Source organism: Brevundimonas sp. AAP58 (genome assembly GCF_001295975.1).
GTDB lineage: Bacteria > Pseudomonadota > Alphaproteobacteria > Caulobacterales > Caulobacteraceae > Brevundimonas.
In genome coordinates this window covers 1-55463 of sequence record NZ_LJHU01000004.1, presented here as the reverse complement: position 1 = coordinate 55463, position 55463 = coordinate 1, and the positions used below count along the sequence as shown (strand labels likewise).

Sequence of the window (55463 nt, the reverse complement as noted above, 5' to 3'; positions counted from 1 at the left end):
TCTCCCGCGCGACCGCCAGGGCCTCGGACGAGATGTCGGTGCCGACGCCATGCGCCGCCGGCCGCTCGGTCAGCAGCGCCAGCAGGATGGCACCCGAGCCGGTGCCGAGGTCGATGGCGTGGAAATGCCGGCCCGGCTCGAAAGCGAGCAGGGCGACATCAATCAGGGTCTCGGTGTCCGGGCGCGGGCTGAGCACGTCGGGGGTGACGTTCAGCATGATCTTCCAGAAGCCCTTGCGGCCCAAGATGCGCGACACGGGCTCGCGCCGCAGCCGCCGCTCCAGATAGCCGGCCAGCGTGGCCTGCTGGTTGGGTGTCACCGCGCGATAGGGGTCGGTCAGGATGTCCAGCCGCGAACAGCCGGTCGCGGCCTCCAGAAGCAGCCGTGCGTCGATGGCGGGGCTGTCGATCTTCTGCGCCTTCAGCGCGGTCTGGGCCGATTTCCAGGCGGTTAGCAGGGTGGGGGTGTCGCTCATTCCATCCACTCGACGGGGTCGTTCACGGCGATCTCGCCGGTCTCCTGGACCAAGAGATAGAGACCGCAGAAGGCATGGCCATAGAGGCGCACGAGGTCTGCGACCAGATCGGCGTCGCGTTCTCCCGTGGCCGGATCGACATCGACAGCGACGCAGCGGCGGATCGGCTTGATGGACCGCAGTTTGGCCTCGCCGACCCTAAGCGACCGCCCGGCGACATCGTTCTCGATCCAGGGGTCCCAGCCCTCGACATGGATGTTGGCACGGAACCGCAGGGGGTCGAGCGGCCGACCGATTCTCTCGGACAGGTCCCTCAGACTGGAGAGGTTCAGGATCGACACTGCCCCTTTGGGGTCGTCCATGAAGCGATGACCCCGACCGTCCAGCACCTTGAGCGGGGCGGTCGCCTCCTCGCCCAGAACCTCCGTCAGCCAGGTTTCCAGCCCCCGGTCGCCGTCCGGCTGGCCCAGATTGATGGTCATCGGTTCGGCACCCGGCGCGCGAACCGTCAGATCGCCGGTCGCCTCATCCCAGCGACTGGCGACGCGCGCGAGCGCCGGGATACGCGCCAGCACCGCGAACCGCATCTTGGAAATGTGGGCCGGAGCCTCGGGATCGAAACCCGACGGGCCGATCTCGACGGCGAACAGCCGGTCTCCCGGAAACGCCGAGCCAGCGTTCAGCCACGCGGCGTCAAGCGATTCAGGCGTCAGGCCCTTGACCGGATGGCGGTACAGCGCGGCGATGTGGGCGGGGGCGGTCACCGTCGCTCCGTGCCCGACCCGTCCCTTTCAGGCAAGCGAGCGGAACGCCGGACAAGCGGAGCCGTTTAGACGCCGATGTCCTCCGCCACACGACGATCCGGGCTTTCCGGCCCCTGGAAATTCATCGGCGCGGCGATCGCGGGTCTCGCCGCCGGGGCGGGGGCGGCGCATCTGGTCTACTCCAAGGGCCATCGCTACGGGCTGGAGCTGCGCGCCCCGCGCCCGGAGCCCTCGCCGCCGAAGCCGCCCACGCCCGAAGACCACGAGGCGCGCGAACCGGGCCGAGGACGCATCGCCCGGCATCCGCATGAGATCCCGCACAAGGGCTGGGTCGACATCGCCTGGCGGGTCGGCGGGTCCTATTTCGGCGACCGTGTGGGCTTCGTCGCCGGCGGGGTGACGTTCTTCATCCTGCTGTCGCTGTTTCCGACGCTCGGGGCCTTCGTCACCATCTATGGCCTGTTCGCCGATCCGGCCGACGCCTGGTCGAGGCTGGCCTTCCTCTACACGGTGCTGCCGCCCAACGTCGCGGCCTTCCTGGGACCGGAGATGGAGCGGCTGGCGGCGCGCTCCACGCCCCAGCAGGCTTTCACCCTGGCCTGGACGCTCGCCCTGTCCCTGTGGACAGCAAACGGGGGGATCAAGACGCTGTTTTACGGGCTGAACGTCGCCTACAACGAGGTCGAGCGGCGCAACATCGTCCGATACAATCTCATATGTTTCGCCTTCACTCTGAGCGGCCTCGCGGCGGTTCTGGTGACAGCGGGTCTGGTCGTCGGCGTGCCCGTGGTTCTGGGCGTGTTCGGCCTGGCCGAGGAGTGGAGCGCGCTCGCGCCCCTGCGCTGGCCAGTGCTGTTCGCCGTCTATGTCGGGGCCCTAGCCGTCATCTACCGCTTCGGGCCGTGCCGGGCGCGTGCCCGGTGGCGGTGGCTGACGTCCGGTGCCCTGTTCGCGGCGATCCTGAGCGTGCTGGTGTCCTTCGCGTTCAGCTGGTTCCTGACCACCTTCGTGCGACTGGATTCCTACGGACCCCTGGCGACGGCGATGGCCTTCCTGCTGTGGACCTGGATTTCCGTGCAGGTCATCCTGATGGGAGCCGAGCTGAACGCAGAAATCGAGCATCAGACCGCCCACGATACGACGACGGGCGAACCCCGACCTCTGGGCGAACGGGGAGCGGTCATGGCCGATACCGTGGGGCCGCGTCAGGGCAGCCCCGCCGCTTTCGCCTTCACCCTGCGCCACGCCGAAGTCCTAGCCGACCGTCTTGGGCGGCGGCGAAATCAGCCAGCTGACGGCTCTGGGTCGCAAGACGGCGGGTCTGACCCTATCTAGGTCAATGAACAACTTCCGGCTCACCACCATCGAACGCGCCTACGAACTGGCCCGCAGTGGCGCCTGCCGCACCGTCGGCGATATCAAGGCGCGGCTACAGGCCGAGGGCTACGAAGGGGTCAGGGACCGACTTTATGGAGCCTCCATGACCGGTGCGCTGCGCAAGCTATGCATCGAGAACTATATCGCGCCAGAGGGCGACGAGGACGTTCCAGCCTCCGCCAAGGATGACGAGGACGACGACTGACTCTCGGAAACGCTTGTGCCTGAGGGAAAAAGGGTCCATACGGCCGTCCGTCGATCTCTCTGCGTAACGCCCCTTCTCTCTGCGAACGCACCGAGTTTCTGGCCGATCCCATTCAGACCCGACAGGCTTCAGGCGCTTTTGCCCGCGGCCAACTTCGAACGGAGAGCTGAAATGGCGACCGGAACTGTCAAGTGGTACAACTCAACCAAGGGCTATGGCTTCATCGAGCCGAGCGACGGCGGCAAGGACGTGTTCGTTCACGTCTCGGCCGTTGAAGGCGCAGGCATGAACGGCCTGAACGAAGGTCAGACGATCTCCTACGAGGTCGAAAAAGACCGTCGCACCGGCAAGGAATCGGCCGGCCAGCTGAAGACGCCGGAATAGTCAGACCGTCCGTCCTAACGGACGATCGCAAGACGCGGGGTCGGAACGCCTGTTCCGGCCCCGTTTCCATGTCCGGCACCTGCCGCCGCGACACGCGGGCGCTTGCTCCTGCGGTGGCCCCCGCGTAGAGCGCCATGACGATGTTCGGCCTCGCCAATCCTGAGCGGTTCATGCGCTTCACAGCACCGGTGACTCCGGTGCTGTGGGCCCTGTCGGCGCTGCTGCTCGCGGTCGGAACCTGGCTCAGCTTCTCCGCGCCCGGCGATTATCAGCAGGGCGACACCGTGCGGATCATGTTCGTCCATGTGCCCGCCGCCTCTCTGGGACTCGCGGCCTATGCAGCACTGGGCGTTTCCAGCTTTTTTGCCCTGGTGTATCGCCATTCGCTGGCTGACGCCGCCGCCCGCGCCGCCGCCCTGCCGGGCGCGGCCTTCACCGCTCTGGCCCTGATCACGGGCGGCCTGTGGGGCCAGCCCATGTGGGGGACCTGGTGGGTCTGGGACGCGCGGCTGACCAGCGTGCTGGTGCTGTTCCTCTTCTACCTCGGCTACATGGCGCTGCGGTCGTCGATCGACGACGAGCAGAAGGCCGCGCGCGCCGCCGCCGTGCTGGGTCTCGTCGGTCTGATCAACCTGCCAATCGTGAAGTTTTCGGTGGACTGGTGGAACACATTGCATCAGCCGGCCTCCCTGCTGCGGGCCGGCGGGACCAGTCTGGATCCCGTCTTCCTTGCACCGCTTCTGACCATGATGGCGGCCTATGGGGCGCTGTTCGGGGCGATCTGGCTGACGACCATCCGCGCCGAGGTGGTACGCCGTCGGGTCCAGGGCATCCGCGCGCGCCGGGCTCTGGAGGCCTGATGCTCGATCTCGATATGAGCCCCTACGGTGCCTTCGTCTGGCCAGCCTGGGCGATCACCGCGATCGTGCTGGGGGCCGTCGTCGCCCGCGCGGTCGCTTCGGCCCGGCGCTGGAAGGCGGAACTGAAGCGCCTGGAAGACGAGGATGCCGCATGAGCCGGTGGCTGACGGTCATTCCTCTGGTGGTGCTGGCCGGGCTGGCGGTTCTGTTCATCGGCTGGTCACTGCAGCGCGATCCCGAGTATCGCCCCGACGCCATCGTCGGCCAGACGGTGCCCGAGACCGTCCTGCCGATCCTGCAAGGCGATGTCGCCGGCCCCCAGAACGTCGACCTGAAGACCGCCGGCGTGGGACGGCCTATGCTGGTCAATCTGTTCGCCAGCTGGTGCGCGCCCTGCCGCATCGAGCACCCTCAGCTGATGGGGCTGAAGGCACGCGGGATCGCCGTCGTCGGCGTCGCCTATAAGGATGATCCCATCGCCACCCGCGCTTTCCTGGACGAACTGGGCGATCCGTTCACGATGGTTCTGGTCGACCAGGAGGGCCGCGCAGGCCTCGATCTCGGCGTCTCCGGTGTGCCAGAGACGTTTGCCGTCGACGCAATGGGCCGCATCGTGGCCAAGGCGTCGGGGCCGCTGTTGACCCAGGCCGACATCGATCGCTTGGTCGCGGCGCTGGACGCCCCACCACGTCCCTTGCCGACCGCGCGCACGCCTGAGGGTCTCGCGGTCCAGCGCGAAGCGGCGGCGCGTTAACCCTTTCTCGACGGGGTTCGTTAACCCTGTCGGAATGAGCCCGATTCGCCCCGACCTGACGGCTGTGCCGCCCCCGCCCTCAGGGCCATCAGCGCAGGTGCGCGCCGCTCAGGCTGCTTTCTTCCGCGCTGCCTTGACCGAGGTGGCCACGATCGCGACCCCGAGAGGAAACGCCTCGGCACCGGCCCCGACGTCGCAGACCAAGACCGATGAGACACCGCGTTTGCCCCGCCCCGGTGCCCTGCTGGACATCCGGGTCTAGGCGGCGGGTTCGACGACTTTCGGCTTTTTGGTCTTGCGGGCCTTCTTGGGCTCGGCGGCCTTCTTCGCAGCCTTCTCGGCCTTCTTGGCTTCCTTCTGGGCCTTCTTCAGAGCCTTGGCCTCTGCCTTGGCCTGATCCGGCGCGGCGTCCGCCGCCGAGGCCAAATCGGACAGCAAATCGAGAAAGACGTCTCGCTTGGCCTTGGGCAGCAGCCCCATGATCCGGCGATCCGCCGCTTCGACCTTGGGCCGGGCGGCGTCCAACAGAGCCTGGCCTTCGGGTGACAGGCGCACGGCCTTGGCGCGGGCGTCCAGCGCTGAGCGTTCGCGCGTCAGCAGGCCCCTCGTCGTCATCCGCGCCACAAGATCGGCGAGCGTCGACCGGTCGATGCCGGTCGCCTTGACCAGGTCCGTCTGGGTCAGGCCCTCCTTGACCGAGACCGCCTCCATGACCGCGAACTGCCGCTGGGTCGGCCCGTCGGAACCGAGCTCCTCGGCATAGATGTCAAGCGCAAGCTGCAAGGCGCGATGCATCAGGTGGCTGGGGGATTCGGCGAGCGTTCCCGAACGCCGCGCTTGCTTGCCGGACTTGACCATCGACGCCATCCCCTTTGCCGTGTGCGGAGGGTTATCAGCCTCGCTTTACGGTTTGACGACAGACGATTCCGCGAGGGGTCAGGGCGCGGTGTCCGGTCGGGCCGGGGCGGACGGGTCGACCGGGCCGTCGCCGACCAGGTTCTTCATGATCAGAGGGACCTGCGCCAGGCCGAAGAGGGACGACGCGATCCAGAGAACGCCCCGGAAGCTGACCCAGACGTCGGCCGGATCGACGCCGGTCAGACCGAGCTTGGGCGCGCCCCAGGCGACGAGGGCCTCAGAGCGGACCGCCTCGTTCACAAGCGCCACCGCGAGGAAGAAAAAGCCATAGCGAATGGTCAGGATACGCCACGCCCGATCATTGATCGGAATAACGGTCCCGAGCAGCGCTTTCAGCGGCTGCTTGCCCAGCAAGGTCCCGCCCAGCAGCGCGACCGCGAGCGACCCGTTCAGCACCGTGACCTTCAGCTTCACGAACAGGTCGTCGTTGAAGACGAGCGTCAGAACGCCGAACACGAGCGCGAAGCCACCGACCAGCAGCGGCATCAGCGCCAGACGCTTCTCCACGAACAGCCCGACAGCCACGGCCACGGCGGCTCCGGCCACGAGCGCCCACGTCGCCTGCACCAGGGCCTCGTCGCCCGAAAGACCGCGCAGGCGCAGGATCAGGAACGCCAGGGCGAAGGCGGCGATGGCACCGAAGTCGACGACGGAGCGAATCCAGGTCGGCGGGCCTTCTCGGGGGGCGGTCTCGGATTCGGCCACGATCAGTCCTCCAGCCCGACGAGCGATCGCGAAAACGCCCTGGCGTCGAAGGGTTGCAGGTCGTCGATCCCCTCGCCCACGCCGATCAGCTTGATGGGGGCGTCCGAGGCCTGTGCCACCGGCACCAGCACCCCGCCGCGCGCCGTGCCGTCCAGCTTGGTCATGACCAGACCCGACACGAAGGCGGCGCGTCCGAAGATCTGTTCCTGGGCGAGCGCGTTGCGCCCAACCGTCGCGTCGAGCACCAGCAGGGTTTCATGCGGGGCGTCCGGATCGGTCTTCTTCAGCACCCGCACGATCTTCAGCAGCTCGTCCATCAGGGCGGTCTTGTTCTGCAGCCGCCCGGCCGTGTCGATCAGGACGACGTCGTAGCCTTCCGCCTTGGCCTTGGCGTAGGCGTCGAACGCGAGGCCGGCCGCGTCGGCGCCGTCGCGACGGCTCTCGAAATGGGCGCCGGCCCGCTCGGCCCAGATCTTCAGCTGTTCGCGGGCGGCGGCGCGGAAGGTGTCTCCGGCCACGATCATGACCTTGGCACCCCGTCTGGTCAGGTCGGCGGCGATCTTGCCCAGCGTCGTCGTCTTGCCGGAGCCGTTGACGCCTACGAACAGGACCACGAACGGCTTGATCCCGCCGTCCACGCCCTCGGGGCCAAGGGGGTCGAAACTTGCCTGACGCGGCAACAGCTCGGCGGCGACGGCCTCGGCCAGGGCCTCCTTGACCTCGCGCTCGTCCGACACCTTGCCAAAGCGGAGCTGGCGGAAGCGTTCGACGATCCGGTCGGTCGCGGCCGGGCCGAGGTCGCTTTCCAGCAGGTGCTCCTCCAGCCGGTCCAGCGCCTCTTCGCTGAGCGGCTCCTTGACGAAGGCGGAGACGACCGTCTCGGTCATCTGCTGGCTGGACCGGGCCAGTCCCGCGCTGAGGCGCTGGAACCAGCCCTTCTTGGGCGCGTCGGTCATGCGACGGCTTTAGCGGTCGCCGGGGCCAAGGTCACGGTCTATCGTGGCGCGCCGCCGACTTAGGCTCTATATGAGCAAAACTCTCAGGATCGCGACTTGGCCGAGACCCATCCCTTCTACGACAGCCGGACCCACGGTTTCGTGCGGGTCGCCGCCGCGACGCCGGTGGTCTACATCGCCGATCCGGCGGCCAATGCGCGCGAGCATCTGGACCTGATCCGCAAGGCGGGCGAAGCCGGGGTCGAGCTGCTGGTATTCCCGGAACTCAGCCTGTCGGCCTACGCCATCGACGATCTGCACCTCCAATCGGCGTTGCTCGATGCGGTGGAGGTCCAGTTGCCGACGCTGGCGAAGGCGGCGGGGGAGGCGGGTCTGGCGGCGGTGGTCGGGGCTCCAATCCGGCATGGCGACCGTCTGCTGAACTGTGCCTTGCTGCTGGCTGGCGGCGAGATCATCGGGGCCGTTCCCAAGATCTATCTGCCGAACTATCGGGAATATTACGAGAAACGCTGGTTCTCGTCAGGTGACGACATCGGTGCCGAGACGCTTCGAATCGCCGGGACCGACACCTGGATCGGGACGCGACTGCTGTTCCAGGCCGATGATCGTCCGGGCTTCGTCGTCGGGTTGGAGATCTGCGAGGACTTCTGGTCGCCCCTGCCGCCCTCGACGCGGCAGGCACTGGCGGGCGCGCGCATTCTCTGCAACTTGTCGGCTTCCAACATCGTCATCGGCAAGGCCGAGGAACGGGCCATGCTCTGCGCCAGCCAGTCGGTGCGGGGCATGGCGGCCTATGTGTTCGCCGCGTCGGGCTGGGGCGAGTCCACCACCGACCTGGCTTGGGACGGGCAGGCCACGATCCACGAATTGGGCGCGAAGCTCGCCACGGGCGAGCGGTTCTCGCTGGAGAACCACCTCACGACCGCCGATGTCGACGTCGATCGGATCGGTCTGGAGCGAATGCGCACCGGGACCTTCGCCGACTGCGCCCGCCGCGAACTGGACGACGAAGGCTTCATCCGGCTGGACTTCCGTGTGGGCGCGATGTCACCGGCGAGTCCCCTGATCCGTCCGCTCGACCGCTTTCCCTTCGTGCCGGACGATCCGGCACGGCTGGATCAGGACTGCTTCGAGGCCTTCAACATCCAGGTCCAGGGCCTGATGCGCCGGATCAAGGCCACGGACAGTGAACGGATCGTCGTCGGCGTGTCCGGCGGACTGGATTCGACGCAGGCCCTGCTGGTCGCCTGCGCCGCCTTCGACAAGCTGGGTCTGCCCCGGACGAATATTCTGGGCTTCACCATGCCAGGCTTCGCCACCTCAGAAGGCACGAAATCCAACGCCTGGGCCCTGATGACGGCGCTGGGCGTGACCGGGGCCGAAATCGACATCCGCCCGGCGGCCGAGCAGATGCTGAAGGATATCGGCCATGCTTTCGCCGATGGACAGCCGCTCCACGACATCACCTTCGAAAACGTCCAGGCGGGTCTGCGGACAGACTATCTGTTTCGCCTAGCCAACCAGAATCATGCCTTCGTGCTGGGTACCGGCGATCTGTCGGAGCTGGCGCTCGGTTGGGCCACCTATGGCGTCGGCGATCACATGAGCCACTACAACGTTAACGGCGGGGTGGCGAAGACCCTGATCCGGCACCTGATCCGCTGGGTGGCGGGTCGTGAGGATATGGCCCCGGCCGCGGACACGCTCCACGCTATCCTGGCTACGGAAATCTCGCCCGAGCTGGTGCCGTCGGTGGACGGAAAGCTGCAGTCCACCGAAGCGACCGTCGGTCCTTACGCGCTGAACGACTTCTTCCTGTTTCACATCACGCGCTTCGGCCTGACGCCGTCCAAGGTGGCCTACCTGGCGCATCAGGCCTGGGGCGACGCGAGTCGGGGGGCCTGGCCGCCCAGCGTGCCGGAGGCGGAGCGGGTCGCCTATGATCTGTCGACGATCAAGGCCTGGCTGCGGAAGTTCCTTGTCCGCTTCTTTCAGACCAGTCAATTCAAGCGATCCGCCTTGCCGAACGGACCCAAGGTCGTCACCGGCGGTTCGCTCTCGCCACGCGGCGACTGGCGAGCGCCGTCGGACGGCGCGGCGAATGTCTGGCTAGAGGAGCTGGACGCGAACATCCCGGACGCTTGAGACGGCTCAAAAGCGGAAGATGGATTCCAGTCGAACCCGGGGTTGGGCCCTGCGGTTCGTCTCTGCCGCGCGAGCCGGGTCCTGCTCGGGGGCGGCAAGCCCGGCGGCCGCGCCAACCCGAAGACTCGGGGAAAGGCGATAGTATGCACCAGCTTCCACGTCGCCCCATTCGGCCTCGCGGCCCACGGGCTGGTTCAGGTTGAAATCCAGTCCCCAACGGCCATTCTCGTTCCAGCGGAGGCTGCGACGAGGAGCAGGGGCAGGAGAGGTCCGCTGAGCGTTCGAGGCTTCAGCCAGAGTCACCGTCGGCGCACGAGACCGGCTTTGAGCGGATGCGTCATGGCTCACGCCGACGAACGCGGCGAGCCCGACAACCCCGGCGATGACGACCGACAGCCGCATATCCTACCCTTCGAGCCGACACTTTCGGCCGGTTCCTCGCATCCGATATCGACATTTCTGCCAACGGACGATGCGATTAGACATCGGTTGTCTGCCTGGTCAACGCAACCCGTGCCGTCGGCGACGGTTCCAGCGACTCTTGTTGTCGGCTGTGGCGCAAGCGTCACGGGAATGCGGCGAAGGCGTGTTCTGCCGTCAGGGGAAACCACCGTACGCCGACGCAACCGTCTTTGCCTTGTCATCGCCCCTTTTCACCGTGTTATAGAGCCTCGCTTCGCCGCGCGCGCCCTGACCGGCCCCGTCGAACGCCTCAGATCGGTTGGAGACGTGCCTCAATGAGCTTCGTTCGCGGCAAGACGGTCATTGTGGCCGCGGTCCTGATGACTTCCGGCCTGGCGCTCGCCGGCTGCGGCGGGGGACTGTTTGGCGGCAGCAATCAGGCCCAGCGTGCCGACGTTCAGACCGGCATCGGGGTGAACGGCTATCTGTGGCGGGCCACGCTCGACACGCTCAGCTTCATGCCCTTGCTGACCGCTGACCCCTGGGGTGGCGTTGTGAACTACGACTGGTACGTCAATCCCCAGACGCCGAACGAGCGGTTCAAGGCGACCGTCTTCATCCTCGACACCCGCCTGCGCGCCGACGCGCTCAACGTCACGGTCACCAAGGAAGTCCGCGACGCCTCCGGCGGGTGGACCGCCGCTCCCGTGGCCGCCCAGACCGAGGCGGACCTGGAAAACGCCATCCTGACCCGAGCACGTCAGCTGAACCTCGCCAACGCGGGCTGAACACCGCTAACTAGACCGCCTCCTTCGGTTTCTCCGCTAGGAGCCGCCTGAAGGAAACCCGTGTCCGCCTCTCCGACCCGATATGACCCCAAGACCGCTGAACCGCGCCAGCAGGCCCGCTGGGCGGACGCGAACGCCTTCGTCACCCGAGATACCGGGCGGCCAAAGTACTATGTCCTTGAAATGTTTCCCTATCCCTCGGGGAACATCCACATGGGGCACGCCCGCAACTATGTGATGGGCGACGTGGTGGCACGTCACAAGCGGGCCCAGGGGTTCGACGTGCTGCACCCCATGGGCTGGGACGCCTTCGGCATGCCCGCCGAGAACGCCGCCATGGAGCGGGGCATCCACCCCAAGGGCTGGACCTACGACAACATAGCCAACATGCGCGAGCAGCTGAAGCTGCTGGGCCTGTCGCTCGACTGGTCACGCGAGTTCGCCACCTGTGACCCGGAATACTATGGCAAGCAGCAGGCCTGGTTTCTGGAGCTGTATCGGCGCGGCCTGGTCTATCGCAAGGACGGGGTCGTCAACTGGGATCCGGTCGACAACACCGTCCTGGCCAACGAACAGGTCATCGACGGACGCGGCTGGCGCTCCGGCGCGATCGTCGAAAAGCGCAAGCTGAACCAGTGGTTCCTGCGCATCACCGACTACGCCGACGACCTGATCGAGGGTCTGTCGACGCTGGACCGCTGGCCCGAGAAGGTCCGGCTGATGCAGGAGAACTGGATCGGCAAGTCCAAGGGCGCGACCCTGTGGTGGGACATCGCCGAGGCGCCGGATTTCCTGCCCGCCTCAGCCGAAGGCGCGCCCAATCACGCCCGCGATCCGATCGAGGTCTACACCACCCGCCCCGACACCCTGTTCGGGGCCAGCTTCCTCGCCTTGTCCGCCGACCATCCCCTGACCAAGGCGATCGCCGAGCATCGGCCCGACGTCGCGGACTTCGTCAAGGCCTGCGCGCAGACCGGCACGTCGGAAGCCGACATCGAAAAGGCGGAGAAGCTGGGCGTGGATCTGGGTGTGCGGGTGCGGCATCCCTTTGATCCCAACCGGACCGTGCCGGTCTGGGCGGCGAACTTCGTGCTGTCGACCTATGGCTCCGGCGCCATCTTCGGCTGCCCGGGGCACGACCAGCGCGACCTGGACTTCGCCCGAAAGTACGGCCTGCCCGTGCTCCCCGTCGTCCGCCCCGAAGGCGCCGAGACCGTCGACATCGACACTGAGGCCTACGTCGGCCCCGGCCGCATCTTCAACTCCGGATTCCTGGATGGCCTGAGCGTCGAGGAGGCGAAGGCCGAGGCGATCCGCCGGCTGGAGGCCTCGGGCCACGGCAGGGGCGCGACCATCTATCGCCTGCGCGACTGGGGCGTGAGCCGCCAGCGTTACTGGGGCTGTCCCATCCCCATCATCCACTGCCCGTCGTGCGGCGTGGTCGAGGTCCCGGTCGACCAGCTACCGGTCGTCCTGCCCGACGACGTGACGTTCGACGTGCCCGGCAATCCGCTGGAGCGGCACCCGACGTGGAAGCACGTCCAGTGCCCGTCCTGCGGCGCGGATGCGACGCGCGAGACCGACACGCTGGACACCTTCGTCGATTCCAGCTGGTACTTCGCCCGCTTCGCCGACCCGACTGTGGCCGAGCCGATCAACAAGGCCGCCGCCGATCACTGGCTGGCGGTCGATCAGTACATCGGCGGGGTCGAGCACGCGGTGCTCCACCTGCTCTACGCCCGCTTCATCACCCGCGCCCTGTCCGACGCCGGCATGCTGTCGCTGAAGGAACCGTTCGCGGGCTTGTTCACGCAAGGGATGGTGGTCCACGAGACCTATCGCCGGGCCGACGGTGCCTGGGTCGAGCCCACCGACGTGCAGCTGACCAACGAGGGCGGCAAACGCAGCGCCCGCCAGCGTTCGACCGGCGAGACCCTGGTCATCGGCGACATCGAGAAGATGTCGAAGTCCAAGAAGAACGTCGTCGCCCCGGCCGAAATCCTGGAAAGCCACGGCGTCGATGCCGGCCGCCTGTTCGTTCTGTCCGACAGCCCGCCCGAGCGCGACGTGCAGTGGACCCCTGGCGGTGTCGAGGGGGCCAGCCGCTTCGTCCAACGCGTGTGGGCCCTTTTCGATGGCTTCGATCCGGACAGCCCCACGACGGATCAGGACGCCGCCCTGATCCGCGAGACCCACAAGGCCATCAAGGCCGTCTCGGACGGGGTCGAGGGCTTCCGCTTCAACTCCGCCATAGCAAAGCTTTATGCCTTCGTCGCCACCGTGCGCGACCACGAAGGCGCGGGCGGCACGGCGAAACGAGAGGCCCTGTCGGCCCTGGCCCGCCTGATCGCCCCCTTCACGCCCCACCTGGCCGAGGAATGCTGGAGCCGCCTGGGAGAGACCGGCATGGTGCTGGACGCGCCGTGGCCGACCTACGACCCGGCGCTCGCGGCCGATGACGCGGTCGTCCTGCCCATCCAGATCAACGGCAAGCGCCGCGCCGAAATCTCCATGCCCCGCGGCGCCGACACGGCCGCCGTCGAGGCCGAGGCGCTCGCCAATCCGGCGGTGAAGGCGTATCTGGAGGCCAACGGTCAATCCATCCGTAAGGTCATCGTCGTGCCCGACCGCATCATCAACTTGGTCGCCGCATGAGCCGGGAGCGCCCGGCGGCGCTGACTTCTGCGGTTGGACTTCTGTCCATCGCCTTGCTTCTCGCCGGGTGCGGCTTCACGCCGATGTATGCCGAGACGGCGCAGGGGTCGCCGATCCGACGGATCGCCGTGGCGACGCAGGACGATCGTCTGGGATACCGCCTGCGCGAGCAGCTGGAAGACGCGCTCGCCTGGGACCGCTCCGCCGCGCCACTCTACCGGTTGGAGACGGCGGTAGGGCAGAACCGGCGACCGCTGGGCCGCCGGATCGACGACACCGCCACCCGCTATGAGCTGACCGTCCGCGCGGCCTGGACCCTGACGCCGACCTCGGGCGGCGTGCCCATCACCGGCGTCCAGACCGTGACCACCACCTACGCGTCGGCCGACCAGCCCTACGCCTCCATCGCCGCCCAGCAGGACGGCGAGGACCGAGCCGCCGCCGAACTGGCCCGCCTGATCCGGCTCGACCTGCTGCGGGTGCTGAGCGAGTGATCCTGGCGAAGCGGCCGGAGGTCGATCGCTTCCTGTCGAAACCCGACACGGGCGTCCGCGCCGCCGTGATTCACGGCAAGGACCGCTCGGGCGTCGCTGAACGCGCCGAGACCCTGTGCAAGGCGATCACACCGGACCTCAACGACCCCTTCAACGTCACCGTCCTGACCGACAGCGACATCGAGGCTGATGAGACCCGGCTGGAGGAGGCCCTGACAGCCCTGTCCATGATCGGCGGGCGTCGCCTCGTCCGCGTCCGGCTCGGCTCGGACAAGGCCTCCATCGACAAGGCCGTAGCCGCCGCGCTCAAGACCCACGGCGAGGGCGGCTACAACCCCGATGCCATGCTCGTCGTCGAGGCCGGGGCGCTGGGCCGCGACTCCGCTCTTCGAAAGGCCGCAGAGGCCGGCAAGGCCACCGTCGGCATCGCCTGCTACGAGGACGAGGCTGGCGACATCGCCCGCATGACGCGCGAAGCATTGGCCGCCGACAAGGTCGGACTGACATCGGACGCGCTCGCCGTCTTCGTCGCCCGCCTGCCCAAGGAGCGCGGCCTGATGCGCCAGGAGATCGAGCGCCTGGCCCTCTACATCGGCCCCGGCTCTGGTCGCACTATCGACGTCGAGGAATTGGAGGCCCACCTGGGCGTGGAAGCCGATGCCTCACTGTCAGACGCCGCTCTCCAGGCCTTCGGCGGCCGGCCGGGACCGGCGCAGGGCGGATTGCGACGTGCTCTGGCGGAGGGCGAGAGCGCCGTGATGGCCGTGCGGTCGACGTCGATCCATCTGGGGAAGTTGCGCCGGATCAATGTGCTGCAAGCCTCCGGCGCAGGAGCCAAGGAGGCGGCGAAGGCGGCCGGTGTCTTCTGGAAACAGGAAGCCGAGATGCTGCGCCAAGCTCGCGCCTGGAGCCTGGACCGCCTCGACGAAGTGCAGGACAGCGTCAACACCGCCGACCTGATGACCAAGACCACCGGCATGCCCGAACACCTGATCGCCGAGCGTTTACTCCTCGAGATCGCCGTGCGCGCGCGGCGTCTGGGGCTCTAGCCTCGCTTGGAGGCCTTGCGGAAGGCGGGCTTGGCCAAGGCGGTGTTCCTGGCACTGACCGACTTCTCGGGATGCTGACCGGGCTTGAAGGCCGGGCCGCCCGACTGGGCCCCGGCTTTCTTCGCGGCAAGGACGCGTTTGAGGGCTTCAGCGGCGGTTTCGGACGGATCGGTCATGGCATCAAGCTAGCACACCTGCGCCGTCAGCCGCGCATCAATCGGCGGCACAGATCGTCCAGCTGTTCCAGATTGGCATAGGACAGTGTGAGCTCACCCTTCCCGCCCCGATCGCTCAGGACCACCTTCAGCCCGAGAGCGTCGGCGAGATCCTGCTCCAGCGCAGCCGTGTCGGGCGAGATGGTCGAAACGGTTTTTGTCCGCGGCTTGGTCTCTGCGCCCTGTGACTTGCGGGCCAGGGCCTCGGTCTGGCGGACGTTCAGTCCCTCCAGCACGATCTTCTCGGCCAAGGCGTCGGGGTCCCTTGCGGTCAGCAAAGCCCGTGCGTGTCCTGCGGAGAGCACACCATCGCTGACCAGTTCCTTGGCGCGCGGCGTCAGGTAGGTGAGGCGCAAAGTGTTCGCGACGTGGCTCCTCGACTTTCCGACGATGCCGGCGACCGCGTCCTGCGTTCGGCCAAACCGCTCCATCAGCGACGCATAGGCCTGGGCCTCTTCCAGCGGATTGAGGTCGGCCCGCTGGACGTTCTCGATGATGGCGACCTCGAGCACCTCCAGGTCGTCCATCTGGCGCACGATGATCGGGACCTCGGGCAGCCGGGCGGCTTGGGCCGCGCGCCAGCGACGTTCGCCGGCGATGATCTGCCAGACGCCGTCCTCACCCGGCTGGGCGCGAACGAGGATCGGCTGCAGAACACCTTTGTCGCGGATCGACTGGGTCAGCTCCGACAGGTCCTCGGGCCGGAAGACCTTGCGCGGCTGATCCGGATTGGGCTTCAGGCTCTCGATGGGTGCCAGTTGCACCCCGGAAGGCAGAGGTTGGCCGGGCGTGACCGGCGCGGCTTCGGTCGCAGCATCGCCCAGCAGCGCCGACAGACCGCGACCCAGACCTCTTTGACGTTCAGACAAGTCGTTGTTTCCGTTCGTTTATCAGGCAGCAAGGCGCCGACGTTCGCGCCCCACGACTTCCTTGGCCAGTCGCAGATAGGCCTGGCTGCCGGTGCATTTCAGGTCGTAGATCAGGACGGGCTTGCCAAAGGAAGGCGCCTCGGAAACCCGCACGTTCCGGGGGATCACCGCCTCATAGACCTTGTCGCCGAAGTGGGCGCGGACGTCGGCCGCGACCTGACCGGAGAGGGCGTTTCGGCGATCGAACATGGTCAGGACCAGGCCCTGGATCTCGAGACTGGGATTCAATGATTGACGGACCATCTCGATGGTCTTCATCAACTGCGTCAACCCTTCGAGAGCGAAGAACTCGCACTGCAGAGGGACCAGAACGCCGTCCGCCGCCGCCATGGCGTTGAGCGTCAGCAGGTTCAGAGACGGCGGGCAATCGATCAGGACGTAGTCATACTGGGCGCTACCGCCCTGCCCCTGCGCGGCCAAGGCGTCGCGCAGGCGATAGGAGCGCCGGTCCGCCTGGCTCAGCTCAATCTCCACGCCGGACATGTCGGCGTCGGCGGGGATGATGTCCAGACCCGGAACCGCCGTGGGTACGGCCGCGTCATCCACGGACCGGCCGTCGACGATGACATCGTAGATGGTGATGCGGCGTGTTTCACGTGGAACACCCAGACCCGTGGACGCATTGCCCTGGGGGTCCATGTCCACGATCAGCACCCGCTCGCCGATGGCGGCGAGCGCCGTGCCCAGGTTGATGGCGGTCGTGGTCTTGCCCACCCCGCCCTTTTGGTTGGAGACAGCGAGGACGCGGGCGGGACGGCTGGAACTAGCCACGGCGTTTCAGGCTCCGGACGGTGACGATGCGGCCGCGCGGATCGCTGCGCGAGACGGAGAGGTCAGCCTCCACTTGCCAGACCTTGGCCGCCTCCCGCAACTCGAGCTCGGCCTTCTCTCCCTTCAGAAACAGACCTTGTACACCGCGCTGCAGATAGGGCTGTGCATAACCCAGAAGCTTGTCCATCGGGGCGACCGCTCGCGCGGTGACAACGTCGACCTTGACTGCCTGCTGCTCGGCCCGACCCCAGATCACCGTTGCAGGAAGCGACAGCTCGTCCACAACGGTTTGCAGGAATCGGCAACGTTTCTGGAGCGAGTCGATCAGCCAGACGTGACGGTCGGGTCGGTCCTTGAGCAGGATAGCGAGCACCAGTCCGGGGAAACCTGCGCCCGCGCCGAGATCGGCCCACGTCCGCGCGCCGGGCGCGAGGTCCAGCAACTGGGCCGAGTCCCAGGCGTGGCGATTCCAGAAGTCGGGCAAGCTATCCGGGCCGACCAGGTTCATCACCGCATTGGCTTCGGTCAGACGACTAAGGAAGCTCTCAAGCTCCGCCATGCGCTCAGGCGCGGCTTGGGTCAGCCGCTGGAATTCTTCAGCCGTCATCAGGCCGCGACGGGTGAGCGTTTCACGTGGGCCAGAAGCGCCGTCAGGGCGCCCGGCGTCACGCCTTCGATCCGCGCGGCCTGTCCGAGCGTGCGGGGGCGAACGCGATCCAGCTTCTCCCGCACCTCGTTCGACAGGCTGCCGATCGCCGCATAGTCCAGATCCACGGGCAGGCTCAGCGTCTCCTCGCGCCGCAACGCCTCGGCGTCGGCGGCCTGACGATCCAGATATCCGGCATAGCCCGCGTCGATCTCGACCTGCTCGCGGATGGCGGGTGACCAGTCGCGGATGGCCGGGTGGGCAGCCTCGAACACCCTCAAGTCGACGCCCGGATAGGCCAACAGATCACGGATCGACCGCCGCTGACCGTCCGGGTTGACCGTGATCCCGAGCGCCTGAGCTTCCTTGGGCGTGAAACGGGTCTCGCGCGCCAGCGTGGTCGCGGCGGCGAGCGCCCCAGCCTTGGCTTCGAACGCGGCCCGGCGGTCGGAGCCGACCACGCCCGCCTCGGCGCCGAGCTGGGTCAACCGTTGATCGGCATTGTCGGCGCGGAGAGTCAACCGATACTCCGCCCGGCTGGTGAACATGCGGTAGGGCTCGGTCACACCGCGCGTGACCAGATCGTCGATCATCACCCCGATGTAGGCCTGATCCCGCCCCAGAACGATTTCCGGCGATCCGGCCGCGGCGCGGGCGGCATTCAGCCCGGCGATCAATCCTTGAGCGCCCGCTTCCTCATAGCCGGTCGTACCGTTGATCTGGCCGGCGAGGTAAAGCCCGGGCCGACGCTTCACCTCCAGCGTCGGAGTCAGCTCGCGCGGATCGACGTAGTCATACTCGATCGCATAGCCGAAGCGGAACACCTCGACCGCCTCCAGCCCCGGCATGGTGCGCAGGAAGGCCATCTGGGTCTCGGGCGAGACCGAGGTGGAAATCCCGTTCGGATAGACGGTCGGATCGTCCAGACCTTCGGGTTCCAGGAAGACCTGATGCGAGGTCTTGTCGGCAAAGCGCACCACCTTGTCCTCTATCGAGGGGCAGTAGCGGGGCCCCCGCCCGGTCAGCCGGCCGCCGTAGACGGCGCTCTCGCCGAGATTTTCGGCGATGATCCGATGGGTCTCTTCCGTCGTCGCGGTGATGCCGCAGGCGATCTGGGGCACGGTGATGCGGTCGGTCAGGAAGCTGAAGGGGACGGGCGTCTCGTCCGCCTCCTGCATCTCCAGCCGGTCCCAGGCGATGGTGCGGCCGTCCAGCCGCGCGGGCGTGCCGGTCTTCAGCCGCCCCATGGTCAGATCTGCGCCATACAGGTCGGCCGCGAGCCCGGTGGACGGCGCTTCACCGTGGCGGCCTGCCGGGATGCGCTCCTCGCCGCGATGGATCACGCCGTTCAAGAAGGTGCCGGTCGTCAACACGACCGCGCCGGCGCGCAGTTCGACCCCTTCGCCCGTCGCCACGCCGACGACGCGGTCGCCATCAAGGATCAGAGCCTCGGCCATTCCGGCCATGAGGGTCAGGTTCGGCGTCACCGCGAGCTCGGCCTGCATGGCCTCACGGTACAGGCGACGATCGATCTGGCTGCGCGGCCCCCGCACCGCCGCGCCCTTGGAGCGGTTAAGCATCCGGAACTGGATGCCGGACACATCGGCCAGCCGACCCATCAGGCCATCCAGGGCGTCGATCTCACGGACCAGATGGCCTTTGCCCAGGCCGCCGATGGCCGGGTTGCAGGACATTTCGCCGATGGTCTCCAGCTTCTGGGTCAGCAGCAGGGTGCGCGCGCCGAAGCGCGCCGAGGCCGCCGCGGCCTCACAGCCGGCGTGTCCGCCGCCGATGACGATGACGTCGAAGGAGATCATGGGAGGCGGGACATAGTCGAGATGGGTCGGAAACGCCACCTCGGGCCGTGTTTGTGCGCTACTGCTCGCCTCGCGGAGGCTCGCTGCTTCAGAGCGCGTGTTTCACGTGAAACAGCGCGGCGTCACTTTCCGATACAGAAGGTGGCGAACACCTCGCCGAGCACATCCTCTACGCCGATCTCGCCGGTGACTCGAGACAAGGCCTCAGCCGCCCGGCGCAGGTCGTCTCCCGCCAGCTCCGGCGCAACGATCAGATGCCCTCGCGCCGCCTCGACCGCCTGGGCGGCTTCGGATAGCCGCCGTCGATGGCGTTCGCGCGTCACCGCCGGGAAGTCCGCGCCGGACAGGTCTCGCGCCAGGCGCTCGGCGAGCGCGTCGTGCAGCGCCCCGATTCCCTGCCCGGTCACGGCGCTGACGGCGAAGCCGTCCGGCGGCGCGATGTCTCCGAGATCGGCTTTGGTCCAGACGCTCAGGTCGTCGGGTCGGACGTAGGCAGCCGCAGGACCCTGCGGGTCTCCGAGGGCGCGGACCCACAGACGCAGGTCGGCCGCCTCGGCGCGTGCCCTCGCCCGGCGGACACCCTCGGCCTCGACGGGATCGTCGCTGTCGCGCAACCCGGCGGTATCGGACAGGGTGACCGCATAGCCGCCGATGATCAGATCGGCGTCGAGCACGTCTCTCGTGGTGCCGGCGATCGGGGTCACGATGGCGGCCTCGCGCCGGACCAGGGCGTTGAACAGCGCCGATTTGCCGGCGTTGGTCTCGCCGATCAGGACGATGCGGTAGCCCTCCCTCACCCGCTGACCCCGGTCGGCGTCGGCCAGGGCGGCACGCAGGTCCGACAGCAGCTTGTCCAGAACCGGCCCGGCGGAACGGGCGAGGTTGTCGGGGACGTCCTCGTCGGGAAAGTCGATCTCCGCCTCGACCAGCGCCTGCGCCGTCAGCAGATCGCGGCGGAAGCCAGCGTAGGTCTGGGAGAGCGCCCCCTCCAGCTGACCCAGCGCCTGCGCCGCCTGGGCTGAAGTCTCGGCGTCGACCAAATCGGCGACGGCCTCGGCCTGAGCGAGGTCCATCCGGCCGTTCTGGAAGGCGCGGCGTGTGAACTCGCCGGGCTCGGCAGGCGACAGGCCAAGGTCAATCAAGGCACGTGAAACAGCCTCCACGACAGCGCGACCGCCGTGGAGGTGGAATTCGGCCGCGTTCTCGCCAGTGTAGCTGTGAGGCGAGACGAAACGCAGGAGCAGGGCCTGGTCGAGGATCATCCCGTTGTGTCGGAGCGTGCGAAGGTTGGCGAGGCGAGGCTTCAGGCCGCCCGCGCCGAGGGCTTCAAGCGCGCGGTCAGTCTCCGGGCCCGACAGGCGGATGATCGCCACCGCTCCGCGGCCGGGCGGCGTGGCGAGGGCGAAGATGGTGGTGCTCACGGCAATCCTCCCCCATTGGGTGCGGGGAACCGCGAAGCGGTGGAGGGGGCATACCGCGCACGCCGGAGGCTGGGTCGGCCCCCCTCCGCCTGCTTCGCTGCAAACAGCATCCACCTCCCCCGACGAGGGAGGACCGTCTGAATCACGGCTTCACCACCGCCTGCATCATCTGGCGGAACTGGTCCTGGGCCTGAAGGCCGAAGGCGGTCCAGGACTTCATCAGCTCCTCGGGTTGCATGGCGGTGATGTTGGCCTCCATGCGGGCCTGCATCTCGGCGACCAGGCGCTCGTTCAGCGGGGTGACGTCCGGCAGACCCAGGAAAGCACGGGCCTCCTCCGGCGTGCACTCGGCCTCGACCTTGAATTTCATCATGGCGCTCCAACCTCTCGGATCGATCTCATAGGCCGATCCGGCCCCGGAAAGGAACCCGCCATGCCCGACGCCACGATGCGCGCCGTCCGCCTCGACCGCGCCGGCGGGCTGGAGGTCCTGCAGATCGCGACGATCGCAGTCCCGCAGCCGGGGCCGGGCGAGGTCCGGGTGCGCCATCACGCCATCGGCCTGAACTTCATCGACATCTACCAAAGAGACGGTCTCTACCCCCTCACCTATCCAACCGGACTGGGGCTCGAAGCGGCGGGGGTGGTCGAGGCCGTGGGTGAGGGTGTCACCCGCTTCGCCGTCGGCGACCGCATCGCCTACGCCAATGGCCCGCCCGGTGCCTACGCCGAAGCGCACATTGTCCATCAGAACCGCGCCGTCCACCTGCCTGAAGACATCGACTTCGACACAGCGGCCGCGGCGATGCTGAAGGGCATGACGGCCGAGTATCTCGTCCGGCGCGTGTTTCACGTGAAACAGGGCGATGCGATCCTTGTCCACGCAGCCGCCGGTGGGGTCGGTCTGATTCTAAGCCAGTGGGCGCATAGCCTGGGCGCGACCGTCATCGGGACTGTGGGTTCGGAGGCCAAGGTAGAGATGGCCAGAGCCCACGGCTGCGACCACGTCATCCTCTACGACGGCGAGGACGTCACCGCCCGGGTCCGCGAGATTACTGCCGGTGAAGGGGTCGCCGTGGTCTATGATTCCGTCGGGACCGCGACGTTGGACGTCTCGCTGAACAGCCTGCGGCGACGGGGGATGTTCGTGACCTACGGCAACGCGTCGGGGCCTGTTCCGCCGCTCGAACCGCTGCGGCTGTCGCGTGCCGGCTCGCTGTTCATGACCCGGCCGACGCTGTTCGACTATGTCGCGACGCCCGAGGAGCTCGATGAGTCGGCCGAGGCGCTGTTCGCGGTCATCCGCTCGGGAGCGGTGAAGATCGAAATCGGCCAGACCTTCCCGCTCGATCAGGTCCGCCAGGCGCACGAGGCGCTGGCGGGACGCAAGACCGTGGGATCGACGCTGCTGATGCCATGAAGCCCGGCCAGGCTCCCAGCCTCAGGTGTTCATCGATTGGAAGAAGTCCGCGTTGTTCTTGGACTGGCGCAGCTTGTCGAGCAGGAACTCGATGGCGTCCTGCGGGCCCATGGGGTTCAGAATGCGGCGCAGCACATAGGTCTTGGTCAGCTGATCCTTCGGGGTGATCAGGTCTTCCTTTCGGGTGCCCGACTTCAGCACGTCGATGGCCGGGAAGATGCGCTTGTCGGCCACCTTACGGTCCAGCACGATTTCCGAGTTACCGGTGCCCTTGAACTCTTCGAAGATCACCTCATCCATGCGGCTGCCGGTGTCGATCAGGGCCGTGGCGATGATGGTCAAGCTGCCGCCCTGTTCCACGTTGCGCGCCGCGCCGAAGAAGCGCTTGGGCCGCTGAAGGGCGTTGGCGTCCACGCCGCCGGTCAGCACTTTGCCGGACGACGGCACGGTCGCGTTATAGGCGCGGCCAAGGCGGGTGATGGAGTCCAGCAGGATCACCACATCCTTTTTGTGCTCGACCAGGCGCTTGGCCTTTTCGATCACCATCTCGGCGACGGCGACGTGGCGGGTGGCGGGTTCGTCGAAAGTGGAGGCCACGACCTCGCCCTTCACCGTACGCTGCATGTCGGTGACTTCCTCGGGACGCTCGTCGATCAGCAGGACGATGAGGAAGACCTCGGGGTGGTTGGCCTCGATGGACTTGGCGATGTTCTGCAGCATCACCGTCTTGCCGACGCGCGGCGGGGCCACGATCAGGCAGCGCTGCCCCTTGCCCAGCGGGGCGACGATGTCGATGACCCGGCCCGAGCGGTCCTTCAGGGTCGGGTCCTGGATTTCCATGTGCAGCCGCTCCTCGGGATAGAGCGGGGTCAGGTTGTCGAACAGGACCTTGGTCTTGACCGCTTCGGGGTCTTCCAGATTGATCGTGTCGACCTTCAGCAGGGCGAAGTAGCGTTCGCCCTCGCGCGGGGCGCGGACAGCCCCGTGGATGGTGTCGCCCGAGCGCAGGCCAAAGCGGCGGATCTGGGACGGCGACACATAGATATCGTCCGGACCCGGAAGATAATTGGCGTCCGGGCTGCGCAGGAAGCCGAAACCGTCGGGCAGGATTTCCAGCACGCCGTCGGCGATGATCTCGACTTCTTCCTCGGCCAGGGCCTTGAGGATGGCGAACAGGAGGTCCTGCTTGCGCAGGTTGGAGGCGTTCTCGACCTCCAGCTGCTCGGCGAAGGCGACCAGATCGGCCGGGGTCTTGGCGTTCAGCTCCTCGAGCGTGATCCGGCCCGACGGAACGACAGGATCGCCCTCCTCTTCGGCCTCGTCGCCCAGATCGGCGGCGGCGTCGGCGTCGTTCATGCCGTCGGCCTCGCCGGTTTCGGCCAGAACGGCTTCTTCGGCTTCGGGGGCGTTGGCGTCGGTGTCGTGGGTGTCGGACATGGGAAGGCTCGAATGCGCGCCGCCGGACGTCCGGCGCGCGAGCGGCGGAGCGGGCGGGCTGAAGGTGCTGGCCTTGCGGCCGGATGGGAGGGCGACGGGTCCGAAGGCGGCGCCCGCTTCATCAAGAAGGGGCCAGCGATCGGTCGGCGCGGAGAGAAGGGCAGCGCACCGGAATGCGCCTCAGGGTCAGCGGAACCACGAACCAAGGGTTCGGGTCAAGCGTCGCGGCTCAAAAGGCCCATTCCAGGGTGACGGACAGGACCATCAGGACGGCCAGCACGAACGGCACCTCATTGGTCATGCGCCAGAACTTCGACGTCCGGGTCGAGGTCCCGGCGAGGATGCGTTTCCGCTCCGCCACCAGGAAGCCGTGCCAGCCGAGCAGGAGGAAGACCCCGACCAGCTTCAGCCAGATCCACGGCTGGGTCAGGATCACCGCGCCCCGCAGATGGATAAGCCAAAGGCCGACCACAAGGGCCACGATCATGGCGGGGTTGAGGATGATCTTCAGCAGCCGGGTCTGCCACAGCCGCAGCTGCTCGCGCATGCCGTCGCGCACGGCGTCCGGCTTGTCGGCCTGTTCGGCGTCATAGGCGTAGAGCCGGGGCAGGAACAGAAGACCGGCCATCCAGGCGATCACCGCCAGGATGTGCAGCCCGCGCGCCAGATTGTACCAATCCATCCGCCCTCTCCTCAGGCCGCGCGGCGTTCCGCCTGGCACGGACAGGCCTTCCACCGGCCCTGACAGCCGGGGCCAGCCGGGGCCGTACCGGTGCGGTGAAGGCTTTCGGCGACGGCCCCCGCCAGGCCGTCGATGAAGGGGGCCATGACGCTGACGGTCGGGGCGCGCAGATAGGGGTGGACCCCCGCCTCGTGCGCCAGTTCGCCATATTCGATGTCGAGCTCGACCAGGGTCTCGATGTGCTCGGAGACGAAGGCGATGGGGGTCACGACCACGCCGACGCCGTCACGCCCGGCCTGAACGATCACGTCAGGCGTGGAGGGACCCAGCCATTTCAGAGGTCCGACCCGGCTCTGGTAGCAGAGCACCCAGTCGGTCAGCTCGGCGCGGGCGGCGACGGCGGCGACGGTGGCCTCCACCTGCTCCTGGTAGGGATCTCCCTTTCCGGTCACCAGCTTCTCGGGGATGCCGTGGGCGGAGAAGAGCACGCGCAACGGCTTTCCGGGGTGGGCGGCTTCGGCCTCGGCCAGCTTGGCGCGCACGGCCTGGGCCTGGGCCTCGATCCAGCCGTCCAGCCGGGGGTAGCAGCAGATGGTGCGGACACGTCCGGAGCCAGCGTAGGCCTCACGCCAGGCCTTGAGCGACGACGCCGTCGTGGTGGTCGAGAACTGGGGATAGAGGGGCAGCAGCACCACTTCGTCCGGACCCCAGACGGCGACGTCGGCCGCGGCCTCCTCGGTCAGCGGATGCCAGTAGCGCATGGCCATAAAGCTCCGGACCTCGTCACCGGGCAGGAGCCGCGCCAGCGCAGCGTCCAGAGCCTCCATCTGCTTGAGCGTCTCGGCCTTCAGCGGGGACCCGCCATTGGCGTCCATCTGGGCGTAGTTTTCCTGGGCGCTGGCTTCGCGCCGCGAGGAGATCAACCGGGCCAGCGGCGTGCGTACGAAGCCCGGCAGGCCGATGATGGCCGGGTCGTTGAAAAGATTGAACAGAAAGGGCTGAACGGTCTGGGCGTCGTCCGGCCCGCCGAGATTGAACAGGACGACGGCGATGCGGCGACCGCCGCCTGGGCCTTGGGCTGGGCTCACTGGGCTCCGATCCGCTTCAACACCTGCTCGACGTGAGCGATCGGCACGTCCGGCAGGATGCCGTGGCCGAGGTTGAAGATCCATGGCCCAGAGCCCCAGGCCTCGACAAGCTCATCCACCCTGCGGTCCAGAGCCGCACCGCCGACGCGCAGCAGCAGCGGATCGAGCGCGCCCTGGATCGGCTTGATCGTCTGGACCTCGCGACCCTTGGCCAGCGAACAGGCGGTGTCGAGCGCCACGCCCTGAACGTCGACCTCGCGAGCATATCGGTCCGCGTGTAACGCCGAGCCGCGCGGGAAGCCGATCAGAGGCACGGTGACGCCGAGCTCGCGCAGTCGAGCGACCAGGGCCTGATGGGGCTTAAGCACCAGCCGTTCGAACAGATCGTCAGGCAGGCCCTCGGCCCAGCTCTCGAAGATTTTCAAGCAATCGGCACCGGCGTCGGCCTGCATCTTCAGATAATGGGCCGTCGCCTCGACCAGGACGGCCAGAACCGCGTCGACCTTCTCGGACTCGGAATAGGCGTAAGAGCGGGCCGTGGCGCGTTCGCCCTTGCCGATGGTGTCGTGGCCGCCGTCCAGCATGTATGTCGCGACCGTCCAGGGCGCGCCGGCAAAGCCGATCAGGGCGCGATGCGGCTCCAGCTCGGCCCGCACGCGGGCCAGGCTCTCGCCAACCTCGGAAAGGGCACGACCCGCCCCCTCCGCCAGACCCTGCATGTGCTCGACCGACGGCAACGCGCCCAAACGCGGGCCCTCTCCGGTCTCGAACCAGACCTTCTGGCCCAGGGCCTGGGGGATCAGCAGGATGTCAGCGAAGACAATCGCGGCGTCGAAGCCGAAGCGTCGCATGGGCTGAAGCGTCGCTTCCGCCGCCATCTCCGGATTCAGGCAGAAGGCGATGAAGTCCGGCGCCTCAGACCGCAGCTTGCGATACTCGGGCAGATAACGGCCGGCCTGGCGCATGAACCAGACGGGCGGGCGGTCAAGGGTCTCGCCCCGAAGGACACGGATCAGCGAAGGCGTGGTGCTCATGGATCGGCTTTACGGGTCGAACGCCGTCCTCTCAAGCCCACGCTCCTTCCCTTCACCTGATCAAGATTTGAAAAGGAATGGTGGAAGTCAGCAGGAGGCGGGATGGCGGGGATCAATCCGGCCTTTGGCGGCACCCCGAAAGGCTTCTCCGCTGCGGCTTCGGGACAAGATGAAGGCTGTGTGACGGCCTGTCGAAAACGGGGACAAGTCTTAACGAGGCGTTAACGCGCGGGCCCTGCCGTCAGGTTCAAGCCGGCTTTTAGTCTGGGCGCCGTTTACCCTTCGTTAAGGATTTCCCCAGCCGATCCGTGATGGGGTCCCTGCGTGGGGATGATCCGGACCCGGATCGGCAGCGCTGTCCGAATCCGTCCCGGCTCGCCTCCGCATCCCGGCGCGGCTATAGACATCGGTGCCCCGGCCCGGCCGGTCGGCGCCCCGGGTCGTCCACAGGATTTCTCGCCATTCGCACCGTCGCCGCCCTCCCTGTCCCCGGACGATCCGCATGAGCCCCCCGCGCCCCGCCGGGGCCTCGCGCCTGGCCACCTACTTTCATGTGCACCTGGTATCGGACTCGACGGGCGAGACGCTGAACGCCATGGCCAAGGCGGTGACGGCCCGCTTCGATGGCGTCATCCCCATCGAACACATCTATGCGCTCGTGCGATCGGACAAGCAGATGGAGCGCGTGCTGGCCGAGGTGGCGTCTGCGCCCGGCGTGGTTTTGCACACCATCGTCGACCGCGACCTGCGCGCCCAGCTAGAGGAGGGCTGCCGAACCTTGGACATGCCACAGATCGGGGCGCTCGACCCGCTGGTCGGGGCCCTGTCGCGGTATCTGGGGGCGGCGCTGTCGACCCGCGTCGGTGCCCAGCACGCGCTCGATCACGACTACTTCAACCGCATCGGGGCCTTGGACTTCGCTATGGCCCATGACGACGGCCAGGGCACGGCCGAACAGCTGGAAGGCGCTGATGTCGTGCTGGTCGGCGTCAGCCGGACGTCCAAGACCCCGACCTGCATCTACCTGGCCCACCGGGGCGTGCGAGCAGCCAATGTGCCCCTAGTGCCGGGACAGGAGGATGGGGAGCGGCTGGTCGGGTTGAAAAATCCCCTGATCGTGGGTCTGACGGTGTCGCCCGACCGCCTGGTTCAGATCCGGCGCAATCGTCTGGACGGGCTCAACGCCAACCACGCTTCGGCCTATGTCGAGCCTGACGCCGTGCGCGAAGAGACGATCAAGGCCCGTCGCGCCTTCGAACGGCGGGGCTGGCCGACCATCGATGTGACCCGCCGCTCGGTCGAGGAGACGGCGGCGGCGGTGCTCAACTTGTTGAACGAGCGACGCAGCAGGCAGATGGGGGGTAGTTGGTGAGTGAGCGCCTGATCCTGGCGTCGCGGAGCGCGGCCCGCCGGGCGATGCTGGCGGGCGCGGGCGTGCCTTTCGAAGCTGAGGATGCCGGGGTGGATGAGCCCGCGATCAAGGCGGCTTTCGCATCGGAAGACCCGGGCGCCCTGGCCGTCGAACTGGCCAAGGCCAAGGCGTTGGCGGTGTCGGCTCGTCGACCCGGCGCCTGGGTTCTGGGATCGGACCAGACCCTGGCCTTCGATGGCGGTCTGATCTCCAAGGCCCCCAGTCTGGAGGCCGCACGGAATCGTCTGAGGGTCATGCGGGGCCGCGAGCACCAGCTTCATTCCGGCGTGGCGCTGGCCCGGGACGGTCAGGTGGTCTGGTCCGGCGTCGACACGGCGCGGATGGCGATGCGGGACTTCTCCGACGCCTTTCTGGACGTCTATCTGGCGGCCGAGGGCGAGCCGGTGCTGGCGTCCGTCGGGGCCTATCGATTGGAGGGCATGGGCAGCCAGCTGTTCGACCGGGTCGAGGGCGATTACTTCACCGTGCTCGGCATGCCGCTGTGGCCCGTGCTGGCGGAACTGCGTCGCGTTGGGGTCCTCGAGATATGAGCCGGATCACCGGAGCCGTCCGGGTTGCGGGCATCGTCGGCAATCCGGTGGCCCATTCGCTCAGCCCGATTATCCACAACGCCTGGATCGAGGCACTGGGGCTGGATGCGGCCTATGCGGCCTTCGCACCCCGCGACGCGGACGGGTTCGCGACCCTGGTCGAGGCGGGACGGGCGGGGCTTATAGCGGGCGTCAACGTGACCGCGCCGTTCAAGGAGCAGGCGTTCGCCCTGGCCGACGCGGCCACCGACACTGCACGCGCCAGTGGATCGGCGAACATCCTGAGGTTCCGTGACGGTGAGGTCGAGGCCGACAGCGCCGACGGCGAGGGCCTGCTCTGGGCCTTGAAAGACCAGGCGCCTGGTCTGGATCTGAACGGCGCGCCGGTGGTCATGCTCGGGGCCGGTGGAGCCGCGCGGGCGGCCGTGGCCGCGCTGGCCGTTGCGGGGGCTCGTGTCCGGATCGTCAACCGCACCCGTGAACGCGCCGAGGCTCTGGCGGCTGACATCGGCCTGGGCGTCCAGTCCGCCGATCCAGACAGCGCCTTCGAGGGCGCACAGCTGGTGGTCAATGCCCTGAGCGCCACACCGCAGCTCGACCCCGCCCGCTTTCAGCCAGGCACCGTGGTGATGGACATGAGCTATCGCCCGGTTGAGACACCTTTCCTGAAAGCGGCCAAAGCGGCAGGCCTGACCACGGTCGATGGTCTGGCCATGCTCATCGGTCAGGCGGGGCCGTCGTTTCGGGTCCTGTTCGACGTTGAATCCCCCGCGATCGATCCCCGGCCCCTACTGCTGGCCCATCTGGGAGAGGCGGGGTGATCCTGCTCGGTCTCACGGGCTCCATCGGCATGGGCAAATCGACGACGACGGCGATGTTCGCCGAGCATGGCGCTGTGGTCTGGAACGCCGACGACGCCGTTCACGCGCTCTATGCGCCGGGCGGGGCGGCGGTCGGGCCGGTCGGCGAGGCTTTCCCGGGCGTGGTGGTCGACGGTGCCGTGGATCGCGCGCGTCTGGCCGAGGCGCTGGGGCGCGACGAGACGGCGTTTCGGCGTCTGGAAACCATCGTGCACCCTCTGGTCGCTGCCGGTCGGGTCGCGGATCTGGAAGCGGCCCGGGCTGCGGGGGTCAGGCTGGCCGTTCTCGACATCCCGCTTCTGTTCGAAACTGGCGGCGATCGGGCCGTGGACGCGGTGGTCGTCGTTACCGCGGACGCAGAAACCCAGCGAAGGCGGGTTCTGGCTCGCTCCGGCATGACCATCGAACGGTTCGAGGCCATCCTGGCGCGCCAGACGCCAGACGTCGAGAAACGCCGCCGCGCCGATTTCATCATCGACACCTCCGGCGGGATGGACGCCGCGCGTGCCCAGGTCACCGAAATCGTGAGGACGGTCCTGGCTCCGGAGTGGATACCGCCGCGCCGGACTCTTTCGCTAGCGACCGAACACCTCCATTAAGCGGTCATGGCTCGCGAGATCGTCCTCGACACCGAAACCACCGGCTTCGACCCCAAGACCGGCGACCGTCTGATCGAGGTCGGCTGCATCGAGATCGAGGATCTGCTGCCGACCGGCCGGACTTTCCATCGCTTCGTCAATCCGGAGCGGTCGATCCCCGAAGGCGCGATCAAGGTCCACGGCATCACCGACGACAAGGTGAAGGATGCGCCCAAGTTCAGGGAGATCGTCGCTGATCTGATGGACTTCATCGGCGACGCTCCGGTGATCGCCCACAACGCCAACTTCGACCGCGCCTTCATCGATCACGAATGCAGCCTCTGCGGCCATGCCTTGATCGAACAGAGCCGATGGATCGACACCCTGGCCCTGGCCCAGAAGCGGTTTCCCGGCATGGCGAACTCGCTGGACGCGCTGTGCAAGCGGTTCAAGGTGTCCCTGACCGAGCGGACGCTGCACGGCGCCCTGATCGACGCCCGGCTGCTGGCCGAAGTCTATCTGGAGCTCAAGGGCGGCAAGGAGCGGCGGCTGGACCTCTCGGCCCGGACCGCCGCCCAAGTCGCGACGACGGATGTGTCAATCGGTGACTATACGCCACGCCCGCGGCCTTTGGGGTCGCGACTGACCGAGGCCGAGGCGGCTGCGCACCACGCCTTCCTGCTGGAAACCCTGAAGGACCGGTCGCTGTGGGCCGGCTACGGCGTCGAGGTCGAACCGACCGTCTGAAGACTCAGGCTGCGCCGGCCTTCTGGGCCGCCTGTTGCATCCGCGCGGCATAGATGCCGGCGAAGTCGATCGGATCCAGCATGAAGGGCGGATAGAAGCCGCCGTCCGACGTGGCTCGGGCCACGATCTCGCGCGCGTAGGGGAACAGATAGCGAGGGCATTCAATCAGCAGCATGGGCTCGATGTCCTGTTCGGACACGCCCTGCAACTGGAACAGGCCGCCGTAGAGCAGTTCCACGTGGAACACCGGCGTCGTCTCGGTCGCAGCCTTGATCGACAGCTTCAGATCGACCTCGAACAGGCCGTCCGGACGGCCGGTCGCGTTCAGCTCAACGCCCATGTCGATCTGCGGCTTGCCCTCGAGACGCAGGCTATCCGGCGCGCGCGGGTTCTCGAACGACAGGTCGCGGACGTATTGCGCCAGGATGCGGAAGCCCGCGATCGGCGGCTGGGCGGGGGTGCCGGAGGGGTCGGCGGGCGTGGCGTCGGTCATGGTGCGGACAGTCGGCTGGGCGTCTGAAAGGACAAGGGTGGGCGCGACTAGCATCGGGGACGCGATGTCGCAACGCTCGGCGGGCCGCTGAGGCGGGGTGCGACCCGCCTTGCGCGCGCCTATATAGGACCCTAATCGTCCAACCGAGTTCGTCCGCGGTCCCTTCGACCCCGGACGCTAACGTCAGGAAGTGACCGTGCCGGTAGAATTTTCGATCGTGATCTTCGCCGTGATCGCGGCCGTCGTACTGTTCCAGCTCTACAATGTGCTGGGCAAGAAGGTCGGCCGCCAGCCCGAGGACGGGTCCAAGGTCCCCGTCTTGGCCAGGGCACCCGCAACCCCCGAGCCGGTCGCCAAGATGCCGGCCGTCGACGCGGCCGCTCTGGCCGCCGCCGCGTCCTTACGCGCCCGCGACCCCGGTTTCGATCCTGGCAAGTTCATCGAGGGCGCGCGTCAGGCCTATGAGACGATCGTGCGCGGCTACGCCACCGGCGACCGCGCGGCACTGAAGCCTCTCCTGACCCCGTCAGTCCTAGAATCCTTTGAGGCCGGCATCGTCGCGCGCGAAACCCGGGGCGAGACCGAGGAGGTCGAGTTCCTGCACGGCCCGCGCGCCGATCTGGAGATCGCCTCGGCCGAGGGCGACAAGGCTGTGGCCAAGGTTCGCTTTCTGGCCGAGCTGCGCTCCAAGGTGTTCGCTGGTGGGACAGAGGCCGAGCCGCGTATCGAAGAGCGGCGCACCGCCGAGCACTGGACCTTTGAGCGGTCGCTCGGCGCCACGGACCCGAACTGGGTGTTGGCCCGCGTCGAACCCGCCAACGCGTGAACGCGGAGGGCCACCCGGCCAGAACCGCCGGGCTCTGGCTCGGCGTGTTTGGACTGCTGCTGGCGGGCTGTGCGACGCAAACGCCAATCGCGCCGGCTCCCGGCCCTGCCGCCCCCGTTCCGTCCATCACCCTGCCGTCCTCGCCCGTTGACGGGTTGCCGGGCCCGGCCACCCTGGCCGGCTGGGCTGACGAGGACCATCTGTCGGCCTTCGTTGCCTATGTGCAGACCTGTGGCGTCGCCCGTGAGATGGCTGCCGTCCGTCAGTGCGAGCGCGGGCGGCTGATCCAGCAGACGTCGCGGCCGGTCACGCCATCGATGGCCCGCGCCTTCTTCGAAACCGGGTTCGTTGTCGTTCAGGCCGAGACCGCAGACAGTGGTCCCGGCCTGCTGACCGCCTATTTCGCACCGGAGTATGAGGCGCGCCGGGTGCCCGACGCTATCTTCGACACGCCCGTCCTTCCTCGTCCCGAAGGCTGGACCCGTGGCTGGGTCGGGCCGGTCCGGGCCGAGATCGAGGCCGGGCCGCCGCCCGCGCCGCCGCTGGCGTGGATGCGGGCCGAGGACTTGTTCTTCCTCCAGATCCAGGGCTCCGGTTACCTGACGTTCGAGGATGGCTCCAAGGCCCGCGCCGCCTATGCCGCAGACAATGGACGCCCCTTCGTCGGCGTCGGCCGGCCGATGGCGGATCAGGGTCTGCTGCCCCGCGACGGAACGTCCGGCGATGCCATCCGCGCCTGGCTGGCAACGAACCGGGGGCGGGAAGCTCGCGCGATCACGGCGCTGAACCCTCGCTACATCTACTTCGCGCTCGATCCGGACGACGGCGGGGATCCTGCTGGCGCGGCCGGGGTGCCCCTGCCGGCCCGTCGCGCCATCGCGGTCGATCCAGCCAGCTGGACCTATGGCGACCTGGTCTGGATTTCTGCGGATGGCGGCAACCTGCGCGGCGCGCGAGGCAGCTACCGGGGGTTGGTCGTGGCGCTGGACACCGGTTCGGCCATCCGGGGACCGGTCAGGGCGGACTTCTACATGGGCCGGGGCGCGGCAGCGGGCGAAGAGGCCGGCACCGTACGGCATCCGCTCAGGATGTGGCGGTTGATCCCGCGCTGAGCGGAAGACGCTGGTCCTATTCGCGCGTTAAGCCTAGATGAAGGGCGGATCCTCCGCTGGACCAGAGTATTCATGACAGTCCTGCTCGAACGCGTTGTCTATCGCAGCGACGCGGTCACCCCAGACCAGGGCCCGGTCGATCTTTCCGCCATTGTCGCTACTTCGGTGCGCAACAACGCCCGCCGGCGGGTGACCGGGGCTCTGGCCCTGCATGACGGCGTTTTCGTTCAGGTTCTGGAGGGGGAGCCCGAGACGCTGAACCGTCTCATGGACATCATCTCGACGGACGATCGCCACCGCAACGTTCGCGTCCTGGCGCGCTGGCCGATCCAGTCCCAGCTGTTCCTGGGCTGGGCCATGGTGCAAGTCGATACGCGCGGCCTGTCACAGCATGGTGCGAAGCTGGTGGTTCAAACCGGCTCGGGCGCGCAGGTGACCGGCGTGATGGCCGATCTCGCCAACACCCGGCTGACATCGCTGATCTGAGCGTTTCAGCGCCGCCGCAGGCCACCCAGCACGCCGCGCAGGATTTCCCGCGTGATGGTCGATCCGGCCGTGCGCAGGACCGACTTGGTCAGGGCCTCCATAGGTGTCTGGCGGTTGGAACGGCGCGGGGCGCGGGATTCGGCTGATGAGCGCGTCCGGGCCGTCTCGCGCGATGCGGGCGCCTTTGCCGCCGCTTCGGCCTCCTCCGTCTCGGCCTGGGCGCGGGCGTGACGGGCGGCGAGGATCTCCTCGGCCGACTCGCGGTCGATCACCGTGTCGTAGACGCCCCTGACCGGGCTCGCGGCCATCACCGCCGCGCGCTCGGCGTCGGTCGCGGGGCCGAGACGGCTGTCCGGTGGACGGATCAGGGTGCGCTGGACGATGGTAGGCGCACCCTTCTCGTCCAGGACCGAGACCACCGCCTCGCCGGTGCCCAGCGCCTGGATCGCCTCGGTGGTGTTGAAGGCCGGGTTGGCGCGGAAGCTGTCAGACGCCGACTTCAGGCCGCGCTGCTCAGCGGGCGTATAGGCGCGCAGCGCGTGCTGGATACGGTTGCCGAGCTGGGCCAGCACGCTGTCGGGAATGTCGGCGGGGTTCTGGGTGACGAAATAGACGCCGACGCCCTTGGAGCGGATCAGGCGCACGACCTGTTCGACTTTTTCCAGCAAGGCCTTGGGCGCGTCACGGAACAGCAGGTGAGCCTCGTCGAAGAAGAAGACGAGGCGCGGCTTTTCCGGGTCGCCCACTTCGGGCAGCTGTTCGAACAGCTCCGACAGCAGCCACAAGAGGAAGGCGGCGTAAAGGCGCGGTGAGCCCATCAGCCGGGTCGAATCCAACACATTGACCTGGCCCCGGCCGTCCAGACCGACGCGGATCATATCCTCCAGTTTCAACGCGGGTTCGCCGAAGAAGGCTTGGCCGCCCTGCTGTTCCAGCTGGAGCAGCGCGCGCTGGATGGCGGCGACCGAGGCCGGGGCGACGTTGCCGACCTCGCGGCCGATCCGGGCGGCGTTCTCCGACACATAGGTCAGGACCGAGCGCAGATCGTCCAGGTCGAGCAGCAGCAGGCCTTCCTTGTCGGCGACGTGGAAGGCGACGGTCAGGACGCCTTCCTGGACGTCGTTCAGGTCCAGCATGCGGGCCATTAGCAGCGGTCCGATCTCCGACACCGTCGTGCGGATGGGGTGGCCCTTCTGGCCGTAGAGGTCCCAGAACACCGTCGGCGCGGCCTTGGAGACCAGCGTCAGGTTCATGCCGGCGGCTCGGGCCAGCAGCTTCTCGTTCGGCGTCCCCGGCTGGCTGATGCCGGAAAGATCGCCTTTCACGTCGGCGCAGAACACCGGCACTCCAGCCTCGGAAAAGCCCTGGGCCATGATCTGCAGGGTGACCGTCTTGCCGGTTCCGGTCGCGCCCGCGACGATGCCGTGGCGGTTGGCGCGGTTCCAGAGAAGGAGCTCGGGCTTGTCCGCCCCTTCGCTGGAAGACTGACCAAGGAACAGGCCGGCGGGCGCGTCGGACATGGGCGGGTCTCCAAAGGGGCTCGCTCCTGCTTAGCCGAGGGCATTGCGCGCCGCCAGACGATCGCCGGTTGACCGGCTGAACGGACGCCCTGACAGTCTGCTCATGAAGCCGCCCATCGCCGTCCCGACCTCGACCGTCGCCAGAAACGCCCTCGTGACCCTGGCTGTGGTGGCCGTGGGTGCCGCGCTCTATTGGCTTAGGGACATCCTGACGCCGTTGGCGATGGCCATCTTCCTGATGATCATGATCGACGGGGTGAAGCGGCTGATCGAGCGACACACCAACCTGCCCGATCACACCGCGGGGATCGCGGCCCTTTTGTTGGTCATCGCGATCTTTTTCGCCGTCATCGCCTTCATCGTGAACGGGGCGGCCGCCTTCTTCACTGACATGTCGGGCGTCTCCAGCGGGATCGGCCCGCGCATCGACGCCATCATCGCCGATATCGCGGCGTTGTTCGGGATGGCGGCGGCCCCAACCGCCGCGGAGCTGATCTCGGGCATCGATCTGAGGGGATACCTGACCAGCCTAGCTTTCCAGATGCAGGGCGTGGCGTCCGGTGCCTTCTTCGTTCTTGTTTATCTCGGGTTTCTTCTGGCGTCCCAGGCGGGCTTCCGTCGCAAGATCGTGGCTATGTTCCCGCATCGGGAGCAGCGGTCCGAGGCGCTTGAGGTTTTCCAGCGGGTGCGGGGCGGGGTCGAGGGATACCTTTGGGTCCAGGCCGTGACCGGCGTGATCATCTGCGCGGCGGCCTGGATCCTGATGCGGATTGTTGGTCTGGAGCACGCCGAGTTCTGGACCTTCATCATCTTCGTGGTGGGCTTCATACCGGTGCTGGGCGGCGCGGTCGCCGGGCTCGCCCCGCCGCTGTTCGCCCTAGTTCAATTCCCGACCTACTGGCCCGCGCTGATCTTGCTGGTCGGGCTCCAGATCATCCTTGCCGTGGTCGGAAATCTGATTCAGCCGCGCATGCAGGGTGACAACCAGAACATCGATCCTGTCGCCGTGCTTCTGGCCCTGGCGTTGTGGGGCAAGATGTGGGGGGTGGTCGGCATGTTCCTGTCGACGCCGCTTCTGGTCATGGCCATGGCCATCCTGGCGGAGTTCCAGGGATCGCGCTGGATCGCTGTTATGCTGTCTGGAAACGGCCGTCCCTACGAGGACGAGGACCATCACGACCATGGACCACCGGCGAAACGTCCGGCCCGCGTCAAACAGCCGCGCCCGTCGGCGTCGGAGCCCTGAACGAACGCCCTTGCATCGCCGCAATCGGCCCCCACCTAGGCCTCATACGTCGCGGTCCATCCCTCCCCCTCCCAGGGCCGTGGCGGTATCGGTCGGTGCCACCCCCCTCCAGCACCGGCTTGACGAGAGGCCGTCGGACGCCCGTCCGGCGGCCTTTTCGTTTCCGGGGCGTCGCCGGGGCTTCCCGACGGACGCCAGCGGGCCTATTGCCGGGGTCTGCGACCGGCGGCCGCACGAGGCCGCGCTGAACGAGACCCGCCCATGTCAGGCAAACACCGCGGCCCCGATACGATCTCCAGCGCGGAGGGTTTGAGAGCGGCCTTCGCCCAGGCGCGGGGCGGCGGCGGGCCGCTGGACGGACTGGAGCAATCCTTCGTCGATCAGGCGTTTGAGGACTATGCCGAGGACGAGACGCCTGAGCTGTCGCCCGAAGACGTCGCCGGGCTGCTGGCCGACGCCTGGCGCTGGAGCGAGCGCCGCGCGCCGGGCGAGGCCCCCCTCATCAACATCGAACCCCTGACCACAGCGGGTCGCGAGACCCCATACGATATCTTGCGCATCGTGCAGGACGACCGTCCCTTTCTGGTCGATAGCGTCATGGGAGAACTGGCCGACGCCGGCGTGTCGGTGCGCGCCTTGTTCCACCCCGTGCTCGCCTTGTCGCGCCAGGCGGACGGATCGCGGCGCGCGAATGGTGGCGACACACGGGAATCGGTCATCGTCGTCGTTCTGGATCCCCTGCCCCAGGACCGTCGGGAGGCGCTGGCCAAGTCGGTGGCCGAGGCTCTGTCGGACGTCCACCTGGCCGTCGCCGACTTCGGCAAGATGAGCGCCCTCATGGAGCGGTCGGTCGCCCACCTCGAAGCCCGGCCCGGCGGCATTGACCCTGAGGTCGTGGCCGAAAACCTGGCCTTCCTGCGCTGGCTGAACGATGACCACTTCGTGTTCCTGGGTGCGCGCGACTATGACTACCCGCGCACGGCCGACGGCGGCTATGCGCACGAGGCGCCTCTGGATCAGTCCGCCGAGGGCGTGGGTGTGCTGCGCGACCGTGAGCGCACCGTGCTGCGCCGGTCCTCCGAGCCCGCCGTCCTGACCGCCCAGATGAAGCGGCAGATGGACCTGTCCGAGCCTGTCACCGTGGCCAAGGCCAATCTGCGTAGCCGGGTCCACCGCCGGGCCTACATGGACTACGTTGGGGTCAAGCGGTACGGCGAGGACGGTCGTCCGTCCGGCGAAACCCGCTTCGTGGGCCTGTTCACGGCCGAGGCCTATGACCGTTCCGCCTCCCAGGTGCCCCTGATCCGCAGGAAGGTCACCAACGCCCTCGCTCGCGCGGCCAAGGCTCCGGGCAGCCACAACGAAAAGCGGCTGAAGAACATCCTTGAGAACTATCCCCGGGATGAGCTGTTCCAGATCACGGAAGACGAACTGCTCGAGACGGCACTCGGCATCCTGCACCTTTACGACCGTCCCCGGATCAAGAGTTTCACGCGCCAGGACCCCTTCGACCGGTTCGTCTCGGTGCTCGTCTTCGTTCCCCGCGAGCGTTACGATGCCGGCGTACGCGAGCGGATCGGCACGATCCTGGCCCGTGCCTGGGGCGGGCGGCTGTCGGCCTGGTATCCTCAGTTGTCCGACGCCCCCCTTGTCCGCATCCACTACATCGTTGGCGTGACGCCGGGGGATCATCCAACGCCCGACGCCAGGGCGCTGGAAGCCGAGATCACCGAGGCCGGTCGCAGCTGGGTCGACCGGTTCGAGGGCGCGCTGCGTGCCGCCGACATCGATGACGTCCAGATCGGGGCGCTGAGCGCCCGCTGGGCCGAGGGCTTCGGACCGGGCTATCGCGCCCGCTACGACGCGGCCGAGGCCGTGGCCGATCTGCAGGAGTTCGACCGGCTGGGCGAAGGCGAGCCGGTGGCCGTGCGGGCCTTCCGTCATGCTTCGGATAGCCCGCTGCAGTTTCGTTTCAAGCTCTATCACCGCGGCGCGGCGGTGCCGTTGTCGGACGTACTGCCGATCCTGGCCGACATGGGGCTGAAGACGCTGGAGGAGTTCGGCAACGCGGTGCATCCGACGGGCGGGGGCGAGATCCACGTCCATGAGTTCCTGCTGGAAGATCCGCGTGGCGCGAGTTTGGCCTTCGGCGATGTCAAGGACCCGTTCGAGGAGGCCTTCAAGGCCGTCTGGATCGCACGCACCGAGAGCGACGGCTTCAACCGTCTCGTCCTGGAGCTCGGCGTCGACTGGCGGGAGGCCGCCTTGATCCGGACGCTCGCGCGTTACCGCCAGCAGACGGGGCTCGACCCCTCGCAAGCTGTGCAGGAAGAGGCGTTGCGGGACTATCCGGCGATTGCGCGCGCCCTGATCTCCCTTTTCGCCTGCAAGTTCGACCCCGCTCACGGCGGATCCGCCGAAGCCCGTGCAGCTCAGATTGCCGAGCTTCAGGCCAAGATCGATCACCTGCTGATGGACGTGAAGAGCCTGGACCACGACCGGGCATTGCGTCGTATCGCAGCGCTGATCGGGGCGGTGAAGCGGACCAACTATTATCAGCTCGGTGCGGACGGTGCACCCAAGCCGCACATCTCGATCAAGATCGCCTCGCGGGAGCTCGACGACCTGCCGCTTCCCAAGCCGTACCGCGAAATCTTCGTCTGGGCCCCGCATATCGAGGGTGTGCATCTGCGCTTTGGCCCTGTGGCGCGCGGAGGCCTGCGCTGGTCCGACCGTCGCGACGACTTCCGCACAGAGGTGCTGGGGCTGGTGAAGGCGCAGCAGGTCAAGAACGCCGTTATCGTGCCTGTCGGTTCCAAGGGTGGCTTCTTCCCCAAATACCTGTCGAAGGTCGTCCGCGCCGGCGGCGACCGAGACGCCCAGCAGGCCGAGGCGGTTCGTGCCTATCGCACCTTCCTGTCGGGCCTTCTGGACATCACCGACACCATCGGTGCCGATGGCGGAGTGATCCGGCCGGCGAATGTCGTGCCGTTCGAGGGCGACGACCCCTATCTGGTCGTCGCGGCGGACAAGGGTACAGCGACCTTTTCGGACATCGCCAATGGGGTGTCGGCCGACTACGGTTTCTGGCTGGACGACGCCTTCGCCTCGGGCGGCTCGGTTGGCTACGACCACAAGGCCATGGGCATCACCGCGCGAGGTGCCTGGGAAGCGGTCAAGCGCCACTTCCGCGAGATCGGCAAGGACATCCAGACCGAGCCCTTCACTGTCGTCGGCGTGGGCGACATGTCGGGTGACGTGTTCGGCAACGGGCTTTTGCTGTCCAAGGCTTCGAAGCTGATCGCCGCCTTCGACCACCGCGACATCTTCATCGACCCCAACCCCGACCCGGCCCGGTCGTGGGAGGAGCGCAATCGCCTGTTTCAGCTGCCGCGTTCGTCCTGGCAGGACTACGACAAGGCGCTGATTTCGGCGGGCGGCGGGGTGTTCTCGCGCGGGGCCAAGTCGATCGAATTGACCCCCGAGATCAAGGCAGCGCTGGACATTGCTGAGGACAGCCTCGACCCTGTCAGCTTGATCCGCGCCATCCTGAAGGCTCCGGCTGAGCTACTCTACCTCGGCGGCATCGGCACCTATGTGAAGTCGGCCGCCGAGACCGACGCCCAGGTCGGCGACAAGGGCACCGATGCGCTCCGGATCAACGCTGATGAGCTGAGGGTCAAGGTCGTCGGCGAAGGTGCCAACCTCGGCTTCACCCAGGCGGGCCGGATCGCCTTCGCCGCTGGCGGCGGCCGGATCAACACCGACGCCATCGACAACTCCGCCGGCGTCGACACCTCCGACCACGAGGTCAACATCAAGATCCTGGTGGGATCGGCCGTGACCAACGGCGTCTTGCCGATCGAGGAGCGCGTGCCTCTGCTCGCCTCCATGACCGACGAGGTGGCCACAAAGGTCCTGGCTCACAACTACGACCAGACGCTGGCCCTGACCCTGCAGCAGGCGGAAGGGCCCGGTGGACTCGATGCCCAGCAGAGGTTCATGCAGGCGCTTACGGCGCGCGGAAAACTGGATCGCAAGGTCGAGGGCCTGCCCAACGACCAGCGCGTACAGGAGATGAAGCAGGCCGGTCAGGCCCTGACCCGACCGGAACTGGCCGTGCTGATGGCCTATTCCAAGCTGGAGCTGTCGGACGACATCGTCGCCTCGACGGCACCGGAGGACCCCTTCTTCGAGGAGACCCTGGTCCGCTACTTCCCGAAAGCGCTCGCGCGCTTCGAGGAGCAGATGCGCGGGCACCGGCTGCGCCGCGAGATCATCGCGACGGTGCTGGCGAACGAGATCGTCAATATGGCGGGGCCGACCTTCCCGGACCGGCTGCGGGGCGCCTCGGGCTGCGACACCACCGCGCTCGTCATCGCCTTCGAGGCGGCGCGGCGGGTGTTCCGGCTGGACGAGGCCTGGGACGCCGTCAATGCGCTCGACCTGAAGGTTCCGGCCGAGACCCAGACGGCGCTCTACACCGAGATCTCGACCGTGCTGCGCCGCCAGACCTTCTGGCTGGCGCGACGCGCGGGCCAGAGCGGCGCGACCGTGGCGGGGCTGATCGAGGCCTATCGTCCGGCGGCCGACGCGCTGCGGGCCGCGGGCGGCGACGTCCTGTCGCGCTTCGAGCAGACACGGCTGGCCGAGCGGCTCAAGCGCTTCGCCGACATGGGCGTAGGCGAGGATCTGGCTCAGACGATCTCCATGCTGCGGCCGCTGGTGGCGACCGCCGACATCGGCGACCTGGCGCGGGAGGCCGGCTGGTCCGAGCCCCGCATGGCGCGACTGTACCACCAGGTCGGCGCCGCCTTTGACTTCGACCGGCTGCGCGCAGCCGCCGGCGCCGTGCCCTCCGCCGACCATTTCGACCGGCTGGCGGTGCGCCGCCTGATCGAGGATCTGATGGGCGAACAGGTCGTCCTGACCCGCGCCGTCGCCAAGGTCTCCGATCCGGCCGTGGGCGACAGCGAGGCGACGGCCGAAGCCGCCGTCGACGCCTGGATCGGCTCACGTCAAGACCTGGTCGAGGGCGTGCGCGCCTCCGTCGACGAGATCGAGGCCTCCGGCGCGGGCTGGACCTTCGCCAAACTGACCATCGCCAATGGCCAGATCCGCCAGGTGACGGGGGCGCTCTGATGCCTCGGAAGTTCCTGGTCGTGGCCGACGACAGCCCCGAGTTCGAGGCAGCGCTGCGCTACGCTTCGCGCCGGGCGCGTTCGACCGGCGGCCGGGTGGCGCTCTTGCGGATCATCCCGGATCAGTCCGACGAGCACTGGGCGGGAGTCCGGGAGGAGATCGAACGTCAGCAGCGCGCCGAGGCGGAGGAACTGCTCACGCGGCTGGGCGAGGAGGCGGCGACGCGGTCGGGTGCCCAGCCGGTCTTCCTGATCGAACAGGGCGACCCCCATGCCGCCATTCGCGAGGTCTGCGCCGATGATCCGGAGATCAAGATTCTGGTGCTCGCGGCGGGATCGGGCGGGCGGGGGCCGGGGCCGCTGGTCAGCGCGGTGCTGAAAGGTGTTGGCTTCGGAGCTCGCAAACTGCCCGTGACGATCGTGCCGGGCGAGCTGACCGATGCCGAAATAGAGGATCTGGCCTGACGGGCGCTAGCACCTGAAGCGTCGCTCTTGCAGGCCTTTCCGCCAAGGCGCATCTCTGGACCATGTTCATTCAGACCGAACCCACGCCCAATCCGAACGTCTTGAAGTTCATCCCTGGACGCATCGTGTCGAGCACGCCGCGCGAGTTCCTCTCGATCGATCAGGCGGCGGCCTCGCCTCTGGCCGAGGCCCTGTTCCAGCTCGAGGATGTGACCGGCGTCTTCTTCGGGGACGACTACGTCTCGGTGACCCGCGCCCCTCACGGTCGGGACTGGAGCGACATCAAGCCCGAGGTCCTGGCGGCGGTGATGGATCATTTCACCTCCGGCGTGCCTCTGATCCGCGAAGGCTCGGAAAGCGAGATGGAAGCGGGCGATGATTCCGAGATCGTGGCCGAGATCAAGTCGCTGCTGGACAGCCGGATCCGCCCGGCGGTGGCCCAGGACGGCGGCGACATCCTGTTTGACGCATTCGACGAGGAAACGGGTGTTCTGACGCTGCGCATGCGCGGTGCCTGCGCCGGCTGTCCGTCTTCTGCCATGACGCTGAAGGCGGGGGTGGAGCAGATGATGCGCCACTATGTTCCCGAGGTGACCCGGGTCGAGCAGGTTCTCTAGGGCTTGCGGACCCTCGTCATCGACACGGCGCTGGGTGCCTGCACTGCTGCCGTCTGTGAGGGCGGTCGTGTGCTGGGACTGCGAAGCGAGATCATGGCGCGAGGGCATTCGGAGCGGATCGGCGGGTTCGTGCGCGATGCGGTCGTCGAATCCGGCGTCGGCTTCGCGGCCATCGAACGCGTCGGCGTCACCATCGGCCCGGGGTCCTTCACCGGCCTGCGTGTCGGGCTGGCCTTTGCTCTCGGGCTGGGACAGTCGCTGGACCGGCCCGTGGTGGGCGTCTCCAGCCTCCAGTCGCTCGCCTGGTCTATCGAGGGCGGGCCGCAAGGGGCGGTTGCCTCGGTGATCGATGCACGCCGCGGCGAGGTCTATCTCCAGACGTTTGCGGATGGCGACCCGATCGATGGGCCTCGAGCCGCGACCATCGAGAGCGCGACGACCACGCTTGCAGACATGCGCCAGATCTGGCGGTGGGCCGGCAACGGAGCGGTGCTTGTCGCCGCCGATATCGAGTTTGTCGTCACCGAGCCGACCGCTCTGGCGCTTGCGGCCCTCACGGAACGGCTTGATCCGACACTCCATCCTGCCCGCCCTCTTTATCTGAGGGCCCCGGACGCGACGCCTCCGACCCGGCTGCCCGGGCAGGCTCGGGCGGTGTGACGGACATCCTGACATCAGAACTGGTTCAGGGTCTGGCCGCCGTCCATGCCGAGGCCTTCGACGCGCCCTGGTCGCCCGAGGCGTTCGCCGCCCTGCTCAGCCAGCCGGGCGTGTTCTTGGAGCTTGAGCCGGAGGGCTTCATCCTCATTCAGACCGCCGTCGACGAAGCAGAGATTCTGACCTTGGCCGTCCGCCCGGATGGGCGGCGTTGCGGTAGCGCGACGCGACTGGTCGAACGGGCGGCCTCACGAGCCGCAGTATTGGGTGTCGAGCGCCTGTTTCTCGAGGTCGCCGAGGATAATGCGCCGGCGCGCGCCCTTTATGCCCGGTTGGGCTTCGAGCCGGTTGGCCGCAGACCCCGCTACTATGCCCGACCGGAGGGCCAGCCTGTCGACGCCCTGCTACTCGCTCGCAATTTGGACACGCCGCTTCCCACCGCCTGATCCGGGGCTTATCTTGCGGCGCATGGACCGGATCGAGAAACTCTGCGCCGAGCGCGGCATGCGCATGACCGAACAGCGGCGGGTCATCGCCCGCGTGCTGTCCAGCGCGGAGGACCATCCGGATGTCGAGGAGTTGTACCGCCGCGCCTCGGCCATTGACCCTCACATCTCGATCGCCACGGTCTATCGCACCGTGCGCCTGTTCGAGGAGGCCGGGGTCGTTGAGAAGCATGACTTCGGCGATGGACGCTCGCGGTATGAAGAGGCAGGCGACGATCATCACGATCACCTGATCGATACGCGCACGGGCGAGGTCATCGAGTTCTTCGACGCCGAGATCGAGCGGCTGAAGTCCGAGATCGCGGAGCGGCTGGGCTTCGAGCTGGTGGGCCACAAGCTGGAGCTCTATGGCAAGCCCATTCCGGGGGCCGAGCCGTCGCGCCGCGAGGGGCTGATCTATACGCGCAACGCCGCCAAGGTCGCGCCCGAGAAGGTCTCCTGATCCACGCCGGCTCCCGCCCGCCTTGCGGTCGCCGGGATCGGCGATCATAAGCCGCCCATGTCCGAGACCCTGACCCCGCCGCAGGCCGGGACGGTCGCGACGCCGGAGTCCGCTCCGGGCGTCAAGCGGCTGTTCATCAAGACCTACGGCTGCCAGATGAACGTATACGACAGCGAGCGCATGGCCGATGTGCTGCGTCCGCTCGGCTATGCCCCGACCGACACGGCCGAGGGCGCGGACTTCGTCATCCTGAACACCTGCCACATCCGCGAGAAGGCGGCCGAGAAGGTCTATTCCGAGCTGGGCAAGCTGAGGGAGTTGAAGGACGAGCGAGCGAGGACGACAGGGAATTCGATGACCATCGTCGTCGCGGGCTGCGTCGCTCAGGCAGAGGGCGAGGAGATCATGCGTCGCCAGCCGGCGGTGGACCTGGTCGTCGGCCCCCAGGCCTATCACCAGTTGCCGGAGCTGCTGACCCGGACGGCGCGGGCGCGGGGCGAGCGGATCGGCGCCGACTTCGCCGCCGATGAGAAGTTCGACAGCCTGCCCGAGGCGCGGGGCGTCAACGGTCCGACGGCCTTCCTGACGGTGCAGGAGGGCTGCGACAAGTTCTGCAGCTTCTGCGTCGTGCCCTATACGCGCGGCACGGAATGGTCGCGTCCGGCCGACGCCGTGCTGGCCGAGGCGCGGGGTCTGGCGGCCCAAGGCGTGCGCGAGCTCACCCTGCTGGGCCAGAACGTCAACGCCTACGACGGCGCGGGGCCGGATGGATCGGTCTGGACGCTGGCGCGGCTGGCGCGGGCTCTGGCGGAGATCGAGGGCATCGACCGCATCCGCTACACGACCAGCCACCCCAACGACATGGCCGACGACCTGATCGCGGCCCATGCCGAGCTGCCCCAGCTGATGCCCTATCTGCACCTGCCCGTTCAGTCGGGCTCGGACCGCATCCTGCGGCTGATGAACCGAAAGCACGGGCGGCAAAAGTACATCGACCTGATCGGCCGAATCCGCGAGGCGCGGCCGGACATGGCGCTGTCGGGCGACTTCATCGTCGGCTTTCCCGGCGAAACGGACCGGGATTTCGAGGAGACTCTCGATCTGGTGCGGCAGGTGAACTACGCCTCCGCCTTCAGCTTCATGTATTCGCCGCGCCCCGGTACCCCGGCCGCGACGATGGGCACGCAGGTGCCGGCCGACGTGTCCCTGGCCCGGCTGCACGCGCTGCAGGCGCTTCTGCTCGAGCAGCAGGTCGCCTTCAACAAGGCCCAGGTCGGCAAGACGCTGGACGTGCTGTTCGAGAAGAAGGGCCGCCACGGGCGTCAGGCCATCGGCCGGTCGCCCTATCTGCAATCGGTTCATGCCGAGGACGCGGATCACCTGATCGGCCAGATCGTTCCTGTGCGGATCATCAGCGGTCAGCAGAACAGCCTGACGGGAGAGCTTCTTGGCGCGTGAAAGCGAGTTTCTCGCGCTCGACGACCGCGCACTGCGCGCCGTCATCGGGCCGAACAGCCGCCACGTCGCCCTGATCGAGGACGCCTTCAAGGTGCTGATCGAGGCGCCCGGGGGCGGGGTATCGATCAACGGCGGCGCGCGGGACCGGGCCAACGCCAAGGCAGTGATCGCCGCCTTGGTTACCCGCGCTGATAAGGGGGCCGAGGTCAATGAGGCCGACGTGCGCGCCGGCATCGCCGCGGCGCGCGGCGGCGGCCAAGGCGCGCCCAGTTCCGATCCCATGGCCCTGCCGATCGGCAAGCGCGGGGCCATCGTACCCAAGACCAACGCCCAGGCCCGCTATCTGGAGACCCTGTCGCGCTGCGAACTGACCTTCGGTGTCGGCCCGGCGGGCACGGGCAAGACCTTCCTCGCAGCGGCCTATGGCGCATCGCTTCTGCGTCGGGGGCAGGTCGACCGGCTGGTCATCACCCGTCCGGCGGTTGAGGCAGGCGAGAAGTTGGGCTTCCTGCCGGGCGACCTCAACGAGAAGGTTGATCCCTATCTGGCTCCGATCTGGGAGGCGCTGAACGACATTCTCGGGGCCGAGGACGTCCAGCGTCGCCGTGACAAGGGCGAGATCGAGGCCGCGCCCATCGCCTTCATGCGCGGTCGCACGCTCAGCCACGCCTTCATCATCGTCGACGAGGCCCAGAACACCTCCCGGCTGCAGATGAAGATGGTCCTGACCCGTCTGGGCGAAGGCGCGCGCATGGTGGTGACCGGCGATCCCAGTCAGATCGATCTCTTGAACCCGCGCGATTCTGGCCTGGCCCACGCGCTTCGCGTCCTGAAGGACGTCCAGGGCGTTGGTGTCCTGGCCTTTGAGGCGGAAGACGTGGTGCGCCACGCCATGGTCGAGCGCATCGTGCGCGCCTACGACGCCGACGCGTTGCGCAGTCGACCGGTCCCCGACCTCGAGGATCCGTCCGGGCGATGATCGAGGTCGAGGTCGAGGTCGAGGCCTGGTCGGCGGCCGTCGCCGACGTCGAGGCCGTGGTGACGCGCGCGGCACGGGCGGCATTGGGTTCGGCGACCGGAACAGTGACGATCCTGCTGACCGATGACGATACCGTGCGCGACCTCAACGCCCGGTTCCGGGGCAAGGACAGCCCGACCAACGTCCTGTCCTTTCCTGCCGCGCCCATGCCGGGGGCCGACGTCCAGCCGCTGGGTGATATCGTTCTGGCCCATGAGACCTGCGCGGCCGAGGCCGAGGCGCAGTCCAAGACCCTCGCGAACCACCTGACCCATCTGACCGTCCACGGCGTGTTGCACCTGCTCGGCCGCGACCACGAGGTTGACGCCGAAGCCGAGGCCATGGAGGCCGAGGAGCGCGAGATCCTGGCGGATCTGGGTGTCGCCGACCCCTATCGGGTTCTGCCGTGACCAGAGGGCGAGACATGCTGGCCCCTTTGCTGGTGGGGCGCTGGAGCCGGATCGGTCTCGCCCTGACCGCCGGGGTGCTGGCCGCGCTGGTGCATCCGCCGTTCGGATTTCTGCCGGGCCTGATCGCCTATCCGCTCTTGATGCTGCTGGCCGAGCGGTCGGGCACCGTGCGCGGAGCCTTCTGGGTCGGGTGGCTCGCGGGGTTCGGATACTTCCTCGTGGGCTGCTGGTGGGTGGCCGAGGCCTTTCTGGTCAACCCGGCCCAGGCTTGGATGGCACCGTTCGCGGCCAGTTTGCTGCCTGCCGGGATTGGCCTGTTCTGGGGCGCGGCCACGGCGCTTTATCGCCGGTTCGCGCCGCAAGGTCTGGCGCGCGTTCTGGTGTTCGCCGCCCTGTTCGCCCTCTTCGAATGGCTAAGGGGCCATGTGCTGACGGGCTTTCCATGGAATCCGGCTGGCGCGGGATGGCGGGCCGGTTCGGCGGCGTCGCAGTTCGCCTCGGTCGCGGGGGTGTATGGCCTGGGTCTGATGACGGTAGCCGCCGCTGCGGCGTTCGCGCCCTTGCTCGCGCCTGGACCGCGAAAGGGCCGTATCGGCGTCGCAATCGCAGGCGCGGTTGTGTTCGCCTCCCTGATCGTCGGTGGCACGATCCGACTGGCCGGAGCCGAGGTGCAGGAAACGGCGACGCTGGTCCGTATCGTCCAGCCTGATGTTGATCAGGAGTCCAAATGGACCCCGGAAGCCTATCGCTCGATCGTCGACCGCTATGTCAACCTGACCGCCCGACCGGGCGAGGCCCTGCCCGATCTGGTCGTCTGGCCGGAGGGGGCTTTGCCCGCCAGTTTTGGTGATGTCTTCGCGCCCGGCTCGCCCGATGGCGTCGCCATCGCCGGCGCGCTCCAGCCGGGACAGACGCTGCTGGCGGGCTTCGCGCGCGGCGAGCGCGGCGAGGATGGACAGGCCCGCTACTACAACAGCCTGATCGCCCTGCATGACGAAGGGGGCGAGGGGCTGCGGGTCGGGGCGATCTATGACAAGCACCGGCTTGTGCCGTTCGGCGAGTTCCTGCCGTTGGGTGGGCTGATGAGCGCGCTCGGCGTACGCAGTCTGGTTCACATGCCGGCTGACTTCAGCGCCGGGCCGACGCCTGCGCCTATCGACCTGCCGAACGGGTCGAGGGTCCAGCCCCTGATCTGCTATGAAAGCCTCTATCCCGGCTTCACGCCCGCAGGGCGAGGCCGCCCCGAATGGATCGTGAATGTGTCGAACGACGCCTGGTTTGGGGCGACGTCGGGGCCGCTTCAACATCTGAACCTCGCCAGCTATCGCGCGATCGAAACCGGTCTGCCCGTGGTGCGCGCCACCCCGACCGGCGTTTCAGCCATGATCGATCCCTGGGGTCGAGTGATCGAGGGTCAGCGGTTGAACAGCGGCGAGAGCGGGGTGATCGACGCTCGACTTCCGGCGGCGACGTCGCCGACGGTCTATGGCGGGTTCGGCGACATCCCCTTTGCGCTTCTGCTGCTGATTGGCTTTTTGCCGCTCGCCGTGGCTCGTCTCGGAGCGCGTCGTGGGCAAACGTGAGAAAGGGGCCTTTCGTCGTGGCAGCAGATGCCACATCGACGTGCTCTCTGGATCGATGCTGTTGTGTCAATGACCGGAATCGCCATTTCCCAGAATTTACATGACACGCGCTGGCTGTAGGCGCATGGCGTCACCCACCATACGAACTTTTCACAACGGCGAACGAAATGGCGAGAGGCAAGGGAGAGGATGGTCCCCATCCGGTGGACCGGCACGTGGGGCGTCGGGTCTGCGAGAAACGCATCAGCCTGGGCTATAACCAGAGTGACCTTGGGCGCGCGCTCGGCCTGACCTTCCAGCAGATCCAGAAGTACGAGAAGGGCACCAACCGGATTTCGGCGTCCAAGCTCTGGGACATCGCGCGCTTCTTCAAGGTCGACGTGGCCTACTTTTTCCAGGGGCTGGGCGGCACACAACCTGGCATGGCCGAGGAGGGTGCTCCCGCTTTCGAGCACGACTTCCCGGCGACACGGCACACCATCGAGATCGCCCGAATGGCCCCTCGGTTGTCGCCGCGCCAGCAGAAGTTGGCGCTCGATCTGATCCGTGAAATGGCAGACAGACCTGACGCCGACTAAGGCTCGCGGGTCGCTCCGTCGGCCGTCCTAGCCGTTGGAGCGGCGTTGTCCGAACGTGGGTGCCGCGGCCTTCTGCTCAGCCCAGTAGGCTTCACCCTCGTCGGGCTTGAACATCGTGCGAGGGGTGCCTTCGCGGTCTACCACGGCGAAGGTGTTGGTCGAGGCTTGATACAGCAGGACATCGCCGTTCGGCCGCGTCGCCCGGTCCGTCCCGGACGGCGGCGAGGTCGTGAAGGCGGTGATCCTCGACAGGAACTCCTCGGGCGAGCGAGCGCCAAAGTCCGCCCCGTTGCGCTCGTAGAGACGCTGGATCTTCTCATCGACCGTCTCCCGCCGATTGGCGGTCAGGGGGGCCGGTGCCTCGGCCGCCGCGGCGACCGGCTCTCCGGACACCTCGGGAACCGTCGCCGACATCAACGAAACCGGTGCCGTCAGCGCCCGGTCACGCGTCTCGACGGCGGACTCTCCATTCCCGCAGGCCGCCAGCCCCAGCACCGCGACCAGTGTCGCGCCTATCCACGTCGCTTTCATTTCAACCTCCAACCTTGCCGCGAAACGACGTTATGCACAACCAGACTGTTCATGCAATGTTCTTTTTTCGCGGCTCGACCGGCCGCTCGGTGGCCGCTACAGGAAGGCCATGCCCAGTCCCGCTCTGAACGGCCGAAAGATCCTGTTGATCGTGGGCGGTGGCATCGCGGCCTACAAGGCGCTCGAGCTGGTGCGCATGCTCAGGAAGGCCGGGGCCGAAGTCCGATCGGTGCTGACCGATGGTGGCGCGGCCTTCGTCACCCCTCTTTCCCTTGCGGCGCTGACCGGTCATCCGGTCCGGCAAAGCCTGTTCCTGCCCGATGACGAGACGACGATGGGCCACATCGAGCTGTCGCGCTGGGCCGATCTGTTGGTCGTGGCGCCGGCGACGGCGGGACTGATCGCCAAGGCGGCGAACGGCATGGCCGACGACCTGGCCTCGACGACGCTGCTGGCCACGGACAAGCGCGTGCTGCTGGCTCCGGCCATGAATGTGCGCATGTGGACCCACCCGGCGGTGCAGGCGAACGTCACGCGGCTGAAAGGCTTCTCTGGCCTGCACGGGATGGCGGTCGTCGGCCCCGACGACGGCGAGATGGCCTGCGGCGAGTTCGGACCCGGCCGCATGGCCGAGCCGGCGGCGATCCTGGAGGCCATCCAGGCCCAGCTCGCGGGCCCGGCCGGGCGGCCGCTGGCCGGGCGAAAGGCTGTGGTCACGGCGGGGCCCACGTTCGAGCCGATTGATCCGGTGCGCGGCTTGACCAATCGGTCCAGCGGCAAGCAGGGGTACGCCATCGCCGCTACGCTCGCCGAGCGAGGAGCGGACGTGACCCTGGTGTCGGGGCCGACGGGCCTGCCCGCACCGCTGGGGGTGACCCGCGTCGACGTCGAGACGGCCTTGCAGATGCAGGCGGCGACGCAGGCCGCGCTTCCCGCCGATATCGCGGTGCTCTCGGCGGCCGTGGCGGACTGGCGCGTCGACACCATCGCTGGCGGAAAGATCAAGAAGGCGCCCGGCGGCCCGCCCGCTCTGGCCCTGATCGAGAACCCCGACATCCTCGCGGGCATCGCCAAGGCGGGACCGAACCGGCCGTCGCTTGTCATCGGATTCGCAGCCGAGACCACCGATCTGGAGGCCAACGCCCGGGCCAAGTTGTCGAGGAAGGGCTGCGACTGGATCGTCGGCAACGACGTGTCCGCCGACGTCTTCGGCGCGGACGGCAATACCGTGCTGCTGGTCACCAGGGACACCGCCGAGCCCTGGCCGCGCCTGTCCAAGACCGAGGTGGCCCAGCGCCTCGCCGACCGGATCGCCGATCATTTCGCCGCCAAAGCCTGAGGACCGCCGTTGAGCACGCTCCGCATCCAGCGCCTGCCGCATGCCGAGGGGCTGACGCTCCCGGCATATGAAACTGCTGGCTCGGCGGGCATGGACCTGCGGGCGGCAGTGGCTGACGAGGCGCCCCTGACGCTTCAGCCCGGCGCGCGGGCGCTTGTGCCCACGGGCCTCAAGATGGCCTTGCAGCCAGGCTGGGAAGCGCAGGTCCGGCCGCGCTCGGGGCTGGCGCTGAAGCACGGCGTCACCTGCCTGAACACGCCGGGCACCATCGACAGCGATTATCGCGGCGAGGTGGGGGTGATCCTCGTCAACCTCGGGCAGGAGCCCTTCGTGATCCGGCGGGGCGAGCGCATCGCCCAGATGGTGATCGCGCCGGTCGCGCAGGTGACGGTCACAGAGGTCGAGACGCTGGACGAGACCGAGCGCGGCGCGGGCGGTTTCGGATCGACGGGACGCTAAGCGGAGCCATTTCCGGCGACCGGCGTTAACCCTGCCGACGGCCAAGCGGGGCCGTGGGAAATCGAACCGGAGCGGCGCGTCATGGAAGACCTTCTCGCCCAGCTGGGCAATCTGCTGCAGGGCCTGCTGGCCCTGGCCGACAGCGGCTTCGACGGCGTCAATCAGGTCATGGGTCTGGTGATCGCCGCCGTGTTCGGCTTCTTCCTGATGGGCGCCTGGAGCGGCCTGTGGGGTGCGGCGCTGGGCGCGACCCTGGTCCACACCCTGATCGAGGCCTTGCGGCCAATGCTGGGCGGCAGCGCCTTCCTGCTGCCCGACCTGACCGACGGCGGCTTCTGGATCACGCGGCTGGCGCTGTTCCTCGGCTATGCGATCGTCATCGCCGTCTTCTTCTTCATCAAGACCCTGCTGACCGGCGGGTTCGGACGCAAGCGCGCTCACGCGCACTGATGGTTGAGAGGGGCGGCCGGCACCGCCCTTTTCTTTCGGCAAAAGCGGGTCTATAGAGCTCCCCACATCGTTAGACCGGCGTCCAACGGCGTCGTTCAAAGCGGCGGCCTGGATGGCCGACCGCTTTTTCTTTTGCCCGAAACAGAACCCCGTCCTTGCGCGCCAAGACCGTCGAAGATCGCGAAATCCTGGAGCTGGTCGATCCCGTCGCGGAGACGCTCGGCCTGGAGATCGTGCGCGTGCGGCTGATGGGGGGTACGCTGCGGCGTCGGCTTCAGATCATGGCCGAGCGGCCGGCGGACAACGACATCTCCGTCGAGGAATGCGCCCGGCTGAGCCGCGCGGTGTCCGAGGTGCTGGATGCCGCGGATCCGATCGCGGGGGAGTATCTGCTTGAGATATCCTCGCCGGGAATCGACCGGCCCCTGACCCGGCTGAAGGATTTCGACATCTTCGAAGGGCTGGAGGCGCGGCTGGAGACCGATCGCATGATCGAGGGACGCAAGCGCTTCAAGGGCGTCGTGGCCGGGACCGAGGGCGAGAACATCGCCATCGATCTGGACGGCGAGGACGACACCGCGCTGATCCCCTTCGACTGGCTGGTAGACGCCAAGCTGGTCATGAACGATGCGCTCCTGAAGCGCGGGGCCGCGATCCGCGCCGCGCGGGGCGAACCCGAAGACGACGGCCTTCCCTCTGGAAGCGTCGAAGCGAACACCAACATCAAGACCACTGAGGACGACGCCTGATGGCCGTGACCGGTATCTCCGCCAACCGTCTGGAGCTGCTCCAGATCGCCAATTCGGTGGCGCAGGAAAAGAACATCGACCGCGAGATCGTGATCGAGGCCCTTGAAGAGGCCATCCAGAAGGGCGCCAAGTCGCGCTACGGCGCGCACCACGATATCCGCGCCAAGATCGATCCCAAGACCGGCGAACTGGCCCTGACGCGTCACGTCACCATCGTCGAGGACGACTGGCAGCCGGAAGACGAGCTGGAGGAGTTCAACGACAGCGCCATGGTGCGGCTGACCGACGCCTCCAAGCGCGATCCGGAAGCCGTGGTCGGCAAGGAATATGTCGAGGAGCTGCCGCCGTTCGAGTTCGGCCGCGTCCAGACCCAGATGGCCCGCCAGGTCATCACCGGAAAGGTCCGCGAAGCCGAGCGCGCCAACCAGTACGAAGAGTTCAAGGACCGCGTCGGCGAGATCGTCAACGGCACGGTCAAGCGCGTCGAATACGGCAACACCATCGTCGACCTGGGCCGGGGCGAGGGCATCATGCGCCGCGACCAGTCGATCCCGCGCGAGGTGTTCAACATCGGCGACCGGATCCGCACCTACATCTACGACGTCCGCCCCGAGGCCAAGGGCCCGCAGGTCATGCTGAGCCGCGCCCACCCGGGCTTCATGGCCAAGCTGTTCGCCCAGGAAGTGCCCGAGGTCTATGACGGCGTGATCGAGATCCGCGCCGCCGCCCGCGATGCCGGCTCGCGCGCCAAGATGGCGGTTCTGTCGAACGACAGCTCCATCGATCCCGTCGGCGCCTGCGTCGGCATGCGCGGCTCGCGCGTCCAGGCGGTGGTGGCCGAGCTGCAGGGCGAGAAGATCGACATCATCCAGTGGAACAACGACGAGCCGACGTTCATCGTCAACGCCCTGGCTCCCGCCGAGGTCTCCAAGGTGGTGCTCGATGAAGAGGCCGACCGCGTCGAGGTCGTGGTGCCGGACGAGCAGCTGTCGCTCGCCATCGGGCGTCGCGGCCAGAACGTGCGTCTGGCCTCCCAGCTGACCGGCTGGCAGATCGACATCATCACGGAATCCCAGGACAGCGAGCGTCGCCAGCGCGAGTTCGCCGAGCGCACCCAGCTGTTCCAGGAGGCGCTGGACGTCGACGAGGTCATCGCCCAGCTGCTGGTCACCGAAGGCTTCGCCACCGTCGAGGACCTGGCCTACGTCGAGAGCTACGAAGTCGCCGAGATCGAGGGCTTCGACGAGGACACCGCCGAGGAGCTGCAGGCCCGCGCCCGTGACTTCCTGGATCGTCAGGCGGCCGAGCTGGACGCCAAGCGCAAGGAGCTCGGCGTCGAGGACGGCGTGCTGGAGGTGCCGGGCGTGACCCTGCCGATGGCGGTCGCTCTGGGTGAGGGCGGGGTGAAGACCGTCGAGGACCTGGCCGACCTGGCCACCGACGAAGTCCGCGGCGGCTATGAGGTCAAGAACGGGGAGCGGGTGAAGGTCCCGGGCGTGCTCGAGAGCTTCAACCTGGCCCAGGAAGACGCCGAGATGCTGATCCTCCAGGCCCGCGTGGCCGCCGGCTGGATCGATGCGTCCGAGCTGCCGCAGCCCGAGCCGGAATACGAGGAAGAATACGCCGAGGGCGAATACGACCCCGAGGCCGTTTTCGACAGCGCCCCGCAAGACGCCGATGCTGACGCCGAGGTCCTCGCCGAGGATCCCGACCAGCCGCGCGACCAGTGATGGGAGCCGCAGCCGTCCATGGGTCTCGCCGCCGCGACATCGGATAGGGAGCGCCGCGACCTGGTCACGCACCAGGCGATGGACGAGACCTGTCTGATCCGCTTCGTGGCGGGCCCGGACGGCGCGGTGGTGCCCGATCTGGCGCGCAAGCTGCCGGGTCGCGGCATGTGGGTGGCGGCCGATCGGGCCTCCATCGAGACGGCGGCGAAGAAGAACCTGTTCTCCCGCTCGGCCAAGGCACCGCTGAAGGCGCCCGCCGATCTGGCCGATACGGTCGAGAGCCTGCTGGTCCGGCGCTGTCTGGACCAGCTGGGGCTTGCCCGACGCGAAGGCGTGCTTATCTCGGGCTTCGAGAAATGCGCGGCGGCGATCCGCATCGGTGCGGCGGCCTGGCTGATCGAGGCGTCGGACGGCGCGTCAGACGGGCGCGGCAAACTGCTCAATCTGGCGCGGCATCAGGCGACGCAGGTCTGCGGGGCCTTCAGCGCGGACGATTTGAGTTTGGCCCTCGGGCTGGAAAATGCGATACACGCGGTCCTGCTCGCCGGAGGGCGGGCGGATCGCTGGGGCCAGGAGGCCTCGCGATTGGCGGGATTTCGACCGCTCCGCCCCCCGGAGTGGGGCCCTCACGAAGGGCCCGGCGGCGGGAGCGGGTCAGACGAAGACCCAGGATCAGGCCCGTGAGGGCGAACGGGCGGGGTTCGATCCTTCCTTGGGAGGGTCGGGCGTCGCACGGCTATTTGCGTTTGACGAGACGACCTTAGGACGACCGGCGGACCTTCCCGCCCACGAGTAAAGCGACCGGATGACTGACGAGAACGACAAGACCAACGAAGGCCAGGCTCCCACGGGAACCCCGTCCACGACGGGCCCGCGCGCGCCGCTGAGCCTGAAGCCGCGCGCAGTGGGCTCGGTGCCCACCGGCACCGTGCGCCAAAGCTTCAGCCATGGCCGCACCAAGACGGTCGCCGTCGAGATCAAGCGCCGTCCGGGCGCTCCGGCCGGGGGTCACCAGCGGCCCCAGGGCTTTGATGTCGCGCGCCCCAGGACCGAGGCTCCGGCCGCGCCCCAGGCCCCGCGTCCCGCCGCGCCTCAACCCGCCGGCGGCC

Annotated in this window: 59 protein-coding genes (1 of these 59 running past the window's edge); 39 read left to right on the top strand and 20 right to left on the bottom strand. The window is 67.8% G+C overall.

Features of this window, described 5'->3' with window-relative positions; genetic code table 11:
* Positions 1 to 475, bottom strand: the 5' portion of a protein-coding gene (prmC, locus tag IP78_RS00635) for a peptide chain release factor N(5)-glutamine methyltransferase (RefSeq protein ID WP_054109777.1). 410 nt of this gene lie to the left of the window's left edge; only the first 475 of its 885 coding nucleotides appear in the window; its start codon is at positions 473 to 475; its stop codon lies off the left edge, out of view.
* Positions 472 to 1239 (bottom strand): MOSC domain-containing protein, encoded by a 768-nt coding sequence (locus tag IP78_RS00630; protein WP_054109776.1) that lies wholly within the window; start codon positions 1237 to 1239, stop codon positions 472 to 474. Before IP78_RS00630 ends, prmC begins: the two co-directional genes overlap by 4 nt.
* 75 nt (positions 1240 to 1314) lie before the next feature.
* Here IP78_RS00630 and IP78_RS00625 point away from each other — a divergent pair, with 75 nt between their 5' ends.
* The 6 genes from IP78_RS00625 to IP78_RS00605 all read left to right on the top strand — a co-directional run bounded on the left by IP78_RS00625 (position 1315) and on the right by IP78_RS00605 (position 4819).
* The gene (locus IP78_RS00625) at positions 1315 to 2574 is read left to right on the top strand and encodes a YihY/virulence factor BrkB family protein (RefSeq protein ID WP_054109775.1); all 1260 of its coding nucleotides are present in this window, start codon (positions 1315 to 1317) and stop codon (positions 2572 to 2574) included.
* 4 nt (positions 2575 to 2578) lie between these two features.
* Positions 2579 to 2821 (top strand): hypothetical protein, encoded by a 243-nt coding sequence (locus IP78_RS00620; RefSeq protein ID WP_054109774.1) that lies wholly within the window; start codon positions 2579 to 2581, stop codon positions 2819 to 2821.
* A gap of 171 nt (positions 2822 to 2992) precedes the next feature.
* A complete protein-coding gene (locus IP78_RS00615; protein WP_029417510.1) occupies positions 2993 to 3205 on the top strand; it encodes a cold-shock protein in 213 nt (70 codons plus the stop codon).
* A gap of 140 nt (positions 3206 to 3345) precedes the next feature.
* Positions 3346 to 4065: a heme ABC transporter permease gene (locus IP78_RS00610; RefSeq protein ID WP_054109803.1), complete on the top strand. Its 720-nt coding sequence runs from the start codon at positions 3346 to 3348 to the stop codon at positions 4063 to 4065.
* Positions 4065 to 4220, top strand: coding sequence for a heme exporter protein CcmD (ccmD, locus tag IP78_RS14890; protein WP_082384768.1), 156 nt, complete (start codon positions 4065 to 4067; stop codon positions 4218 to 4220). Before IP78_RS00610 ends, ccmD begins: the two co-directional genes overlap by 1 nt.
* Positions 4217 to 4819 carry a DsbE family thiol:disulfide interchange protein gene (locus tag IP78_RS00605; RefSeq protein ID WP_054109773.1) on the top strand — a complete coding sequence of 201 codons (603 nt, stop codon included), beginning with the start codon at positions 4217 to 4219 and terminating at the stop codon, positions 4817 to 4819. Before ccmD ends, IP78_RS00605 begins: the two co-directional genes overlap by 4 nt.
* A gap of 258 nt (positions 4820 to 5077) precedes the next feature.
* Here the strand turns inward: IP78_RS00605 and IP78_RS00600 are convergent, their stop codons facing one another.
* The 3 genes from IP78_RS00600 to ftsY all read right to left on the bottom strand — a co-directional run bounded on the left by IP78_RS00600 (position 5078) and on the right by ftsY (position 7398).
* Positions 5078 to 5677, bottom strand: a complete 600-nt coding sequence (locus IP78_RS00600) for a MarR family winged helix-turn-helix transcriptional regulator (protein ID WP_054109802.1) — start codon at positions 5675 to 5677, stop codon at positions 5078 to 5080.
* A 78-nt stretch (positions 5678 to 5755) separates the two neighbouring features.
* On the bottom strand, positions 5756 to 6442 hold the full coding sequence (locus IP78_RS00595; protein ID WP_054109772.1) for an inner membrane-spanning protein YciB: 687 nt from the start codon (positions 6440 to 6442) through the stop codon (positions 5756 to 5758).
* Positions 6443 to 6444: 2 nt separating this feature from the next.
* Positions 6445 to 7398 (bottom strand): signal recognition particle-docking protein FtsY, encoded by a 954-nt coding sequence (ftsY, locus tag IP78_RS00590; RefSeq protein ID WP_054109771.1) that lies wholly within the window; start codon positions 7396 to 7398, stop codon positions 6445 to 6447.
* 96 nt (positions 7399 to 7494) lie between these two features.
* On the opposite strand from ftsY, the gene IP78_RS00585 reads away from it, so the two are divergent.
* On the top strand, positions 7495 to 9543 hold the full coding sequence (locus IP78_RS00585; protein WP_054109770.1) for an NAD(+) synthase: 2049 nt from the start codon (positions 7495 to 7497) through the stop codon (positions 9541 to 9543).
* A gap of 6 nt (positions 9544 to 9549) precedes the next feature.
* Here the strand turns inward: IP78_RS00585 and IP78_RS00580 are convergent, their stop codons facing one another.
* Entirely contained in the window at positions 9550 to 9945 is a 396-nt protein-coding gene (locus IP78_RS00580) for an NtrZ family periplasmic regulatory protein (RefSeq protein ID WP_054109769.1), read from the bottom strand.
* A gap of 335 nt (positions 9946 to 10280) precedes the next feature.
* On the opposite strand from IP78_RS00580, the gene IP78_RS00575 reads away from it, so the two are divergent.
* Genes IP78_RS00575 through holA form a run of 4 tightly spaced genes read left to right on the top strand, consistent with a single transcriptional unit; the run spans position 10281 to position 14931 of the window.
* Positions 10281 to 10733, top strand: a complete 453-nt coding sequence (locus IP78_RS00575) for a DUF3576 domain-containing protein (protein ID WP_054109768.1) — start codon at positions 10281 to 10283, stop codon at positions 10731 to 10733.
* A gap of 60 nt (positions 10734 to 10793) precedes the next feature.
* Entirely contained in the window at positions 10794 to 13388 is a 2595-nt protein-coding gene (gene leuS, locus IP78_RS00570; protein WP_054109767.1) for a leucine--tRNA ligase, read from the top strand.
* Positions 13385 to 13882, top strand: coding sequence for an LPS assembly lipoprotein LptE (gene lptE / locus IP78_RS00565; RefSeq protein ID WP_054109766.1), 498 nt, complete (start codon positions 13385 to 13387; stop codon positions 13880 to 13882). The genes leuS and lptE overlap by 4 nt, the downstream gene beginning before the upstream one ends.
* Positions 13879 to 14931 (top strand): DNA polymerase III subunit delta, encoded by a 1053-nt coding sequence (gene holA, locus IP78_RS00560; protein WP_054109765.1) that lies wholly within the window; start codon positions 13879 to 13881, stop codon positions 14929 to 14931. Before lptE ends, holA begins: the two co-directional genes overlap by 4 nt.
* Here the strand turns inward: holA and IP78_RS00555 are convergent.
* The 7 genes from IP78_RS00555 to IP78_RS00525 all read right to left on the bottom strand — a co-directional run bounded on the left by IP78_RS00555 (position 14928) and on the right by IP78_RS00525 (position 21100).
* A complete protein-coding gene (locus IP78_RS00555; protein ID WP_054109764.1) occupies positions 14928 to 15107 on the bottom strand; it encodes a hypothetical protein in 180 nt (59 codons plus the stop codon). The two genes, holA and IP78_RS00555, sit on opposite strands and share 4 nt — an antisense overlap.
* Before the next feature lie 26 nt (positions 15108 to 15133).
* Positions 15134 to 16015 (bottom strand): ParB/RepB/Spo0J family partition protein, encoded by an 882-nt coding sequence (locus tag IP78_RS00550; protein ID WP_054109763.1) that lies wholly within the window; start codon positions 16013 to 16015, stop codon positions 15134 to 15136.
* A 21-nt stretch (positions 16016 to 16036) separates the two neighbouring features.
* Positions 16037 to 16846: a ParA family protein gene (locus tag IP78_RS00545; protein ID WP_054109762.1), complete on the bottom strand. Its 810-nt coding sequence runs from the start codon at positions 16844 to 16846 to the stop codon at positions 16037 to 16039.
* Complete coding sequence (rsmG, locus tag IP78_RS00540; protein ID WP_054109761.1) at positions 16839 to 17453, bottom strand: 16S rRNA (guanine(527)-N(7))-methyltransferase RsmG; 615 nt, start codon at positions 17451 to 17453, stop codon at positions 16839 to 16841. The genes IP78_RS00545 and rsmG overlap by 8 nt, the downstream gene beginning before the upstream one ends.
* Positions 17453 to 19309 carry a tRNA uridine-5-carboxymethylaminomethyl(34) synthesis enzyme MnmG gene (gene mnmG, locus IP78_RS00535; protein WP_082384772.1) on the bottom strand — a complete coding sequence of 619 codons (1857 nt, stop codon included), beginning with the start codon at positions 19307 to 19309 and terminating at the stop codon, positions 17453 to 17455. Before mnmG ends, rsmG begins: the two co-directional genes overlap by 1 nt.
* A 122-nt stretch (positions 19310 to 19431) precedes the next feature.
* Entirely contained in the window at positions 19432 to 20730 is a 1299-nt protein-coding gene (mnmE, locus tag IP78_RS00530) for a tRNA uridine-5-carboxymethylaminomethyl(34) synthesis GTPase MnmE (RefSeq protein WP_054109759.1), read from the bottom strand.
* 142 nt (positions 20731 to 20872) lie between these two features.
* Positions 20873 to 21100 (bottom strand): DUF6489 family protein, encoded by a 228-nt coding sequence (locus IP78_RS00525; RefSeq protein WP_054109801.1) that lies wholly within the window; start codon positions 21098 to 21100, stop codon positions 20873 to 20875.
* Between the two features lie 78 nt (positions 21101 to 21178).
* On the opposite strand from IP78_RS00525, the gene IP78_RS00520 reads away from it, so the two are divergent.
* Positions 21179 to 22150, top strand: a complete 972-nt coding sequence (locus IP78_RS00520) for a quinone oxidoreductase (protein WP_054109800.1) — start codon at positions 21179 to 21181, stop codon at positions 22148 to 22150.
* A 21-nt stretch (positions 22151 to 22171) separates the two neighbouring features.
* Here IP78_RS00520 and rho read toward each other — a convergent pair whose 3' ends face one another.
* From rho to hemE, 4 genes are all read right to left on the bottom strand, one after another.
* Positions 22172 to 23587 (bottom strand): transcription termination factor Rho, encoded by a 1416-nt coding sequence (rho, locus tag IP78_RS00515; protein WP_054109758.1) that lies wholly within the window; start codon positions 23585 to 23587, stop codon positions 22172 to 22174.
* Between the two features lie 229 nt (positions 23588 to 23816).
* Complete coding sequence (locus IP78_RS00510; protein WP_054109757.1) at positions 23817 to 24269, bottom strand: CopD family protein; 453 nt, start codon at positions 24267 to 24269, stop codon at positions 23817 to 23819.
* An 11-nt stretch (positions 24270 to 24280) separates the two neighbouring features.
* Positions 24281 to 25357 carry a ferrochelatase gene (hemH, locus tag IP78_RS00505; protein ID WP_054109756.1) on the bottom strand — a complete coding sequence of 359 codons (1077 nt, stop codon included), beginning with the start codon at positions 25355 to 25357 and terminating at the stop codon, positions 24281 to 24283.
* A complete protein-coding gene (gene hemE, locus IP78_RS00500; RefSeq protein ID WP_054109755.1) occupies positions 25354 to 26391 on the bottom strand; it encodes a uroporphyrinogen decarboxylase in 1038 nt (345 codons plus the stop codon). The genes hemH and hemE overlap by 4 nt, the downstream gene beginning before the upstream one ends.
* Before the next feature lie 502 nt (positions 26392 to 26893).
* Here hemE and IP78_RS00495 point away from each other — a divergent pair.
* The 5 genes from IP78_RS00495 to dnaQ are packed head-to-tail and all read left to right on the top strand — an operon-like array spanning position 26894 to position 30538.
* A complete protein-coding gene (locus IP78_RS00495; protein WP_054109754.1) occupies positions 26894 to 27763 on the top strand; it encodes a pyruvate, water dikinase regulatory protein in 870 nt (289 codons plus the stop codon).
* Positions 27760 to 28353 carry a nucleoside triphosphate pyrophosphatase gene (locus tag IP78_RS00490; RefSeq protein WP_082384767.1) on the top strand — a complete coding sequence of 198 codons (594 nt, stop codon included), beginning with the start codon at positions 27760 to 27762 and terminating at the stop codon, positions 28351 to 28353. The genes IP78_RS00495 and IP78_RS00490 overlap by 4 nt, the downstream gene beginning before the upstream one ends.
* Positions 28350 to 29174 carry a shikimate dehydrogenase gene (locus tag IP78_RS00485; protein WP_054109753.1) on the top strand — a complete coding sequence of 275 codons (825 nt, stop codon included), beginning with the start codon at positions 28350 to 28352 and terminating at the stop codon, positions 29172 to 29174. The genes IP78_RS00490 and IP78_RS00485 overlap by 4 nt, the downstream gene beginning before the upstream one ends.
* Positions 29171 to 29812 (top strand): dephospho-CoA kinase, encoded by a 642-nt coding sequence (coaE, locus tag IP78_RS00480; protein ID WP_054109752.1) that lies wholly within the window; start codon positions 29171 to 29173, stop codon positions 29810 to 29812. Before IP78_RS00485 ends, coaE begins: the two co-directional genes overlap by 4 nt.
* Before the next feature lie 6 nt (positions 29813 to 29818).
* Positions 29819 to 30538 (top strand): DNA polymerase III subunit epsilon, encoded by a 720-nt coding sequence (gene dnaQ / locus IP78_RS00475; RefSeq protein WP_054109751.1) that lies wholly within the window; start codon positions 29819 to 29821, stop codon positions 30536 to 30538.
* Between the two features lie 4 nt (positions 30539 to 30542).
* Here dnaQ and secB read toward each other — a convergent pair whose 3' ends face one another.
* Complete coding sequence (gene secB, locus IP78_RS00470; RefSeq protein WP_054109798.1) at positions 30543 to 31031, bottom strand: protein-export chaperone SecB; 489 nt, start codon at positions 31029 to 31031, stop codon at positions 30543 to 30545.
* Between the two features lie 196 nt (positions 31032 to 31227).
* Between secB and timA the strand changes: the two genes are divergently transcribed.
* The 3 genes from timA to IP78_RS00455 all read left to right on the top strand — a co-directional run bounded on the left by timA (position 31228) and on the right by IP78_RS00455 (position 33455).
* Complete coding sequence (gene timA, locus IP78_RS00465; protein WP_054109797.1) at positions 31228 to 31857, top strand: TIM44-related membrane protein TimA; 630 nt, start codon at positions 31228 to 31230, stop codon at positions 31855 to 31857.
* Entirely contained in the window at positions 31854 to 32969 is a 1116-nt protein-coding gene (locus IP78_RS00460; protein ID WP_231680826.1) for an MltA domain-containing protein, read from the top strand. Before timA ends, IP78_RS00460 begins: the two co-directional genes overlap by 4 nt.
* A gap of 72 nt (positions 32970 to 33041) precedes the next feature.
* Positions 33042 to 33455 carry a BLUF domain-containing protein gene (locus tag IP78_RS00455; protein ID WP_054109750.1) on the top strand — a complete coding sequence of 138 codons (414 nt, stop codon included), beginning with the start codon at positions 33042 to 33044 and terminating at the stop codon, positions 33453 to 33455.
* 5 nt (positions 33456 to 33460) lie between these two features.
* Here IP78_RS00455 and IP78_RS00450 read toward each other — a convergent pair whose 3' ends face one another.
* Positions 33461 to 34975, bottom strand: coding sequence for a helicase HerA-like domain-containing protein (locus IP78_RS00450; protein ID WP_054109749.1), 1515 nt, complete (start codon positions 34973 to 34975; stop codon positions 33461 to 33463).
* A gap of 103 nt (positions 34976 to 35078) precedes the next feature.
* On the opposite strand from IP78_RS00450, the gene IP78_RS00445 reads away from it, so the two are divergent.
* The 12 genes from IP78_RS00445 to IP78_RS00390 all read left to right on the top strand — a co-directional run bounded on the left by IP78_RS00445 (position 35079) and on the right by IP78_RS00390 (position 49096).
* The gene (locus IP78_RS00445; RefSeq protein ID WP_054109748.1) at positions 35079 to 36221 is read left to right on the top strand and encodes an AI-2E family transporter; all 1143 of its coding nucleotides are present in this window, start codon (positions 35079 to 35081) and stop codon (positions 36219 to 36221) included.
* Between the two features lie 261 nt (positions 36222 to 36482).
* A complete protein-coding gene (locus IP78_RS00440; protein ID WP_054109747.1) occupies positions 36483 to 41363 on the top strand; it encodes an NAD-glutamate dehydrogenase in 4881 nt (1626 codons plus the stop codon).
* Positions 41363 to 41827: a universal stress protein gene (locus IP78_RS00435; protein WP_054109746.1), complete on the top strand. Its 465-nt coding sequence runs from the start codon at positions 41363 to 41365 to the stop codon at positions 41825 to 41827. The genes IP78_RS00440 and IP78_RS00435 overlap by 1 nt, the downstream gene beginning before the upstream one ends.
* Positions 41828 to 41889: 62 nt before the next feature.
* On the top strand, positions 41890 to 42444 hold the full coding sequence (locus tag IP78_RS00430; protein WP_054109745.1) for a NifU family protein: 555 nt from the start codon (positions 41890 to 41892) through the stop codon (positions 42442 to 42444).
* 3 nt (positions 42445 to 42447) lie between these two features.
* On the top strand, positions 42448 to 43104 hold the full coding sequence (gene tsaB / locus IP78_RS00425) for a tRNA (adenosine(37)-N6)-threonylcarbamoyltransferase complex dimerization subunit type 1 TsaB (protein ID WP_054109744.1): 657 nt from the start codon (positions 42448 to 42450) through the stop codon (positions 43102 to 43104).
* Positions 43101 to 43547, top strand: coding sequence for a GNAT family N-acetyltransferase (locus IP78_RS00420; RefSeq protein ID WP_054109743.1), 447 nt, complete (start codon positions 43101 to 43103; stop codon positions 43545 to 43547). Before tsaB ends, IP78_RS00420 begins: the two co-directional genes overlap by 4 nt.
* A gap of 22 nt (positions 43548 to 43569) precedes the next feature.
* A complete protein-coding gene (locus IP78_RS00415; protein ID WP_054109742.1) occupies positions 43570 to 44049 on the top strand; it encodes a Fur family transcriptional regulator in 480 nt (159 codons plus the stop codon).
* A gap of 57 nt (positions 44050 to 44106) precedes the next feature.
* Complete coding sequence (gene miaB, locus IP78_RS00410) at positions 44107 to 45507, top strand: tRNA (N6-isopentenyl adenosine(37)-C2)-methylthiotransferase MiaB (protein WP_082384766.1); 1401 nt, start codon at positions 44107 to 44109, stop codon at positions 45505 to 45507.
* Complete coding sequence (locus tag IP78_RS00405; RefSeq protein WP_054109741.1) at positions 45497 to 46486, top strand: PhoH family protein; 990 nt, start codon at positions 45497 to 45499, stop codon at positions 46484 to 46486. Before miaB ends, IP78_RS00405 begins: the two co-directional genes overlap by 11 nt.
* Positions 46483 to 46935 carry an rRNA maturation RNase YbeY gene (gene ybeY, locus IP78_RS00400; protein ID WP_054109740.1) on the top strand — a complete coding sequence of 151 codons (453 nt, stop codon included), beginning with the start codon at positions 46483 to 46485 and terminating at the stop codon, positions 46933 to 46935. Before IP78_RS00405 ends, ybeY begins: the two co-directional genes overlap by 4 nt.
* A 14-nt stretch (positions 46936 to 46949) precedes the next feature.
* The gene (lnt, locus tag IP78_RS00395) at positions 46950 to 48518 is read left to right on the top strand and encodes an apolipoprotein N-acyltransferase (protein ID WP_054109739.1); all 1569 of its coding nucleotides are present in this window, start codon (positions 46950 to 46952) and stop codon (positions 48516 to 48518) included.
* Positions 48519 to 48685: 167 nt separating this feature from the next.
* Positions 48686 to 49096 (top strand): helix-turn-helix domain-containing protein, encoded by a 411-nt coding sequence (locus IP78_RS00390; RefSeq protein WP_054109738.1) that lies wholly within the window; start codon positions 48686 to 48688, stop codon positions 49094 to 49096.
* A gap of 27 nt (positions 49097 to 49123) precedes the next feature.
* Here IP78_RS00390 and IP78_RS00385 read toward each other — a convergent pair whose 3' ends face one another.
* Positions 49124 to 49627, bottom strand: coding sequence for a hypothetical protein (locus tag IP78_RS00385; RefSeq protein ID WP_054109737.1), 504 nt, complete (start codon positions 49625 to 49627; stop codon positions 49124 to 49126).
* Positions 49628 to 49736: 109 nt separating this feature from the next.
* Between IP78_RS00385 and coaBC the strand changes: the two genes are divergently transcribed.
* The 7 genes from coaBC to IP78_RS00350 form a co-directional block, all read left to right on the top strand.
* Entirely contained in the window at positions 49737 to 50966 is a 1230-nt protein-coding gene (coaBC, locus tag IP78_RS00380; RefSeq protein ID WP_054109736.1) for a bifunctional phosphopantothenoylcysteine decarboxylase/phosphopantothenate--cysteine ligase CoaBC, read from the top strand.
* A 9-nt stretch (positions 50967 to 50975) separates the two neighbouring features.
* A complete protein-coding gene (gene dut, locus IP78_RS00375; protein WP_054109735.1) occupies positions 50976 to 51425 on the top strand; it encodes a dUTP diphosphatase in 450 nt (149 codons plus the stop codon).
* Positions 51426 to 51506: 81 nt separating this feature from the next.
* Positions 51507 to 51875, top strand: a complete 369-nt coding sequence (locus IP78_RS00370; protein ID WP_054109734.1) for a hypothetical protein — start codon at positions 51507 to 51509, stop codon at positions 51873 to 51875.
* A 155-nt stretch (positions 51876 to 52030) separates the two neighbouring features.
* Positions 52031 to 52624 (top strand): ribosome maturation factor RimP, encoded by a 594-nt coding sequence (rimP, locus tag IP78_RS00365; RefSeq protein ID WP_054109733.1) that lies wholly within the window; start codon positions 52031 to 52033, stop codon positions 52622 to 52624.
* A complete protein-coding gene (nusA, locus tag IP78_RS00360) occupies positions 52624 to 54354 on the top strand; it encodes a transcription termination factor NusA (protein WP_054109732.1) in 1731 nt (576 codons plus the stop codon). The genes rimP and nusA overlap by 1 nt, the downstream gene beginning before the upstream one ends.
* 18 nt (positions 54355 to 54372) lie before the next feature.
* Entirely contained in the window at positions 54373 to 55038 is a 666-nt protein-coding gene (locus IP78_RS00355) for an RNA-binding protein (protein WP_054109731.1), read from the top strand.
* A 121-nt stretch (positions 55039 to 55159) separates the two neighbouring features.
* Positions 55160 to 55463: translation initiation factor IF-2 associated domain-containing protein (locus IP78_RS00350; protein WP_054109730.1), on the top strand; the 304-nt coding region annotated here is incomplete at its 3' end.

Excerpts from the sequence above, each read along its gene's own strand:
- IP78_RS00625 (WP_054109775.1), top strand. The coding sequence starts at position 1,315 with ATGTCCTCCGCCACACGACGATCCGGGCTTTCCGGCCCCTGGAAATTC.
- IP78_RS00620 (WP_054109774.1), top strand. The coding sequence starts at position 2,579 with ATGAACAACTTCCGGCTCACCACCATCGAACGCGCCTACGAACTGGCC.
- IP78_RS00615 (WP_029417510.1), top strand. The coding sequence starts at position 2,993 with ATGGCGACCGGAACTGTCAAGTGGTACAACTCAACCAAGGGCTATGGC.
- IP78_RS00610 (WP_054109803.1), top strand. The coding sequence starts at position 3,346 with ATGTTCGGCCTCGCCAATCCTGAGCGGTTCATGCGCTTCACAGCACCG.
- ccmD (WP_082384768.1), top strand. The coding sequence starts at position 4,065 with ATGCTCGATCTCGATATGAGCCCCTACGGTGCCTTCGTCTGGCCAGCC.
- IP78_RS00605 (WP_054109773.1), top strand. The coding sequence starts at position 4,217 with ATGAGCCGGTGGCTGACGGTCATTCCTCTGGTGGTGCTGGCCGGGCTG.
- IP78_RS00600 (WP_054109802.1), bottom strand. The coding sequence starts at position 5,677 with ATGGTCAAGTCCGGCAAGCAAGCGCGGCGTTCGGGAACGCTCGCCGAA.
- ftsY (WP_054109771.1), bottom strand. The coding sequence starts at position 7,398 with ATGACCGACGCGCCCAAGAAGGGCTGGTTCCAGCGCCTCAGCGCGGGA.
- IP78_RS00580 (WP_054109769.1), bottom strand. The coding sequence starts at position 9,945 with ATGCGGCTGTCGGTCGTCATCGCCGGGGTTGTCGGGCTCGCCGCGTTC.
- IP78_RS00575 (WP_054109768.1), top strand. The coding sequence starts at position 10,281 with ATGAGCTTCGTTCGCGGCAAGACGGTCATTGTGGCCGCGGTCCTGATG.
- lptE (WP_054109766.1), top strand. The coding sequence starts at position 13,385 with ATGAGCCGGGAGCGCCCGGCGGCGCTGACTTCTGCGGTTGGACTTCTG.
- IP78_RS00555 (WP_054109764.1), bottom strand. The coding sequence starts at position 15,107 with ATGACCGATCCGTCCGAAACCGCCGCTGAAGCCCTCAAACGCGTCCTT.
- rsmG (WP_054109761.1), bottom strand. The coding sequence starts at position 17,453 with ATGACGGCTGAAGAATTCCAGCGGCTGACCCAAGCCGCGCCTGAGCGC.
- mnmG (WP_082384772.1), bottom strand. The coding sequence starts at position 19,309 with ATGATCTCCTTCGACGTCATCGTCATCGGCGGCGGACACGCCGGCTGT.
- IP78_RS00525 (WP_054109801.1), bottom strand. The coding sequence starts at position 21,100 with ATGAAATTCAAGGTCGAGGCCGAGTGCACGCCGGAGGAGGCCCGTGCT.
- IP78_RS00520 (WP_054109800.1), top strand. The coding sequence starts at position 21,179 with ATGCGCGCCGTCCGCCTCGACCGCGCCGGCGGGCTGGAGGTCCTGCAG.
- rho (WP_054109758.1), bottom strand. The coding sequence starts at position 23,587 with ATGTCCGACACCCACGACACCGACGCCAACGCCCCCGAAGCCGAAGAA.
- IP78_RS00510 (WP_054109757.1), bottom strand. The coding sequence starts at position 24,269 with ATGGATTGGTACAATCTGGCGCGCGGGCTGCACATCCTGGCGGTGATC.
- hemE (WP_054109755.1), bottom strand. The coding sequence starts at position 26,391 with ATGAGCACCACGCCTTCGCTGATCCGTGTCCTTCGGGGCGAGACCCTT.
- IP78_RS00495 (WP_054109754.1), top strand. The coding sequence starts at position 26,894 with ATGAGCCCCCCGCGCCCCGCCGGGGCCTCGCGCCTGGCCACCTACTTT.
- IP78_RS00485 (WP_054109753.1), top strand. The coding sequence starts at position 28,350 with ATGAGCCGGATCACCGGAGCCGTCCGGGTTGCGGGCATCGTCGGCAAT.
- dnaQ (WP_054109751.1), top strand. The coding sequence starts at position 29,819 with ATGGCTCGCGAGATCGTCCTCGACACCGAAACCACCGGCTTCGACCCC.
- secB (WP_054109798.1), bottom strand. The coding sequence starts at position 31,031 with ATGACCGACGCCACGCCCGCCGACCCCTCCGGCACCCCCGCCCAGCCG.
- IP78_RS00455 (WP_054109750.1), top strand. The coding sequence starts at position 33,042 with ATGACAGTCCTGCTCGAACGCGTTGTCTATCGCAGCGACGCGGTCACC.
- IP78_RS00450 (WP_054109749.1), bottom strand. The coding sequence starts at position 34,975 with ATGTCCGACGCGCCCGCCGGCCTGTTCCTTGGTCAGTCTTCCAGCGAA.
- IP78_RS00445 (WP_054109748.1), top strand. The coding sequence starts at position 35,079 with ATGAAGCCGCCCATCGCCGTCCCGACCTCGACCGTCGCCAGAAACGCC.
- IP78_RS00440 (WP_054109747.1), top strand. The coding sequence starts at position 36,483 with ATGTCAGGCAAACACCGCGGCCCCGATACGATCTCCAGCGCGGAGGGT.
- IP78_RS00435 (WP_054109746.1), top strand. The coding sequence starts at position 41,363 with ATGCCTCGGAAGTTCCTGGTCGTGGCCGACGACAGCCCCGAGTTCGAG.
- IP78_RS00430 (WP_054109745.1), top strand. The coding sequence starts at position 41,890 with ATGTTCATTCAGACCGAACCCACGCCCAATCCGAACGTCTTGAAGTTC.
- IP78_RS00415 (WP_054109742.1), top strand. The coding sequence starts at position 43,570 with ATGGACCGGATCGAGAAACTCTGCGCCGAGCGCGGCATGCGCATGACC.
- miaB (WP_082384766.1), top strand. The coding sequence starts at position 44,107 with ATGTCCGAGACCCTGACCCCGCCGCAGGCCGGGACGGTCGCGACGCCG.
- ybeY (WP_054109740.1), top strand. The coding sequence starts at position 46,483 with ATGATCGAGGTCGAGGTCGAGGTCGAGGCCTGGTCGGCGGCCGTCGCC.
- lnt (WP_054109739.1), top strand. The coding sequence starts at position 46,950 with ATGCTGGCCCCTTTGCTGGTGGGGCGCTGGAGCCGGATCGGTCTCGCC.
- IP78_RS00390 (WP_054109738.1), top strand. The coding sequence starts at position 48,686 with ATGGCGAGAGGCAAGGGAGAGGATGGTCCCCATCCGGTGGACCGGCAC.
- IP78_RS00385 (WP_054109737.1), bottom strand. The coding sequence starts at position 49,627 with ATGAAAGCGACGTGGATAGGCGCGACACTGGTCGCGGTGCTGGGGCTG.
- coaBC (WP_054109736.1), top strand. The coding sequence starts at position 49,737 with ATGCCCAGTCCCGCTCTGAACGGCCGAAAGATCCTGTTGATCGTGGGC.
- IP78_RS00370 (WP_054109734.1), top strand. The coding sequence starts at position 51,507 with ATGGAAGACCTTCTCGCCCAGCTGGGCAATCTGCTGCAGGGCCTGCTG.
- nusA (WP_054109732.1), top strand. The coding sequence starts at position 52,624 with ATGGCCGTGACCGGTATCTCCGCCAACCGTCTGGAGCTGCTCCAGATC.
- IP78_RS00355 (WP_054109731.1), top strand. The coding sequence starts at position 54,373 with ATGGGTCTCGCCGCCGCGACATCGGATAGGGAGCGCCGCGACCTGGTC.